The sequence below is a fragment of the Streptomyces fulvorobeus genome (genome assembly GCF_013167895.1).
Lineage (GTDB): Bacteria > Actinomycetota > Actinomycetes > Streptomycetales > Streptomycetaceae > Streptomyces > Streptomyces fulvorobeus.
The window spans coordinates 686179-742679 of sequence record NZ_BLWC01000001.1 but is presented as its reverse complement, the minus strand read 5'-3'; the positions used below and the strand labels follow the sequence as shown (position 1 = coordinate 742679).

Genomic DNA, 56501 nt, shown 5'->3' with positions numbered 1-56501 from the left:
GTCGACCGGGTGGCGGGGCGGCAGCGGCTCGGACCGGGCTGGGTCAGCAGACTGCTGCAACAGGCCGTGGTGCACCTGTGGGCCTCGGAGGCCGTCGACTCGGCGGCTGTCGCCCGGGCGTACGCGGAACGGCGGGACGCACTCGTCGGGGCGCTGGCGGAGCGCGGCGTCCGGGCGCACGGCCGGAGCGGGATGAACGTCTGGGTGCCCGTCAGTGACGAGACCGGGGCCGTGACCCGCCTGCTGCGCGCGGGCTGGGCGGTTGCCCCGGGCGCGCGCTTCCGGATGTCCGCGCCCCAGGGGGTGCGGATCACCGTGTCACAGCTGACCGCCGCCGACATCGCACCGCTGGCGGACGCGGTCGCCGCGGCGGCGGGCCCGGCCCGCCCGATCAGCTTCGGCTGAGCCGCCGTACGCGGGTGGTGCGCTGCGTGAGGGCGGCGCCCGCGAGGATGACCAGGGCGAGGGGGCAGCGGGGCGGGTGGGGCGGTGCCGACGAGAAGGTGGCTGCCGTCAGCGCCCGTGCGGATGAGTCGCTGCCGGTCAGAGTCCGGCGTACGTGTATCCAGCCGGTGTGTGGCTGGTGCCGTCAGGGCGGTGGTCGAGGGCCGGGCCTGCCGGCATCCCCTGGGGATGCCGGCAGGCCCGGATGTCCGGCCGGGGTCACACCAGGCTGATCGACCCCGCCTCCACCTTGATGGCCTTGGCGGGCAGCGGCTGGGTCGCGGGTCCACCGGTCACCGCGCCGGTCGCGGCGTCGAACGTGCTCCCGTGGCAGGGGCAGTTGATGACTCCCTCGGAGATCCCCTTCACCGAGCAGCCCTGGTGCGTGCACTTGGACGAGAACGCCTTGAACTCACCGGCCTTCGGCTGGGTCACCACCACGCCCTGGTCGGCGAAGACCACTCCGCCGCCCTCGGGGATGTCGGCTGTCTTCGCGAGGGCTTCGCCGCTCGTGTCCGCCGCGCCGCCCTTCCCGGTCTCACCGGTCTTCCCGGTCTGTTCGCTTCCGCACGCCGCGAGTACGGCGACCACTCCCGCCGCACCGACCGCGTTCACCACGGTGCGGCGCCCGAGGCGGCCCTGACACTCCTGCCCTGCGCTCATGCCGGCTTTCCCTTCATCGGATACATGACCTCGGCCATGCATACGTGAGCGGACGCCGGTGTGTTCAGGGAACGGGAGGATTTCGGCCGGGCGGCCGGTCAGGGTGTTCCGGTGGAAGCCGCCGGAACACCCGGGTCGAGGCGGGCGCGGAGCGTGGCCGCGAAGTCCTCGGCCCGGGCCAGCTGGACGCGGAGTCTGTCGACCTGCTCGGTGGCGGCCTGCTCGTAGGCGCGGAGACGGCCCATCAGCGCCCCGCGTTCGTCCGCCGGGAGATCCCTCCCCGAATCGAGCCGGTCGGTGGCGTCCAGCAGCTCGCGCATCTGGTCGAGGGTGAAGCCGAGCGGTTTCATGCGCCGGATGACCATCAGCCGGGCGACGTCCGTCTCCGTGTAGAGGCGGAAACCTCCCTGGGAGCGGGCGGAGGGGGCGACGAGCCCTGACTCCTCGTAATGCCGGATGGTGCGCAGGGACAGCTCCGTCCGCGCGGCGACCTCGCCGATCTGCATGTGCTTGCCGTCCACGCGTGTGGTCCTGGCCCTTCTCGTCCTGGCGGGCCGGGCCCGTGCGACCCCGCCGGTCTCTACTCTAACGTTAGGGTAGGGTTGCTCGCGGTGAGGGCGCCTGTGGGCTGCCCCGCCCCGTAGCCCGCCCGGGCCGATGGAGCCCCCGGCGACCACCGCTTCCCGCACCGGTCACCGCTCCGTCCGCCCTGACGCCCGGGCCGCCCCGAGGGGCTCCGGCCCGGTACTCACGCCTCTTCCACACGTACGCCCTGCGGGGTGCGCCCGAGCACGACAGGCCACTGTTCCCTTGTCTTCTTCCGCTGTGTCTCCCGCCGCGCGACTGCGCGGTCTGCGTCCGGACTGGCTCGCCGACCCCAGGGTGTGGCGTACCGAGGTGCTGGCCGGCCTGGTGGTCGCGCTCGCGCTGATCCCGGAGGCGATCTCGTTCTCGATCATCGCCGGGGTCGACCCGGCGATCGGTCTCTTCGCCTCGTTCACGATGGCCGTGGTCATCTCGGTCGTCGGCGGACGGCGGGCGATGATCTCGGCCGCGACCGGTGCGGTCGCGCTGGTCATCGCACCGCTGAACCGGGAGCACGGGCTGGGCTACCTGATCGCCGCCGTCATCCTGGCCGGTATCTTCCAGGTCGTGCTGGGCGCGCTCGGAGTGGCGAAGCTGATGCGGTTCATCCCGCGTTCCGTCATGGTCGGCTTCGTCAACTCCCTCGCCATTCTCATCTTCGTCGCCCAGGTCCCCGAGATGCACGACGTGCCGTGGCCGGTGTACCCGCTGCTGGCGGCTGGTCTGGCGCTGATGGTGTTCTTCCCGAGGATCACCACCATGATCCCGGCCCCGCTCGTCTCCATCGTCATCCTCACCGCCATCACCGTGGCGGCCGGGATCGCCGTGCCGACCGTGGGCGACAAGGGCGAACTGCCCTCCTCGCTGCCGGTACCGGGCCTCCCGGACGTGCCGTTCACCATGGACACGCTGACGACGATCGCGCCGTACGCCTTCGCGATGGCGCTGGTGGGTCTGATGGAGTCGCTGATGACGGCCAAGCTCGTCGACGAGATCACCGACACCCACTCCGACAAGACCCGCGAGTCGATCGGGCAGGGCGTCGCCAACATCGTCACCGGCTTCTTCGGCGGAATGGGCGGCTGCGCGATGATCGGCCAGACGATGATCAACGTGAAGGTCTCCGGGGCCCGGACCCGGCTCTCCACCTTCCTGGCCGGCGTGTTCCTCATGGTGCTCTGCATCGTGTTCGGCCCGATCGTCTCCGACATCCCGATGGCCGCTCTCGTCGCCGTGATGGTCATGGTCTCGTTCGCGACGTTCGACTGGCACTCCATCGCGCCCAGGACGCTCCGCCGCATGCCGGCCGGGGAGATCACGGTCATGGTCGTCACCGTCGGCTGCGTGGTGGCCACCCACAACCTGGCGATCGGTGTCGTCGTCGGCTCGGTGACCGCCATGGTGGTGTTCGCCAAGCGCGTCGCCCGCCTCGCCGACGTCATCCCGGTGCGGGACCCCGAGGGCGGCGTCGTGGTCTACACCGTGACTGGTGAACTGTTCTTCGCCTCGTCCAACGACCTCGTCGGCCGGTTCGACTACGCCGCCGATCCGGACCGCGTCGTCATCGACCTGAGCGCCGCCCACGTCTGGGACGCCTCGTCCGTCGCCGCCCTGGACGCGATCCAGGCCAAGTACGCCCAGCGCGGCAAGACAGTCGAGATCACCGGCCTGAACGACGTCAGCGCCGACCTCCACGCCAGGCTCAGCGGGGAACTGACGAGCCACTGAGCCGGCCACCCGCGGCGTTCACGGGCCGCATCACTTCTGGCGTGTCGTGGTGCTCAGGCCGTTCGGACGACCGTCCGGTGGACGGCGGCCAGGGTGCCGGGTGTGATGCGCAGGGTGAGTGCGGAGCCTGTGGCCATGACCTGGACAGCCGGGTCCTTGGAGACGATGCCGGAGACGGGACGGTTCCAGGTGACGTCGATCGTGGCGCCGTCGCGCAGAGGTCCGGAGACGCAGAGCGTGGCGGTCGTGCCCGTCTCGTGGATCATCACGGAGGCGGGGGCGCCGGCGGTGACGTCGCCGGCTGTGCCGGCGAGCCAGAAGTTGACGCCCGTGAAGCCGAGCGAGGGTACGCGGACACCCTGCTGGTCGTTGGAGTTGGCGAGGACGGTGAGCCAGCCGGTGTCGGCGGCGCGGGCGGCCGTCTGCGCCGCGCTCGCGCCCGGCATCAGGACGTAGGAGTACGCGGCCCAGGTCGGGTCCGTGCCGTGGTCGAACCAGAGCGTGAGATAGCGGCGGGTGACCGGGTCGGTCACGGCGCCCTTGTTGATGTCCGACCACGCGCCCGTACGCGCCTGACGCAGTGCCTTCAGCGACGTGGCGCCGCCCGGGAAGACGTATCCGGCGTGTCCGGCGAGGTGCGCCCACCGCGCGCCGGTGAGCGTGGCGGCCCAGCCAGGTGCGGTGGACTGGGCGGAGCCGTCGACGGTGAGGCTGTGGACGCCGTTGGCACCCAGGTTGCGGTTCTCGACGACCGACTCGACGCCCGTGCCGTCCCTGCCGTGGATTCCGGCACCGAGGCAGACGATCGCGTCGTCGAGGAAGAACCACGACTTCTTCGCGAGGAGTGTGGAGGACAGCCCCTTCAGATACTGGCCGACCGCCGCGTATGTGCCGTCACTCGCCCCGCCGACCCACCGCACATCGGGCCGGGCCACGCCCCACACTCCGCCCTCGCCGTCGGCGAGCGGCTTGCGGGAGGCGGTGGTGCCTGGCAGCCGGTAGGGGTCCACGGTCGGCCAGAAGTCGTCACTGTACTGCCCGTTGGCGAAGTCGCCGCCCCACCAGTAGAGCATTCCGGAGCCGCTGTGCCAGGCGCGCAGGTTCTCGCCGTTGCCGTTCTCGTAGTAGGTGATCCGGTTCGACGCCATGGACAGGCCGGCCGCCCAGCCGGTGCGACGGTGCACGGCCCGGTCCATGCCGGGGAAGAGACGGTGACCGGTCGGCTCGGGGCTCGCCTGGGCCGTGCCGTCGTTGACGGCCTTGAGGCGGGAGAGCGCGGCGACTCCGAGCGTGGGACTGGCGAGGACCGGGCTGTAGTAGTCGCGGGCGATCCACCCCTTGACCATGCCGTCCCAGCGGGTCTTCTCCGCGGCGGACGCGCTCTGGGCGAGCAGCGCGACACACGCGATGACCGAGTGGCCGCGCAGATGGTCGTCCTGACGGACGCCGCGGGTGTCCGCCTTCTGTACGCCACGGCTGATCGCCCGCCCGGAGACGGCGTCCATCGCGAGGCCGTTGAAGAGGAAGGGCGCGTACGCCTTCTCGACCGAGTCGAACACGACCTGGCGGCCGCTGTCCGTGACCTCCCACGCCGACCCCTTGAGCAGGGTGAACAGCATCGAGAGTCCGCCGAGCATCACGGCGCCGTACGAACCGGCGTACGGGACGGAGGTGTGCTGGATGAAGCTGCCGTCGGCGTAGAGCCCGTCGCCGCTCGTGACGAACGGGAAGACCGGGGAGAGCGCGTCCCGTGCGAGGGAGAGCTTGGCGGACGACCTGCCGACGACGCCGCGCAGGGCGAGGACGCGGCACAGGTCGACGCGGTTGGCGCCTGTGGAGGTGCCGGTGTAGTTCGCGACCGCGCTGTCGGGGACGAAGTGGTCGACGGCGGCGCAGTGTTCGGCGATACGGGCGGTGCCGAGGTGGTCGTGGAGCAGGACGTCGATGTCGAGCAGCGCCTGTGGGATGCCGATCTGCCAGTTGTACCAGTTCCCGTAGCGCGCCTGGCCGGCGTGGTACGCCTGGTCGTGGAGGTGGTCGAGACCGGCGAGGATGTCGGCGCGCAGGGCGGTGTCGCCCGTGAGACCGGTGCCGGGCTGGGCGTACGACTCGGCGAGGGTGCGCAGGCGGTTGTAGCTGGTGTTGAGGTTGCCGGAGTACGTGTACGACTCGGCGTCCGTGTCCGGCTCGGGGTCGGCGTAGGGCAGGTCCGGCCAGAGCGAGCCGTTCACGCGGACCATGGCGGAGCGCAGTTCACGGGCGGTGGCCCCGAGTGCGGCCAGCTTGGAGGCGAAGGGCTCGGCGGTCGGAGCGAAGCCCGAGCCGAGGACCAGGTCCCGCCACTTCAGGCGGAGCGCGTCGAAGGCGTCGGCCTCGGCGGCGTAGGCGCGGGCCCCGGCGGCCGGCAGCGCGAGCGGAGCGAAGGCGGCGGCGGCCAGCGCTGCGCGCAGCACGCCGCGGCGGGAGAGCAGGTAGGCGGGAATGGCAGGGTGCATGGCGGGGGCACCTCCGGGGAAAGGGGCGTGTCGTTGAAGCTGGAACCACGCTTGGTTGAGCGGTTTCTCTCACGAAGCCGGTCAACACGTCAATGCGCAGTTCGATCCACGGTCAAAATGATTGTTCGAGCAGAAACGTTCATAATCAATCGCCAGAGGGCTAAGCTGCAGCTCAGTCCGGCGACGAAGGGGGAACCGAGGCATGCATGCCGAGGAAAGGCATCAGGCGATACTCCGCAGGCTGCGTGAGCAGGGCTCACTTCGCGTCACCGAGTTCGCCGAGGAGTTGCGGGTCTCACCGGTCACCGTCCGCCGGGACATCGAGGCGCTCGCTGAGCGGGGCCTGATCGCCCGCGTGCACGGCGGCGCCGTGCTGCAGGAGAGCCATGCCCAGAGCACCGGCCCCGCGCAGCCGGCGCGGAAGCGGCCCGAGGGCGGGGCCATGACCTTCGGTCTCATCGTGCCGGCCGCGGACTACTACTACCCGGAAGTGATCAAGGGCGCGCAGGAGGCGGCAGGCGACCGCGGAATCCGTCTGGTCCTGGGCATCTCCCAGTACAGCCCGGAGCAGGAGCGGGCGCATGCCGCGCAGATGCTCGCCGACGGCGTGGACGGGCTCCTGATCACCCCGTGCGGCTCGGCGGCGGCCGCGTCCTGGCTCGCTGAGCTGGCTGTGCCGCACGTCCTGGTCGAGCGCCGGCCGGGGGACGACATCTCGGGCGCCGAGCGGGTGGTCACCGACCACGTGTACGGCGCCAGGCTCGCGGTGCGGCACCTGGCGGACGCGGGCTACCGGCGGATCGGACTGATGCTCCGCGAGGACAGCCCGCACGGCGCACTCCTCCTGGAGGGCTACCGCGGCGGTCTGGTGTCGGCCGGGCTCGAACCGCCCGGTGGCGATGAGAGCGCGCTCTTCCGGCTGCCTCCGCCGGCCGGTGACGCGGCCGAGCGCGAGCGGCTGCTCGACGCGCTCGCCGACGCGGCGGGCGAAGGGCTGCTGGACGCCACCCTGATCCACAACGACCATGACGCGATCGTGCTGCTCCAACGGTTGCGCTCCCGCGGCCTGGACGTGCCCGGTGATATCGCGGTCGTCGCCTATGACGACGAGGTCGCCTCACTCGCCGACATCCCGCTCACCGCGATCGCCCCGCCCAAGCACGCCGTCGGCGCGGCCGCGGTGGACCTGCTCGCGCAGCGCGTCGCCGATCCGGGACGTGCTCGCCACCTGCTGGCCATCCTGCCCGAACTGCGCGTACGTGCCTCCAGCGCGCCGACCAGCCCCTGACTGTCGCAGAGCACGGGAGAAACCTCCATGTTCCACATACCGGCCGGGGGTTCCTCCCCGACGACCGCCCGGCGCGCCTGCTGTCCGGCGCCCTGCACTACTTCCGCGTCCTGCCGGAGCAGTGGCCGCACCGCCTTCACATGCTGCGGGCACTGGGCCTCGACACCGTCGAGACCTACGTCCCGTGGAACTTCCACGAGCCCCGCCCGGGTGCGTACGACTTCACGGGTCCTGCGGACCTCGACCGCTTCCTGCACGCCACCCGCGAGGCCGGCCTGCGCGCGATCGTGCGGCCCTCGCCGTACATCTGCGCGGAGTGGGAGAACGGCGGCCTGCCCTGGTGGCTGCTCGCCGACCGCGAGGTGCGGTCGCTGCGCTGCCAGGACCCCGCGTACCTGGCCCATGTGGATCGCTGGTTCGACCGGCTCATCCCGATCGTCGCCGCCCACCAGGTCACCCGCGGCGGCAACGTGCTGATGGTGCAGGTGGAGAACGAGTACGGGTCCTACGGATCGGACACGGGGTATCTGGAGTACCTGGCCGCCGGGCTGCGGGCGCGTGGCATCGACGTTCCCCTGTTCACCTCGGACGGCCCCGACGACTTCTTCCTGACCGGCGGGACGGTCCCGGGGCTGCAGGCCACCGTCAACTTCGGCAGCCGCGCCACCGAGGCGTTCGCGAGCCTGAGGAAGCTGCGGCCCAAGGACCCGGCGATGTGCATGGAGTTCTGGTGCGGCTGGTTCGACCACTGGGGCACGGAGCACGTCGTACGAGATCCGGCGGAAGCCGCGGCCGCGCTGGAGGAGATCCTCGCGGCCGGCGCGTCGGTCAACCTCTACATGGCGCACGGCGGGACGAACTTCTCCACCTGGGCGGGGGCCAACACCAAGGATCCGGCGACCGGTGAGCGCTATCTGCCGACGGTGACCTCGTACGACTACGACGCGCCGATCGACGAGCGCGGCGGCGTCACGGAGAAGTTCTCCGCGTTCCGGGACGTGCTCAGGGCCTACGCCGTCGAGCCGCTGCCCGAGCCGGAGCCGCCCGCCCCGCTGCTGCTCCCGGCGTCCGTCGAACTCACCGAATCGGTCCGGCTCTTCGACGTGCTGGACGCACTCGCGGGTCCGGGGGTAAGCGCCCCGGAGCCGCCGTCCTTCGAGGAACTGGGCACGGGCCACGGCCTGGTCCTCTACGAGTCGTGGATTCCCGGCCCCCGCGGCCCCTACCCGCTCTCCGTCCAAGGGCTGGCCGACCGGGCGCACGTCTTCGTGGACGGCAGGGCGGTCGGCGTACTGGAACGCGACCGGGTCGAGTCGATCGAAGACGTCGCGGTGCCCGGCGCCCAGGCGCGTGTGGAGCTGCTGGTGGAGTCGATGGGGCGGATCAACTACGGGGCGGGGCTCGGCGACCGCAAGGGTGTGCGGCGGGTGCTGCACACCCAGCAGATGCTGCACGGCTGGACCGCGCGCGCGGTGGAGCTGGGGCACGGGACGCCGGACGCGCTGCCGTGGGGCGCGACGGGGGCGGACCGGGGCCCGGTGTTCCACCGGGGTTCTCTGGAGGTGGCCGAGCCGGCCGACACGTACCTGGCACTGCCCGGCTGGGGCAAGGGCTATGTGTGGGTCAACGGTTTCTGCCTGGGCCGCTACTGGGAGGAACGGGGGCCGCAGCGCACGCTGTACGTCCCCTGGCCGCTGCTCGAGGCGGGGCGCAACGAGATCGTCGTACTGGAGCTCGACGGCTGTGACCGGCCCGTGGTCGAGCTGCGCCGCGACGCGGATCTCGGCTGACCCGCACGGGGCCCGGCGGTCACGGTGTCTGTTCGAGTGTTCATATGGACAGATTGTTCGATCGATATCTTTTCTTGATGGTCGTTTGTTCACTTGCTATTGACTCTGATCGGTTCTGGCCGAAAGATGTGCGTCAACTCGCCGCTTTCACACGCCTCCCGTAGGAGTAGCGCCATGCAGTCCACCTCCCGCACGTCCGCTCCGGCCCTCGCCGCCGCGGTCGCCGCCCTCGCCCTGCTCGCGACCGCCTGCGGTGGAGCGGACTCCGGCTCGGCGGACGCCGCGACCGGCTCCGCCGGCAAGCCCGTCGACATCACGTACTGGTCATGGATGCCGGGGACCAAGGACATGGCCGCCGCGTTCAACAAGACCCACCCGGACATCAAGGTCACCTTCGCCGAGATACCCGCCGGCCTGAACGGCGGCTACGACAAGATCTCCAAGGCCGTGAAGGCGGGCAACGCGCCGGACGTCGTCAACCTCGAGTACCAGGCCGTCCCCGACCTCGTCACCCAGGGACTGCTGCGCGACTCGAGCGGCGAACTGGCCGAGTCCGTCAAGGGGTACGCCCCCGCCTCCGTCCAGGCGTTGGTCACCCTAGGCGGCAAGACGTGGGCCGCGCCGTACGACGTGGGCCCGCAGACGCTCTACTACCGCACCGACCTGTTCAAGCGGTACGGCATCGAGGTCCCCACGACGTGGACCGAGTTCCGGACGGCGGCCGAGAAGGTCAGGACCGCTTCCAGGGGGCAGGCGCGGCTGCTCGACTTCTGGGGCGACGACACGGCTACCTGGGCCGGGCTCTCCCAGCAGGCCGGGGCACAGTGGTACGGCTCGACCGGCGACGCCTGGAAGGTGAGCATCACCGACCCGGCCACGAAGAAGGTCGCCGACTACTGGAAGGACCTGGTCAGGAACGACCTCGTCCTCAACCACAAGGCGTGGAGCCCCGAGGCCACCAAGACCGTGACCGACTCCAGGGCGATCGCGCTGATCGGCGCCTCCTGGAGCGCCGGTTCCATCAAGACCACGTACCCCGCTCAGGCCGGGAAGTGGGCCGAGGCTCCGCTCCCGCACTGGGGTACGCCGGCCACCGGCGCGGTCGGCGGCTCGGCCTTCGCCATCACCAAGGACAGCAAGAAGGCGAAGGCGGCGGCCGAGTTCATCCGGTGGGCGACCACCGACGAGGCGGCCGTCAAGGCCCGGCTCGCGGCAGGCACCTCCAGCGGCCTGCCCGCGGCCGAGAAGCTCCGCGCCGCCGCCAAGTCGACGTTCGACGCCTCCTACTTCGGCGGGCAGGACATCTACGCCGTCGCCGGTGCCCAGGTGCCGAACATCGCCGAAGGCTGGAGCTGGAGCCCGGTGCACAACTCCACGACGATGACCCTGCAGGCGGAGTTCGGCAAGGCGCAGAAAACCGGCGAGTTCTGGGCAGCCTTCCAGGCCGGCCAGGCCGCAGCCGAGAAGGCGATCACCGACCGGGGTCTCAAGCTCGCCAAGTAACGCCCGCTACGAGGTTTCCCCCGGGGCGGGCGGACGCGGGCGGACACGTCAGCCCGGGTCCGCCCGCCCCGGGCGCCCGATCATCCAAGGAGCTACCGCCGATGACTTCCCGGCTCGGCCGCGGGCAGCGCAGCACACCGGCCCTCTTCATCGCCCCCTTCTTCGTCCTCTTCCTCGCCACCCTCGTCGCCCCCGTCTGCTACGCGCTGTGGATGAGTCTGTTCCGCGAACAAGCCACCTCGGGCCTCGGATTCGAGGCTCCGGAGACCCTGTTCGTCGGCGTCGACAACTACCTGCGGGCGCTGGAGGACACCGCGTTCCGCGACGGCTTCCTCCACGTCGCCCTGTACTGCCTGATCTACATCCCGGTGATGGTGGGCGGGGCCCTCGCCCTGGCCCTGCTGGTGGACTCCACGATGGCGAGCGCGAAGAGACTCTTCCAGCTGGCCTACTTCCTGCCGCACGCCGTGCCCGGCCTCATCGCCGCGATCATCTGGGGCTTCCTGTACACGCCCGGTCTGAGCCCGGTGGTGGACTTCCTTAACACCTTCGGCGTCGAATGGGACTTCCTCGGCGCCGACACGGTGATCTTCTCCATGGCCAACGCCGCCGCATGGCAGTGGATGGGCTACAACACGGTGATCTTCTATGCCGCCCTCCAGGCCGTGCCCAGGGAGACCCTGGAGGCGGCCACGGTCGACGGCGCCGGACAGCTGCGCACCGCCCTGGCCGTCAAGCTGCCGATGATCCGTTCGTCGGTCGTTCTCACCATGCTCTTCACCGCGGTCGGCGCGATCCAGCTCTTCAACGAGCCGGAGGTGCTGCGCGCCCAGTCGTCCGCCATCTCGCAGAACTGGAGCCCGGTGATGTACATCTACCAGGCCGCCTTCACCAAGCACGACTACGGCCTGGCGGCAGCGGCCTCCCTGATGCTGGCGCTGCTCGGTGCCGCGCTGTCGTTCGTCATCACCAAGCTCGGCAACCGCTGGAAGGAGGCGTGACCATGGCGCTCACCGCCGAGGCACCCGCGACCGGGGCGCCGGCCGCCTCACCCGTACGGACGGCCACCCCCCGCCGACGCCCCACCGGCACCTCGTGGTCGTCCAAGGCCGCGGTCAACACGATCCTCGCCATCGTCGCCGTGTACACGCTGATGCCGCTGAGCTGGCTGCTGCTCAACGCCACCAAGAGCAACGGAGATCTGTTCGGCCGTCCCGGCTTCCAGCTCGCCGACTTCAACCTCTTCGCCAACCTCTCCGCCCTCTTCGCCCACCAGGACGGGATCTTCGGCCGCTGGATGGCGAACAGCATGCTGTACTCGGTCGTCGGCGCCCTCGCCTCCACCCTCGTCTCGCTGCTGGCCGGGTACGCCTTCGACAAGTACCACTTCCCCGGCAAGGAGAAGCTGTACGGCCTCGTGCTGCTGGGCATCCTCGTCCCGCACACCGTCCTCTCCCTGCCGATGTACCTGATGGCCTCGGAGACAGGGCTGGTCAACTCCTACTGGGCCGTGCTGATCCCCGGCCTGGTCAACCCCTTCGGCGTCTATCTGGCCCGCGTCTTCGCCGAGAGCTACGTCGCGGGCGAGACCCTGGAGGCGGCCCGGCTCGACGGCGCGAGCGAACTGAGGACCTTCCGGTCCGTCGCGCTGCCGATGCTCTCACCCGCCTTCGTGACGATCTTCCTCTTCTCGTTCACCGCGAGCTGGAACAACTTCTTCCTCCCGCTGGTGATGCTCAACGACTCCGCGCTCTACCCCGTGGGGCTGGGCCTGTTCAACTGGAACGCCACCCTCGCGCAGGAGCCGCAGTTCTACTCGTTCGTCATCACGGGCTCACTGCTGTCCATCGTCCCCCTCGCCGTCGCCTTCATCGCGCTCCAGCGTTACTGGCGTTCCGGCCTCACCGCAGGAGCCGTCAAGTGACGCCGCCTCTCCCGTCCCGCCGTCCGCGTACCGTCCTCGCGATGGACCCTTCGGTCAGCAAGGCGCTGTTCGACCGCATGGCGCTCGACCGGCTCACTGCCCTCGCCGACACCGACCCCTCCCTCGTGGTCGAGGACTTCGCCGACCCCGCTCTGGCGCAGGTGCTCGCGAGGGCCGAGGCGCTGCTGACGGGCTGGGGCTGCCCACCGCTCACCGCCGGGGTGCTGGACCGGATGCCCAGGCTGCGCACGGTCGTGCACGCCGCCGGCTCGGTGAAGCACCACATCACCGACGCCTGCTGGGAGCGGGGGCTGACGGTCGCCTCCGCGGCGGCGGCGAACGCGCTGCCCGTCGCCGAATACACCCTGGCCGCCATCCTCTTCTCCGGCAAGGGTGTGCTGGCGGCGGAGCGGGCGTACCGGGACACGCGAGCCCGGATCAGCTCGATCGACCTGATCGGGGCGGGCGGGAACTACCGCCGCACGGTCGGCGTCGTCGGCGCGTCCCGGATCGGGCGCCGGGTGATCGAGCTGCTGCGCCCGCACGACCTGCGCGTGCTGCTGTACGACCCGTACGTGGACGAGGAGGAGGCGGCACGGCTCGGTGTCCGGCCGGTGCCGCTCGACACCCTGGCGGTGACGAGCGACGTGGTGACGATTCACGCGCCGGAACTCCCGCGGACTCGGCATCTCTTCGACCGGGAGCGCCTGAGCCTGCTGCCGGACGGTGCGACGCTCATCAACACGGCACGCGGCTCCCTGGTCGACACCGCCGCTCTGACGGACGAACTGGTCTCGGGACGGCTGAACGCGGTGCTGGACGTGACCGAGCCGGAGGTGCTGCCCGCCTCCTCGCCCCTGTACGACCTTCCCAACGTGCTGCTGACACCCCACGTGGCCGGCTCGCTCGGCAACGAACTGCTCCGGGTGGCGCACGCCGCGCTCGATGAACTGGAAAGGTATGGACAAGGACTGCCCTACGCCGATCCGGTGTGGTCCGAAGCGCTGACCCGCTCGGCCTGAGCATCCCCGAACATCTAGGAGCCGGCACGGCCGGCCCCCGTGCCGGCCCGGGCGCTGCGTGCCTACCGAGATCTGGTGCTTCATCGCGGGTCCGCTGGACATCCGCCGGGGAGTGGTGCTTTACGGGCGCCCGTACACCTTGCACAGGTAGTACGTGGGGGGGTAGACACCAGCGTCATCGAGGCAGACGCGTACAAAAGACGCACCACCAGGGACATCCGCCGTGGCAGGGGCGGTGAAGGCCGCGCTCGTGCCGCACACCCCGCCGCTGTAGTTGAAGTCCAGCTGATGCCTGGCGCTGTCCAGGGTGAATACTGTGGTGCCCCGGCAGTTGGACACATCCACCGACTTCTCCGTGCCCGTCACACCGACCGAACGGTCGTACCAGGTGATGGTGCCCCTCGTGTAGGTATTTCCGACCGTGACGTCGAACGGGGTGGTCGGATAGGCAGTTGCCTGGGCGCTGGCCGTGGGCGCACTCAGCAGCGTCCCAGCGGTGAGAACGGTGCCGCAGAGGGCGGCGGCAAGACGAGTACGCATGACTCTCCCCGAGTTGACGGCTGGTTGTTCGAGCACCCTCAACTCTCCAGGCCGCCTGTCGACGGTGTCCAGAGGGCAGTACCGTTTCCAGACACCCTCACTCCAGAGGAATCCGCACGCAGGAACGCCCGTACGAACGTTGCCTTCTGCTCGTCCGTCCACCCGGGCGAGGGCGGTCGGCCGCCGGTGACCTCACCGGTGCGCGAGTGCTCCTTGCCTGGCCACCCCTCATGCGGCTCCACCGGCCACGGCAGGCTGCGCCCGAATCCCAGGAGCTCCGCAGTGGCCCGGTGAAGCCGGACCTGGGCGGCGTGGAGGGCGTGGGGGAACCTCGGTGCAGTCATGTCATACGCTAATAGTAAGTGTGTTCGATGCATCTGCATGGAGTGCACCGGTTCCGTCATACACGCGAGCCGACGTCACGCAGACCCGGCCCCGGGCACTGTCGGTCGCTTTTCCGCCACGGGTGGCTGATTGCCGTGGTTTCCCCCCTGAGCGGCACGGCGTCTGGATCGGTCACAAGGGCTGCGGGTTACCGGGCTCCGGGCCAAAGGGCGGTGGGGTCCGCGGCCGCAGGCGTTCGCCTGCGGTCCGAACAGGATCAGGTACTCGACCGGCCCGCCGAGGCCGGTGTTCGCCATCCCGTGCGGGGTGCGGGTGTCGAACTCGGCGACGTCCCCGGCGGTCAGGACGAGATCCTGGCTGCCGAGCGCGAGCCACAGTCGCCCGTACAGGACGCACAGCCACTCATAGCCCTCGTGGGAGACCTGCCGGGGCCTGGCGGGCAGATCCTCGACGACGGGCAGTACGTGCTTGTGGGCGTGCAAGCCGCCGACGTACCGGGTGAGCGGCAGCACCGCCTTGTCGTCGCCGAAGCTCAGCGGCGCCGAGGTGCGCGGCGCAGCCGCCGGGACGGGTGCGGTGCCGGCCAGCACGTCCAGGGAGACGCCGTACTCCTTCGCCAGCTTCAGCACCACCTCCAGGGTGGGCTTGCGCCGGCCGGTCTCGATCCGCGACAGCGTGCTCGGCGAGATGCCGGTCGCGCGGCTGATACCGGCGAGCGTGGCGCCATGATGCTCGCGCGCGGCCCGCAGCCTGGGCCCCATGGCCGCCGACGTGTCGCCCAGCTCCTCGCCAGCCACCGTCCCCGCTCCTTCCAGCCGCACCGCTCAACCGCCCCGTCCTGCGATCTTGCCAGGATGGCAACGCTGATGGCGGCGGGCAGCCGCCGCGCCGCATGATCGACGAGTAGCCGCCTCCGCCCGCGAAACCAGGAGAAGCCCATGCAGCCCGAGCCGACCGCCGAGCTCCGCCACCGCATCATCGAAACCCCGGCCGGGCGCCTGCATCTGGTCGAGCAGGGCACGGGCCCGCTGGTCCTACTCGTGCACGGCTTTCCCGAGTCCTGGTACTCCTGGCGCCTCCAGCTCCCGGCCCTCGCCGCCGCCGGCTACCGGGCGGCGGCGATCGACGTGCGCGGCTACGGCCGCTCCTCCAGACCCGCCGCCACCGACGCCTACCGGATGCTCGACCTGGTGCAGGACAACGTCGCCGCGGTGCGCGCCCTCGGCGAGGAGAGCGCGGTGGTCGTCGGCCACGACTGGGGCTCCAACATCGCCGCCTCCTCCGCACTGCTCCACCCCGAGGTCTTCCACGCCGTCGGCCTGCTGAGCGTCCCCTACGCACCGCCGGGCGGCCCCCGCCCCACCGACGTCTTCGGCCGGATCGGCGGCCCCGAGCAGGAGTTCTACGTCTCCTACTTCCAGGAGCCCGGCCGCGCCGAGGCGGAGATCGAGCCCGACGTCCGGGGCTGGCTCGCCGGCTTCTACGCGGCGCTGTCCGCCGACACCATGCCCGCCCGGGGTGAGCCCGACCCGCACTTCGTCACCCACGGCGGCCGGCTGCGCGACCGCTTCCCCACCGGCCCGCTCCCGGCCTGGCTGAGCGAGGACGACCTCGACGTCTACGCCGCGGAGTTCGAGCACACCGGCCTGACCGGCGCCCTCAACCGCTACCGCAACATGGACCGCGACTGGGAGGACCTCGCCCCCCACCGCGGCGCCCCGGTCACACAGCCGTCCCTGTTCATCGGCGGCACCCTGGACGCCTCCACCACCTGGATGGCCGACGCCATCAACGCCTACCCCACCACTCTCCCCGCCCTGTCCGCATCCCACCTGCTGGAAGGCTGCGGCCACTGGATCCAGCAGGAACGCCCCGCCGAGGTCAACCGCCTGCTGACCGACTGGCTCACCACCCTCCAGAGCTGAACCGGACACACCGGGCACCCGCCCCCGGGCACCCCCCACATAGGCGATACGGCGTTCTCACACGTCCGCCACCCTGCCTGTGACCGAGCACTTCCAACTGTCGACGCAACCCGCTCACGTCCCCAGCCCATGCGTCCGGGACTGTAAATCGGGTGGGGGTGGGCGGCGTCGGGCGCTCGGCGCTCTGGTCCGCCCGTGCCCGCCCGTTCCCCCCTCTGGGCGGGCCAGTCGCCCACGGGTGATGCGAGTGGGGTTACCGGGGCGGTGCGGGGGTCGGCTGCCCGGCTCGTACAGGGCCGGCGCAGGGGTCGGGCCGGGCAGCCGGAGGGGGCGTGCGTCAGCTCGTCGAGGGGTTGACGGTGAGAGTGGCCGTGTTGTTCGTCAGGTCGGGGTCGAAGGTGCGGACGGCGGGTTCGTAGGCGTCGTTGTAGAGGGCGGCGCGGGCGGTGGCGTTCGGGATGACCTCGTCGATGTGGAGGGTGAAGGGGAAGGTGTGGGTGGCGGGCTTGCCGGATTCGGTGAGGTAGATGGGGGTGTTGCAGCGGTAGCGGGTCCCGGACTCGGACCAGCAGGCGTCGGGGGCGGAGGCGACCGAGGTGCCGGCGGGTATGTCGATGTCGACGGTCGCGGCGGGTTCGCCCGCGCCGAGGGAGGCGACCCAGGCGGGGCCCGCGTTGTGGACGGTGACGGTGGCGGGGACGGTGTCGCCGGCCGCGCCGGAGACGGTGGAGGCGGTCAGCCGGTAGTCGGCCTGGTTGACGGTCTTCACCGTGAAGCTGCGGTACGGCTGGAGCTCGTCGGAGGGGGCGGCGGCCGGGGTGAGGTTCAGCTCCGGGCCGGCGCCCGGGGTGAAGGCGCGGCCGGCGCGGGCCTCGGCGAGCGCCTGCTCGGAGTAGGGCTGCGCCGAATAGTCGACGCGGTCGAAGAGGGCCATGTCCTTGGTGCGGAACTTCAGCGGGAGGGAGTGGTACGCGCCCGGGGTCGTCCGCTCGTCCAGGACGCAGAGGAACGTACGGCCGGTGACGGCGTTCGTGGACTCGCAGTTGGAGGGGACGGACATGCCGAGGCGGATGCCGCGGGAGGTGAAGACGGTGAGCAGGGTGCGGTCGGCGGTGCGGTTGCCCTGGTTGCCGAGGACGACGGAGGAGTCGAAGGGCTGGTCGGGTGCCATGCCGGTGCGGTACTCGGCCTGGGTGAGGCCGAGCGCGGGGCCGTCGTTGACGGCGACGTAGGTCTCGCCCGGGTAGGCGTTCATGCCGCCGGCCTGGGCGGTGTAGCGGACGTAGCCGTCGTTGCCGTCGGTGGCGCCCGGCTTTGTGGTCAGGCCGATCCGCGCGGCGGGGGCGTTGGCGCCGCCGGGGAGTTCGGGGGTGGTGCAGACGGCGGTGGTCTCGTTCTCCGGGCGGCAGTTCGCGGGCCAGGTGACCTCGGCGAACGAGGCGACTCCGGAGGCGTCGACGGTGAGCGTGCCGGCCGCGACGGTGGTCGCCGTGTTGTCGTGGCTGATCTGCACGGTCAGCGACTGCGACGGTGCGGGGGAGCCGTCCTCGGACGGGCCCGCGAGGGTGATCTCGTACGGGTCGGACCAGAGCCACAGGGCGTCGGAGGCGGCCGCGGCGGGGGCCGCGGCCGGGCCGGTGACGGCGGCGAGCGCGCCGAGTGCGGCGGCGGAGGCGATGAGCGTCTTCTTCACGGGGATCAAGACAGCGGAGATCGGCGGATGGTTGTACGAGGGGAGAAGGGCCGGTTTCAGTCCGCCGGGTCGGCCGTGCGGTCGTCGAGGATGCCCGAGCGGGCGATGAAATAGCCGAGTTGGGCGCGACTGCCGCCGCCGAGGGCGGCGGAGAGTTGGCGATGTGGCCGCGGCAGGTGCGGATCTTCATGCCGAGGCGGCGGGCGATCGCTTCGTCGACGTGGCCCTCGACGAGGAGGTGGGCGATGGCCAGCTGGGTGCCGGTGATCCCGTCGGGGCGGGCCCGTGGGGGGATTCCTCGGACCATGGGGGTGGCCTGGCGCGAGCGTCTGCATCATCGCCTATCGCCACCCCGCTGGGGCAACTGGCCTCGATAGCCGCCCCGGCACCGCTCCTTGATGCCGTTGACCTGCGTACGTTCCTGACCGGGATGCCCGATCCCAGGGGCCGTAAAGGCCGGATCTACCCCTTCAGCGCACTGGTCTGCGCGGTGGCCGCCGCCGTCCTGCCCGGTGCGAAGTCGCTGGCCGCGATCGGGGAATGGATCACCGACGCGCCGCCCTGGGCCCTGCGGACACTCGGCTTCACCCCCGACCCGTTCACCGGGCAGACCTCCGCCCCGCACCCCGCGACCATCCGCCGCCTGCTGGAACGCCTCGACGGCGACGCCCTCGACCGAGCCGTCGGCGCGTTCCTCGACACCCGCTCGGCCACAAGCGCCACGGTGGACGGGCCGGTCGCGCGGGCAATCCGCCGGGCCGTCGGCGGCCACCGCCAGAACGCCGCGGCGGTGGCCGCCGCCGTCGACACCCTCGCCCGCGATCACTCTCGGTTACTATGCTCACTTCATGCCGGAGGCCGGCAGCAAAGGGCGCGGCACCATCGACGGTCTGCTTGGGGAGCGCGGGGGATCAGCTAGCTGGCCGGAACTCCCCAGATTTCCCCCAGCGCCGTCGACTGGCGATTCCCGCCTCTACGCCCCGAAGGAGCCCTCCGTTGAATGCAAGGCTAAGAGATGGGTGGCCTGGGAAAGTGCTAAAAGAGGTTGTCGCGACCCGCTACGTCACGCCCCTGCGGGAGGGTGGATCGCTCCCCGGGATCGTCGAGGCCGACGATCTGGGCACGTACGTCATGAAGTTCACCGGCGCGGGCCAGGGCCGCAAGACCCTCGTGGCGGAGGTCGTCTGCGGAGAGCTCGGCCGGCGGCTGGGGCTGCGCGTGCCGGAGCTCGTCACCATCCAGCTCGACCCCGTCATCGGGCTGGCCGAGCCCGACCAGGAGGTGCAGGAACTGCTCAAGGCGAGCGGCGGCCTCAACCTCGGGATGGACTACCTTCCCGGCTCGCTGGGCTTCGATCCGCTCGCCTACCAGGTCGGGCCCGCGGAAGCCGGGAAGGTCATCTGGTTCGACGCGCTGATCAACAACGTCGACCGGTCGTGGCGCAACCCCAACATGCTGGTCTGGCACGGCGACCCCTGGCTGATCGACCACGGGGCCACGATGATCTGGCACCACAACTGGCCCGGGGCGCAGACCTCGGCGGCCAAGCCCTACAACGCCTCCGACCACGTGCTCGCACCCTTCGGCCCGGACATCGCGGCCGCGGCCGCCGAGCTGGGCCCGCTCGTCACCGAGGAGCTGCTCACCGAGGTCGTCGCCGACGTACCCGACGAGTGGCTCGTCGACGAGCCCGGCTTCGAGTCGACGGACGCGCTGCGCCGCGCCTACGTGGCACCGCTGCTGGCCCGCGCGCGCAGCGTCCACGAGCGGATCTCGCTGGACGCGCCGACCAGGACCAGGCCCTCGCAGGCGCCCGGCTGGCTCGTCGGGCGCCTGGCCCCCCAGCCGGCCGGTGACGAGCAGAGCGGCAAGGGCGGCCGACGATGACCAGGCGCGATGTCTTCGAGTACGCCGTGCTGCGGGTCGTCCCCAGGGTGGAGCGTGGTGAGTGCTTCAACGCGGGCGTGCTGGTGTACTGCCGGGCGAGATCCTTCGTCGCCGCCCGCACGCATCTGGACGAGCGCAAGCTCGCGGCGCTGGACCCGAGGGCCGACGTGGTCGGCGTGCGGGCCGCTCTGCGGGCCGTGGAAGGGGTCTGTCACGGCGGTGACGCGGCGGGCCAGGCGGCGGGCGACGACCTCGGACGGCGTTTTCGCTGGCTGATCGCGCCGCGTTCCACGGTCGTCCAGCCGGGGCCCGTGCACAGCGGCCTCACGACGGACCCGGCGGCTGAGATCGAACGGCTGCTCGACCTGCTCGTGCGCTGATCGCGGGCCCGGCGGCGCCGCGCGGGAGGCGCCGGCGGGTGTGACATACGCCGCTGCGCCCTCGGGCCGTTGACACCGGGTGCCGGGCCTTCTAGCGTCTCGTCTGCTGAAGGTACTAAGCGGTTGCTCAGTCATGGGGAACTTTTCCGTCAGGGATCGTCCCCACGTCCGCTGAGCCCCGATCCAAGGGCGAGGAGATCCAAGCATGTCCACCACCGAGCAGCGCGTCGCCATCGTGACGGGAGCGGCGCGGGGCATTGGCGCCGCCACCGCAGTGCGTCTGGCGGCCGAGGGCCGCGCCGTCGCCGTACTCGACCTCGACGAGGCGGCCTGCAAGGGCACGGTCGAGAAGATCACCGCCGCCGGGGGCACCGCCCTCGCGGTCGGCTGCGACGTGTCGGACAGCGCGCAGGTGGAGGCGGCTGTCGCGCGGGTCGCCACCGAGCTCGGCGCCCCGACGATCCTCGTCAACAACGCGGGTGTCCTCCGTGACAACCTGCTCTTCAAGATGAGCGAGTCCGACTGGGACCTCGTGATGAACGTGCACCTCAAGGGCGCGTTCCTGATGGCCAAGGCCGTCCAGAAGCACATGGTGGACGCCAAGTTCGGCCGTATCGTCTCGCTCTCCTCCTCCTCCGCGCTGGGCAACCGCGGCCAGGCCAACTACTCCGCCGTGAAGGCCGGCCTCCAGGGCTTCACCAAGACCCTCGCCAAGGAGCTCGGCAAGTTCGGCATCACCGCCAACGCCGTCGCGCCCGGATTCGTCGTGACCGAGATGACGGCTCAGACGGCGGCCCGGGTCGGTATGGGCTTCGAGGAGTTCCAGGCCGCTGCGGCGAGCCAGATCCCCGTACAGCGCGTCGGCCACCCCGAGGACATCGCCAACGCCATCGCCTTCTTCACGGGCGACGACGCGGGCTTCGTCTCCGGCCAGGTCATGTACGTCGCCGGCGGACCGCTCAACTAACTCGAAGGGCAGGACATGACTGTGCGGGACAGCGGCAGGGTCGCCCTCATCACGGGGGCGAGCCGCGGTATCGGTTACGGGATCGCCGAGGCGCTCGTCGCCCGCGGCGACCGGGTCTGCATCACGGGCCGCGGGGAGGAAGCGCTCAAGGAGGCCGTCGAGAGGCTCGGCGCGGACCGGGCGACCGGCATCCCGGGCAAGGCGCACGACGAGGCCCACCAGGCCGCGGCGGTCGCCCACACCATGGAGGTCTTCGGCCGGATCGACTTCCTCGTCAACAACGCGGGCACCAATCCGGTGTTCGGACCGATGGCCGAGCTGGACCTCGCCGTCGCCCGCAAGGTCTACGAGACCAACGTGATCTCCGCGCTCGGCTTCGCCCAGCAGACCTGGAAGGCGTGGCAGAAGGACAACGGCGGGGCGATCGTCAACATCGCCTCGGTCGCCGGTGTCTCCGCCTCGCCCTTCATCGGCGCGTACGGCATGAGCAAGGCGGCCATGGTCAACCTGACCCTCCAGCTGGCGCACGAGTTCGCCCCGGGCGTCCGGGTCAACGCGATCGCTCCGGCCGTGGTGAAGACCAAGTTCGCCGAGGCGCTGTACGAGGGCCGGGAGGCGGAGGCGGCCGCCGCCTACCCGCTCGGCCGGCTGGGCGTCCCGCAGGACATCGGCGGGGCGGCGGCGTTCCTCACCTCCGAGCAGTCCGGCTGGATCACGGGACAGACGCTCGTCGTGGACGGCGGGATCTTCCTGAATGCGGGCGTGGCCTGAGACGGCCTGAGTGGATTTGACCCTGATTGACTCAAGTGCCCCGTCAGGCCCGTGGATTGGCCCGGCGGGGCGCTGCGGTATGGTCTGCCGACCCATGGCTGATCGAGGAGCGTGCGCGTGTTCTACCGGGCCAGTCTGCAGGCTGCTGCAGCCCTTGCTTCCCTGTCGTTGCTGGCCGGCTGCGGTCTGCTGTCCGACAGCAGTTCCGAGACGGACCAGCAGATAACCATCGGTACGACGAGCGCGCCCTCGACGCTCGACCCCGCCGCGGCCTGGGACGGCTCCTGGGAGCTGATGCGCAACGTCTTCCAGACCCTCGTGAGCTTCCCCACGGGCAGTACGAGTCCCGAGCCCGACGCCGCCGACTCCTGCACGTTCACCGACGAGACGAGCATGGCCTACCGGTGCGAGCTCCGTGAGAACCTGAAATTCTCCAACGGCGAGAAGATCGACGCGGAAGCCGTGAAGCACTCCATCGACCGCATCAGGACGATCAAGGTCAAGGGCGGCCCCCTCGGCATGCTCGGCTCCCTGGACCGGGTGGAGACGAAGGGCGAGGACGAGGTGATCTTCCACCTCAACAAGTCGGACGCCACGTTCCCGTTCATCCTCGCCACCCCGGCGATGTCGCTCGTCGCGCCGGGCGAGTACCCCAAGGACAAGCTCCGCAGTGACGGGAAGGTCACCGGCTCGGGCCCGTACCTCCTGGAGTCGTACGAGGCCAAGGAGGTCTCCGAGCTGACGAGGAACCCGGACTACAAGGGCTTCGCCGACCGCAGGAACACCGCCGTCACCATCCGGTACTTCGACGACTCCGCCTCCATGGTGAACGCGCTGAAGAAGAAGGAGATCGACGCCACCTACCGCGGTCTGACCGCCCAGGAAGTGGTCAGCCTGGAGGACGACAAGTCCGACAACGACGGTCTCCAGATCATCGAGACGGTCGGCGCGGACATCCGGTTCCTCGTCTTCAACCCCCGGGACCCCGCCGCGGGCAAGCCGGCGGTACGCCGGGCCATCGCGCAGCTCGTGAACCGTGACGCGCTGGTCGCCAAGGTGTACCAGGGCACGGCGGAGCCCCTGTACTCGATGGTGCCCAAGGGCATCGCCGGCCACACCACCAGTTTCTTCGACACCTTCGGCGACCCCGACGAGGCCAAGGCCAGGTCCATCCTCAGCAAGGCCGGCATCACCGAGCCCGTCAAGATGACCTTCTGGTTCACGACCGACCGGTACGGCTCCTCGACCGCTCCCGAGTTCGCGGAGCTGAAGCGCCAGCTGGAGGAGTCCGGGCTGTTCAGGATCACCCTGAAGAGCGCGCCCTGGACCGCTTTCCAGGAGGGTTTCACCAAGGGCGAGTACCCCGTATTCGGCCGTGGCTGGTTCCCGGACTTCCCGGACCCGGACAACTTCATCGCCCCCTTCGTGGGCAAGGAGAGCGTCACCGGCACCCCGTACCTGAACGCCGAGATCACCGACGAGCTGCTGCCGTCCTCCCGCCAGGAGAGCGACCGGGGCGCGGTCAGCAAGCAGTTCGAGCAGGCACAGCAGATCCTCGTCGACGACGTCCGGCTGCTGCCGCTGTGGCAGGGCAAGCTGTACGTCGCGGCGGGCGAGGACATCGGTGGCGCCGAGCGCGCCCTGGACCCGCAGACCGTCATGCAGCTGTGGGAGCTGTACCGCAAGACCAGCTGGTAGGGCGTGCGGGCCCGCTGTCAGTGGCCCCCGGTAGGTTCTGTGATCAAGAACTGACTGCCTACCGGAGGTTGTGGAAGTGACCTACACCGACCTGCTGCCCGAGTCCTGGCGCGGCGTCCTCGGCGAGGAGCTGCGGAAGCCGTACTTCAAGGAGCTCGCGGACTTCGTCGAGGAGGAGCGGGCCAAGGGGCCGGTGTATCCCCCGCGCGAGGAGGTGTTCGCCGCCCTCGACGCCACTCCGTACGAGCGGGTGAAGGTCCTGGTCCTCGGCCAGGACCCCTACCACGGCGAGGGCCAGGGGCACGGGCTGTGCTTCTCCGTGCGGCCGGGCGTCAGGACGCCCCCCTCGCTGCGCAACATCTACAAGGAGATGCAGGCGGAGCTCGGCCTGCCCATACCGGACAACGGCTATCTGATGCCGTGGGCCGAGCAGGGCGTCCTCCTGCTCAACGCAGTGCTGACGGTCCGGGGTGGGGAGGCCAACTCCCACAAGGGCAAGGGCTGGGAGAAGGTCACCGACGCGGTGATCAGGGCCGTGGCCGCGCGCCCGGACCCCGCCGTCTTCGTGCTCTGGGGCAACTACGCGCAGAAGAAGCTGCCGCTGATCGACGAGGAGCGGCACATCGTGGTGAAGGGGGCGCACCCCTCCCCGCTCTCCGCGAAGCGGTGGTTCGGCTCCCGCCCGTTCACCCAGATCAACGAGGCGGTCGCCGCCCAGGGCCACGAGCCGATCGACTGGCGCATCCCCGACCTCGGCTGAGCACCCTGCCCCGCCCGTGGGTGCGGGGGAGCCGGCAGACGGGGCCGGGCCCGTGCCTCAGCGGGTTTCCCCGCCGCGGAGGCTAGCGTCAGGACCACCGGAACGGGCCGGGACGGGCGCGAAGGAGACCGCAGTGACGGAGCGGCAGGAGGCGGCACGGGACGCCGTCATGACGAGGATCGGCCAGGCGATCATGCTGCTGCACGGCGGGGACCGGGAAGAGGCCCGGAATCGCTTCGGGGTCCTCTGGGCGGAGCTCGGCGAGGACGGTGACGCCCTGCACCGCTGCACCCTCGCGCACTACATGGCCGACACCCAGGACGATCCGGGAGATGAGCTGGCCTGGGACCTGCGGGCGCTCACCGCGGCGGACGGCCTGGCCGGGGAGCGCGCGGCCGAGGACCAGGACGCGTCCGCCGTGCGGGCCTTCTACCCCTCACTGCACCTCAGTCTGGCGGCGGACTATCTGAAGCTGCACCGCCCCGACGCGGCCCGCCTCCATCTCGACCAGGCGCGGGACACCGCCGGAGGGCTCGGACACGACGGGTACGGGGGAGGGGTGCGGGCCGCCATCGGCCGGCTGGAGCAGCGGATGCGCGAGCGGTGAGGGCCCGGCCCGCCGCACGCGGCGCGGGCTCCCGCCAGGTGCCCGGACCGGCGACCGCCGCCGGCGTGGTCAGCGGCCGTACACCTCCTCGCAGGTCCGCGCCTCGGTGCTCCCCGGCCGCCAGCTCCCGTACCCCCGTCCGATGGCGCAGACGTCCCTCCCGGCGAGTAGAGGGCCGGGTACCTTCGGCAGGACAGCGGGCGGCACCGGGGGCGCCGGTGCGGCGCCCGCCGGGGAGGTGGCTGGGCGGGCGCACGCTGCTGAGGTGCGCGTGCTTCGGCGCCACGCGGCCGGGGCGGGGCTGCGGCCGGGGTGCCGGCAGGGGCCGGGGCCGGGGAGACGGAAGGCGCGGGGTCCGGCAGTGCTTCGAGCGACTCCCGGACGGGTGGCTGCACGATCTGCGGGGCTGGGTCCTGGACGGCCCGGACGGGCCGGGCGGCCTCGGGCCAGGCCGGGAGGGCTGCCCGCGGCTCCACCGACACGCAGCCGGAGACAGCGGTGACGGCCACTCCCACCAGGAGCTTCGCTGTGATGCTGGTTCGACGCACCCGCCAACTGTGCGGGTGCGCGGGGCCGATGGGCAGCCCGCGGGCCGTGATTGGCCCGCACGGGTGACCCGGTCAGCCGGGCGACGCGGGCACACCCCCACCCGGACGGGTGGGGGTCAGACGCCGGTCGCGCCGTCGATCCGCTCCCGGACGAGGTCCGCGTGGCCGTTGTGCCGCGCGTACTCCTCGATCATGTGCGTGTAGATCCAGCGGAGGTTGAACTGCTTTCCGCTGCGGCTCAGGCCGACCGACAGGTCGTCGAGCCCGTACTTCGCCGCGTTCGTCCTGGCCTGTGCGATCTCGGCGAGCCAGGTCGCGCGCGCCTCCTCCCAGGTGTCGGACTCACCGGGGTGGAAATCGGCGTCGGGGTCCTCGTCCGTCCCGTAGATCGGCGGAGCGTCCTCACCGGTCAGGACCGCGCGGAACCAGCCGCGTTCCACTTCCGCCATGTGCCGCACCAGTCCGAGGAGCGTGAACTCCGCCGGGGGGACAGACGCCTTCCGCAACTGGGCGTCGTCCAGGCCCTCGCACTTGATGGCGAGCGTGGCGCGGTGGTACTCCAGCCAGCCTTCGAGCATCGGGCGCTCGGCGGCGTCGATGGCGGGTTCTGTTCGCTCGGGTGTCGTCATGCCGGTCATACTGGCCGATTGATCATGGTCGTGGCCAGGCGTTTACCGCTTCCGTGGAGCGAGCATCCCGTGCAGGAGCTCGGCGAGTCCCGTCCGCAGTTCTCCCTCGGTGGGTACCGAGCCGCTGTGCGAACCCGCGGCGCACGAGAAGATCATTCCCTCGCACCAGGCCACGAGGGACAGCGCGTGGCGTTCCGGCTCGGCCGATCCCGCCGCGGCCATCAGCGCCACCAGTGGCTCGCGGAACCGCCGGCCCGCCGCGTCGTAGTACGTCCGCAGCTCCGGGCGCCGGGTGGCCTCCAGGGCAAGTTCGTAGCGGCAGAGCGGATATTCGGGGTGGTGTGTCAGATAGCGGTGCAGTGCGAGCGCCAGACGGCCGGCCGTCCGGTCCGGATCGCCGGGGGCCGGAGGCCCGGACTCCGCCACGGGGCCCAGCACCTCCGCCTCGCGCTCGGCGAGCCGGCGCACGGCCGCCTCCAGCAGTGCCTGGCGGGTGCGGGCGTGGTTCGACGTCGAGCCCTGCGGCAGTCCGGCGTACTCGTCCACGGCGCGATGGGTGAGGCCCCGCATCCCCCGCTCGGCGAGAAGGGTGAGCGCGGTGTCGGCGATCAGGTCGGCGCGGGACCTGCCCGGGGTCCCCTCGGTACGTGTGGCCATGGAGCCAGCCTACCTGCGCAACTACATCTGTAGTACGGTGAACCCGTCACTACAGGTGTAGTTACGAGAGGGCGTCATGGTCAGGAACCACGCGGTGGTCATCGGCGGCGGCGTAGGCGGTCTCACCGCCGCCGCGGCCCTGCACCGGAGCGGCTGGCAGGTGACCGTGCTGGAGCGCGCTCGGTCACTCGAACCCGTCGGTTCGGCGATCAGCCTCGCGCCCAACTCCCAGCGCGCGCTGGACGTCATCGGGCTGGGAGACACGATCAGGTCCCTGGCCGCCTGGCAGGGCGAGGGCGGGCTGCGCTCCTCCGGTGGGCGCTGGCTCTCCCGTACGGACAGCGCGGCCGCCGCCGAGCGCTTCGGCGGCGAGCTGGTCCTGCTCCACCGCGCCACCCTGATCGGCATCCTCGCGGCGGAACTGCCCCCGTCCGCGCTCCGGACCGGGTGCCCGGCGGAGCTCGTCAGCCCGGGGAGCCCCGGCGGCCGCCGGGCGGTCGTCCGGACTCCCTCCGGCGACATCGAGGCCGACCTCGTGGTCGGTGCGGACGGCATCCGCTCGGCGGTACGCGGCACTCTCTTCCCCCGCCACCCCGGGCCCTCGTACGCGGGCTTCACGACCTGGCGGGCCGTGGTCCCCGGACTCGGGCGCCCCTTCGCCCCGCACGAGAGCTGGGGCAGAGGAGCCCTCTGGGGCACCCAGCCGCTCAAGGACGGCCGGGTCTACGCCTACGCGGGCGCCGTCACACCCGCCGGAGGCAGGGCCGCCGACGACGAGAAGGCCGAACTCCTGCGCAGGTTCGGTGACTGGCACGACCCGGTCCCCGCGGTCCTCGCGGCCACCGAACCCGGCCGAATCCTGCGCCACGACGTGCACCACATGGCCGAGCCCCTGCCGTCCTTCCACCGGGGCCGCGCCGTGCTGGTCGGCGACGCCGCGCACGCCATGGCGCCCATGCTGGGCCAGGGCGGCAACCAGGCCATCGAGGACGCCGTGGTCCTCGCCCACCACGTGGCGCCCGGCCCCGGCCTGGGGGAGGGCCTGGCCGCGTACAGCGCGGTCCGGCTGCCCCGTACGACTGCCGTGGTGCGCAAGTCGGCGCGGGTCGCCCGGGTGGTGGCGTGGTCCGGTGCCCCGGCCGTCGCGCTCCGGGACGCCCTCCTGGCCACCGTGACCCGCCTGGGCCCCGGGCTCGCCCTGCGCGCCCTCGACGGGATCGCCGACTGGCAGCCTCCGCAGCGCACGTATGCTGCGGAACCGAAGACGCGCACATGACAGTCGCGCGCGTACGACAGTGACGAGGGAGACCCCAGTGAAGGTCGGCTGTATCGGGCTCGGCGACATCGCGCGGAAGGCGTACCTGCCGGTGCTGAGCACCCTGCCCGGGGTCGAACTGCATCTGCAGACCCGCACCCCGGCGACCCTGGCCGCGGTCGCCGGGACCCACCGCATCCCGGCGCCGCAGTGCCACGCGGACCTGGATTCACTGCTCGCCCAGGGGCTCGACGCGGCCTTCGTGCACGCGCCCACAGCCGTACACCCCGAGATCACCGCCCGGCTCATCGCGGCGGGCGTCCCCACCTACGTCGACAAGCCGCTCGCCTACGACTACGCCGACTCCGCACGGCTGGTGGCGCTCGCCGAGGAACGCGCCGTCGGCCTGGCCGTGGGCTTCAACCGCCGGCTCGCCCCCGCGTACGCGCAGTGCGCCGAGCACCCGCGCGAGCTGATCCTCATGCAGAAGAACAGGGTGGGACTGCCCGAGGACCCCCGCACCATGGTGCTCGACGACTTCATCCACGTCGTCGACACCCTGCGCTTCCTGGTGCCGGGGCCGGTCGTCGGCACCGTCGTGCGGGCGAGGATCGTCGACGGGCTCATGCACCACGTCGTACTCCAGCTGTCCGGCGAGGGCTTCACCGCCATCGGCATGATGAACCGCCTCAACGGATCGACCGAGGAGATCCTGGAGGTGTCGGGCCAGGATTCCAAGCGGCAGGTTCTCAACCTCGCCGACATCGTCGACCACAAGGGCCAGCCCAGCGTGCGGCGGCGCGGTGACTGGGTGCCGGTGGCCCGGCAGCGGGGCATCGAGCAGAGCGTGACGTCGTTCCTGGACGCGGTGCGCGCCGGGCAGGTGCTCAGCGCCCGGGACGCGCTGGCCACCCACGAGCTGTGCGAGCGAGTGCTGCGGGACTCCCTGGAGCAGGCCGTCTGAGAAGCCGCAGCCCTTCGGCCGCCCCCAGCCCGGCCGGCAGGGCCAGGGCCGCGTACACCGCCCAGTCACCCACGCGCACATGGAGCGTGGTGCCCGTCGTGAGGGGTACGTCGAAGACGGCGGCGGCGCTCACGTCCGTGCCGAGGGGCGCACCCACCTTCTCGCCCCCCCCGGTCCGTACACCGCGCTCGTGCCGGTGAGCGTGGCGTGCACCATCGGCCGGCCGCTCTCGGCCGCGCGCAGCGCCCTCCGGTGGCCAGGCCGCTCGTCCGGACCAGGCCGGGCTTGGGACGAGCGACGCTAGTCGTGGTTGTGGGTGGAGGAGGTGTCGGCCGGGGGGACGGTCCGGCCGCCGTCGTGTCCGCTGAGTACGACCGCGAGCACCGCCACGACGACTACGGCGACCGCGAGCCGGCCGGTCAGGCGCAGGGTCCAGCCCGCGGGTGACCCGGTGCCCGGCCGGGGCAGGCGCTCCGAGCGGCGTGCGGGCCGCAGCAGCCGCAGCAGCAGGAGGGCCGCGATCGGGATCTGGAGGAGCCAGACGCTCGTCCGGAACCACCCGTCGTACCAGACGTTGGTGCCGTAGAGGAGGGTGTGCCAGACGCTCAGGACGTACACGACGATCACGAAGCGGTGCAGCACCCGCCAGGTCCTGGGGCCTATGCGGTGCCGGACGTAGAAGAGCAGGCCGAGCGGGATCGCCAGGTAGAGCGCGGCCTGGCCCACGGGCATGGCGATCCGGCCGGTGCCGGAGTCGTACCCGCCCGGCACGAACGCCTCCACGAACGCGGTGGCGAGCGCCGAGTGCCATCGCGCGGTGTCGTGTCTCACCAGCTCGGCGGCGAAGAGCAGGGCGTGAGCCGCTATCAGCGCCATCGTGTTGAGGCTGGTGGTGCGGTGGAGGCGTTCGAGACGGGGGCCGGAGAGGGGCAGCCCGCGCGGGCGGGGGCCGGAGAGCAGCAGGCCGAGGACGACGGTGCCCCAGGCCCACAGCAGCGCGGACCAGCCGAACGCCTGGCTCAGGAAGTACATCCAGAAGCCGCCCGCGTCGGCCATGAAGGGCATGACGGAGACCGTCGAGGAGGTCTTGGCCCTGATCCGGACGTAGAGCAGTGCGAAGACCGCTCCGGTCACTGCGAGCGCCACGAGCCCGTCGGGCAGCGAGGCGCGCAGGTCGGAGCGCAGGGTGGGGCGCACGGGCCGGTCAACGGCGCCTGCGGCGGGGGCGTCGGGCTCGGCGGGTTCGGGGGCGGGTGGCGCTGGGGACGGCTTCATCGTGCTGCCTCTTCGGTCGCGTCGGCGGTGCGGCGGGTGCGGTCCCGGGCCACCAGGCGTGCGGGGGAGCGTCGTTGGAGCAGTCGGGCAGGGGGTGCGGAAAGTTCCCCCGGGTTTGATGTGATGTGGATCACAGGAGGAGCGTGTCCGCTCATAGTGGGTCAACCAGCCCGGTGTCAGGACTTGATGGTCTTCTCGTGACGGCGGGTGGCGCTGGCACGATGGCGGTCATGGGGGCCGGACCCGCACTCCGCTTCGTACGCGCCGTGTTGTTCGCGGTGGTGTGCGTCGCCGTGTCCGGACTCGGGCACGCGCACATGTCCGGCGGGTCCCTTCCGCTCCCCGCTCTCGCGTCGGCCCTGCTGCTGGTGACGTGTGCCGGTTGGTGGCTGGCGGGAAGGGAACGGACCGCCTGCGCCGCCGTCGCCGCGAGCGCCGTCGGGCAGGTGTTCCTGCACGCCTTCTTCAGCTCGCTCCCGTCCGCCGCGCGGGAACGGCCGTACACGGCCGGTGAGCCGCCCGTGTCCGCCGTTCACGCGTACGCCGTGCACCACTCCGGCGCGGTCGACCACGTGGCGCACGAGGCGACGGCCGGCGCCGTGCCGGGCCCGGGCCTCCTGGAGGCGTTCGACGGTTCCACGCTGAGCGCGGGCATGGCGGCGGCCCACCTGATCGCCGGTCTGCTCTGCGGCTGGTGGCTGTGGCGCGGTGAGGCCGCGGTCGTCCAGCTCGCCCGCTCCCTCGCCCTGTTCGTCCGCGCACCCCTGGCGACGGCCTGGCGGCTCTGGGACGCCGGCCCGCCCCAGGCACCACTCACGCGGTGGCGCCCGCGGCGCAGGCCGGGGCGCCGTCTCCAGGAACTCCTGCTGCTGCACGGCCTGTCTCTGCGCGGCCCGCCCCCGCACGTCCTTCCCGTCCGGCCCTCGTTCGCCCACTGACCCGCCGGGCGGCTTACGGGACGTGTGCGCCGCTCGTGCGCACGCGCCCGTGTCAGGCATGCCGGCTCCACCCCCTGACGTACGCCGGCAGGGGGTGGAGCCGGTCCGAGGAGCCCGTGTGAAGACGCCGCGGCTCCGCGAACAGACACGAAGGACGTGCTGTGATGAGCCCTGCCCCGACACTAACCCCCGCCCCGGAGCCCTCCGCCGCCCGGAGGGTCCCCGCCCAACAGCGTGATCTGCAGATCACCGGCTGGGCACTGGCCGCCGGCTGCGGCGACCGTGAGGCGGCCGAGCGCTTCGTCCGGGCGACGTACGAGGACGTACGCCGCTTCGTCACCTACCTCGGCGCCGACGGCCCCGCCGCCGAGGACATGGCCCAGGAGACCTATCTGCGGGCCATGACCGGCCTGGCCGGCTTCGCGGGACGTTCCTGCGCGCGCACCTGGCTGCTCGCCATCGCCCGACGCGTCGTCATCGACGGGTACCGCACCGCTTCCGTGCGGCCCCGGATCGCCGACACCGCCGACTGGCAGGCCGCGGCGGAACGCGCCCAGCCGCGGCACACCCCGGGATTCGACGAGACCGTGGCGCTGTTCGACGCGCTGCGGACCATGGACGCGGCGCGGAGCCAGGCATTCGTCCTCACCCAGCTGATGGGCATGTCGTACGAGGAGACGGCCGACACCGCGGGCTGCCCGATCGGCACGGTGCGCTCCCGGGTGGCGCGCGCCAGACGGGATCTCGCGGCGGTGTGGAGCACGGAACCGTCGATACCGGCCGCCTGATCCCTACTGCCCTGACCGGACAGGCTCGCCGGGCTTCTCCGGCGGCCTCCGGCTCCCGCGTCGCCGGACGCTCCCCCTGAGCGGCCCCGTCCGGCGACGCAGGAAGCACACCGGAAGGATCACCGCCTGGAGGCACACGGCCACCCAGAACCCCCCGGCCGAGCCTGCCGCGTCCGCCGCCGCGTACACCTGACCGCCGACGACGCCGCTCGCGAAGGCGCCGATCCCCGCCGCCAGCCGTTGTCCGCCGAAGACCGCGGCGGGCGGCGCGGACGAACGGGCCAGCGCCTCCAGGTCGTTCTTCAGGAAGAGGACGACCTCCCCCAAACACATCAGCACGGCGCCCGCGCCGATCCCCGCGTACCCGCCGAAGCCGATGGCGGCCGTCCCGGCGGCCATCGCTCCGAAGCCCACCCGCATCGCGCTCGGGTAGGTGAGCGCGGCGATCCAGCCGGACAGCAAGGGCTGGGCGACCACCAGGAGAGCGGCGTACCCCATCAGGACGGCCCCGTAGAAGGCCGCCGAGGTGCGCGGCACCGCGTACAGGGCCAGGTAGTGCTGGAAGAACATGAAGACGTACACGGCGAGAACGGTCACGGCGAAGGGGGACGGCCCGGGACCCCCGCCGCGTGAGCCGCCGCTCGCGCCGCTCACCGGGGCCGCCGTTCCAGGGCCGGCCGGCGGCAGCAGCGCGTGCCCCGCACCGACGAGCGCGAACAGCAGCGTGACGCAGGAGAACAGTACGAGCGGCGACCCCAGGACGAACGGCGCGGCGGCGGGCGGCCCGAGGGCCATGCCCGCGTTGAACGCCGAACTGCCGGCCGACAGCACCCGCGGACGCTCCGCCTCGGTGGCGCCCTCCACCAGGTACGCCTTGTTGGCCGGCAGATAGAGGGCGGCCCCGCAGGACACCAGCAGCAGCGCCCCGATCGAGACCACCGCGCTGTGCATCCCCGGCAGGAACGCCGCGAATCCCGCCGTACGCAGCCCGAGCGCCACCAGCATCGTCGCCCGCAGACCGATCCGGCCGGTCACCGCCCCGGCCGCCGCGCTCCCGGAGAACTGCACCAGCGAGGCGACGGCCAGGACGACGCCGACCGTGCCGAGGCCAAGCCCGAGCCGCTGGTGCAGCAGCACCGACATGTACGGCAGGACCGCGAAGCTGCCGAGCGTGATCAGGAACGAACCGGCCAGCAGGAACACCTGCGGGCCGCTGAACCGCCCGCCGGCCCCCGCCTCACGGCCCACCGGTGACCACGGGCCGCACCCGGGTGGCCGCGCTCCACGCCCGGTGCTGCGCCAGCTCGGCCGTCGACGCCTCCGCGAGCACGATGCCCGTGCACCCCCGCTGGTCCCCTACGTGGGCCAGGGCGTCGCCCGGTTCCCTCGTGGGGTACCAGCGCACCGAGCCGGGGAAGGAGGCCAGTTCGTCCAGTCCGAGCCAGCCCTTCAGCACACCCGGGTGGTCGGCGTGCACGAGGACGAAGCCGAACGCCGGTCCCGCCCCGTCGATATGGGCGTCCATCAGGCCGGGCCGCCGGCCGAGCGCCTCCTCCATCATGGCCGTGTACACGTTGGTCCCCAGGGAGCGGCACAGCACCTCGCCCACCAGCGCACCGCCGATCCGCCGGTTGATCTCGACCAGCTCAGGACCCCGGGCCGTGAGGATGAACTCCACGTGGGCGAAGCCGCTCCGGTGCCCCGCCGCCGACAGGACCCGCCCGGCCCACTCCTCGATCCCCCGCCGTTCGGTGTCCGGCAGGGCGACGGGAAAGGCCGCGGCTTCCTCCCGTACCGCCGGCTGCCGGGAGGTCTGGCGGCTCAGGACACCGAGCAGCCGGATGGCGCCGTCCCAGCTGAGCGTCTCCGCGCTGTACAGCGGCCCCGACAGGAAGCCCTCCGCGAACAGCGAGCCCATGAGCGTCTGCCGGCCCGCTTCCGCCAGCGCGTCGCGCAGCGCCTCCTCGTCATGGACGATCCAGACGTTGCGCGAGGAGGTGCCGGCCGAGTCCTTGAGCACCGCCGGCAGACCCACCTCACGCAGGATGTCCCCGGCCGCTCCCACGCCCGCCCCCACGCGCACGGCGCCGCTGCGGCTCAGCCCCCGGCGGTGCAGCAGGGCACGCACCCGGTGCTTGTCGCGCAGCAGCCGCACCGCTGCCGGGTCCGGCCCCGGCAGCCCGAACTCCGCCGCGAGATCGGCGGCCGGCACGCTCCAGGTGTCGGTCGTGTTGATCAGACCGGCCAGCGCGGGGACGGTGGCCAGCGCCCGGCGGACCGCGGCCGGATCGTGGGTGTCGACGTCGACGACGGTCAGCGCGTCGTCGGGGAGGCCGGCCAGTTCGTGCCCGTACACCGACCGGTCCCCGGTGAGCAGGCACAGCCGGTGCCCGGTCTCCTCGGCCGCCGAGACCATGCGGCCCAGGCCGAACGAGAGCGCTTCGAGTGCGGCGAGCGTCATGACGTCAGCTCCACGGTGGATACGGACACGGCGGCGCCCTCGTCGGCACAGCGGGCGCCCGGCGGCGCGGCCCGTCCCGCCCACTCCATGACCGACCAGGGAGGGCGCAGTTCAGCGAGCGACGCGATGGGCAGCGGCCGGAGCCCCGCCATGTCCCGTGCCTCGGCGTGCCGGGAGAAGACCCGCTCCGCGTAACGGTGGCCGGTGTCCGCGCCGAGCACCAGGTGGAGGCGTTCGGGATGCCTGGCCGCCTCCCACGACGCGACCAGATGAGCCGCTCCCGTGGACAGCCCGGCGAACACCGCGTGCTGCCGCAGCAGGCCGACGGCCCCCGCCATCGCGTGCCGGAAGTCCAGCCAGTGCACGGTGTCGTACAGCTCGTGGCGGACGTTGCGGAACGGGATGGAGCTTCCGATACCGGCGATGATCGCGTCCGGGTCGTTGAACTGCTCGCTGCCGAACGTGACGCTGCCGAACGGCTGGACGCCGACCAGGCGCACCGCGCGCCCGGACGCCCGCAGGGCCTGGGCGAGTCCGCCGGTGGACGCTCCCGTGCCCACGGCGCCCACGACGGTGACCGGTCCCTCGGGCAGAGCCCCGGATACGAGCTCCGCGCACTCCTGGTACCCCTCGTAGTGGACGGCGTCGTGGTACTGCCGCATCCAGTGGAAGTCCGGCCGGTCGGCGAGGAGCGCGCGCACATGGCGCACCCGGCGTTCCTGGTCGAGCCGGAGGCTCTGCGAGGGGGCATCTGATCGACGGTGGCACCGAGGATCTCCAGCTGGGCGCGCATCACCGAGTCGACCGTCGTGGACGCCACGATGTGGCACCGCAGGCCGTAGCGGTGGCAGGCCATGGCGAGGGCGAGCGCGTAGATGCCGCTCGAACTGTCGATCAGCGTCTGCCCCGGCACGATCCGGCCCCGCCGCAGCAGCGAGCGGACGGCGCCGAGCGCCGCGTACACCTTCATCGTCTCGAACCGGGCGAGCACGGTGTTGCCGTCGAGCCGGATCAGGTCGGGCGCCTTGACGGCGTCGGTGATGTGCTCATGGACGGACCGGCCGCCGACGGAACCGGCGTGGGCGGCGGGAGGGCTCACCTCCGGCCGGGGGCTCACGGCCGCCGCCCGCGGACGATCAGGCGCTGCGAGCGGTGGTCGTACCCCGCTCCGTCGAAGCCGCCGAAGCAGTCGACGCCGGTGAACCCGGCCTTCTCGAACAGCGTCTGCAGTTCGTCGGCGCTGTAGAGCCACGAGGTCAGCGACGCCGTACGGGCGGAGTCGCCGTGCACCAGCGTCCAGTCGGTCCGCAGCCGCCGCCAGCTGTCGAGGACGGTGTCCCGCTGCACGACGTACGAACCGTCCGGCAGGTCCACGGCCTGCGGGCGCCCGATCCAGCCGGCCAGCACCTCCTTGCCCATGACGTCCACCAGGAGCTGCCCGCCGGGAGCGAGGCTCTCCCAGGCGTTGCGCAGCACCCGGAGGTTGTCCTCGGGGTCGTCGAAGTACCCGAAGGACGTGTACAGGTTGAGTACGACGTCGAAGGCGCCCGGAGCCGTGTACGTCAGCATGTCGGCCTGGGCCAGGCGGACTTCGGCCCCCGCCCGCGCGCAGGCGCTCCGCGCGCGGTCCAGCATCGAGGGGAGAGGTCGACGCCCGTGACGGCGTACTCGCGGCGGGCCAGCGGCACCAGGAAGAGCCCCGGCCCGCAGCAGAGATCGAGTACCCGGCAGCCCGGCGGGAAGTCCAGCAGAGGTGAGGACTCCACCAGGGCCGCCGCGGTCGCGGTGCGGTCGGCGGAGAACATCGTGGGTGCGAAGTCGGACCACAGGGAGTCGTCCTCGTACCAGTGCATGCCTGTCGGCCTCCTCCTGGGCCACGCGGGCCCCTGATACCGCTCGTGTCACTGTGCTTCGTCCCAGTAGTCGGTGGATTCCGGCACCTGGTTCCCGGAGAACGCGACCGGGGACGAACATGTGGACGGGCGGGATCAGAGGCCGACCAGCCGCACCTCGGTGGCCTTGATACCGGCGAACACCTCACTGCCCTCACGCAGGCCCAGCTCCGCGGCGGCCGCCGGGGTGATCTCCGCGACGAGTCCGGCCACCCCCTCGCAGTCGACGAGGATGCGCAGACGGCTGCCGAGCGCGGTGATCTCGCGGACGGTGCCGGGATAGACGTTGCGCGGGCTGCCCCGCGGACGCTCGCGGTGCAGCGCCACCGCTTCCGGGGCGATGACGGCCAGCGCGTCGGTGCCGGCCGCCAGGGGATCGGCGGCGACGAGGTGCGCGCCGCCGCTCAGCGTGAGGCCGCCGGACGTCGCGGTCCCGGCCCACGCGTTGCTGCCGAGCATGCGGGCGACCCACGGCGAGCGCGGATGACGGGTGACCTCGGCCGGAGGGGCGTCCTGGACCACGCGGCCGTCCTCCAGCACCAGGACCCGGTCGGCCAGTGCGACCGCTTCGACCGGATCGTGGGTGACGATCAGGCAGACCCCGTCGAAGTCGTCGAGGTGGGCGCGCAGGGTGTGGCGGACCTGGGCACGCGTGGTCTGGTCCAGGGCGGCCAGCGGTTCGTCGAGGAGCAGCAGGCGGGGGCGGGCGGCGAGGGCGCGGGCCAGGGCGACCCGGCCGGCCTGACCGCCGGAGAGCTGGGCGGGGCGGCGGTGGGCGAGATGGCCCACCCCGAGCCGGTCCAGCCACCGCTGCGCCTCACGTCGCGCCCGCGCCCGGGGTACGCCACGGGCGCGCAGCCCGTACGCCGTGTTGGTCACCGCGCTGAGGTGCGGGAACAGCGCCCCGTCCTGCGGGACCCAGGCGACACCCCTGCGGTGCGGTGGCAGGGCGGTGACCTCGGTGGCGCCGAGGCGGAGTTCCGCGTGCGCCCTCGGGGTGAGCCCCAGCAGGGCGCGCAGGAGCGTCGTCTTGCCCGCGCCGTTCGGGCCGACGACGGCGATGGTGGTGCCGGGTGCGGCGTCCAGGGTGAGCTGGGTGAAGCCGGAGACCACCGCATGGAGCGGCCAGCGCTGTGCGGGGTCCGCCTTCTGGGACGGCACGGGGACCGGTGGCGGGTCCAGGGGCCGGGTGCTGTCGTCGGCCGCGTTCCGCGCCTCCGGGACCCGGCCTCCCGCCCCGCCCGTCCAGCGGCCCCGCAGGGCGACCAGCACGGCCATGGCGATGGCCAGCAGGAGCAGGGAAACGGAGGTCGCGGCCTCCGGCGATTCCTGGAGCAGCAGATAGACCTGAAGGGGGAGGGTCTGGGTGGTGCCGGGCAGGTTTCCCGCGAAGGTGATGGTGGCGCCGAACTCGCCCAGTGCCCGCGCCCAGGTCAGCGCCGCGCCCGCGGCGAGCCCGGGGGCGACCATGGGCAGGGTGACCGTCCAGAAGACCCGCAGGGGGGAGGCCCCAGGGAGCCCGCGGTCTCCTCGTAGCGGGGGCGCAGCCCGGCGAGCGCGCCTTCGAGGCTGATGACGAGGAAGGGCATCGCCACGAACGTGGCGGCGAGCACCGCCCCCGAGGTGTGGAACGGCAGCGTGATGCCGAAGGTCTCGTCGAGCCACGGCCCCAGCAGGCCCCGCCGCCCGAAGGCCAGCAGCAGGGCCACGCCCCGACGGTGGGCGGCAGCACCATCGGCAGCAGCACGAGCGAGCGGACCAGCGCCTTGCCGGGGAACTCCACCCGCGCCAGCAGCCAGGCCAGCGGCACGCCGAGGACCAGGGAGAGGCCCAGTGCCCAGAACGAGACCACCAGCGACAGCCGAAGGGCCTCGGTGACGCCGGGGTTCGTCAGATGGCTGCCGAGGTCTCGCCAGGACGTACGGGCCAGGATGCCGGCCAGGGGCATCAGCAGGAACGCGATCGCGAGCAGCGCGGGCACGGTCAGGGCCAGCGGAGCACGGGCACCTGTGGCGGGGCGGCGGAGGCGTCTCATCGGCGGTTCCTGCTCGGGTTCGGGGGCCGGGATGGGCTGGGGGCGGGCGGTTACGGCTGCTGGAACCCCTCCTCCCGGAGGATCTTCTGCGCCTGGGGCCCGGCGAGCCACTGCACGAACGCCGTCGCGGCCTCCGCGTTCTCCGACTGGCGCAGGGTGGCGGCCGGGTAGGAGGCGACGGCGTTCTGCGCGTCCGGGATGTCGACGGCGTCGACGCGGCCGGCGTCCGATGCGGCGTCGGTGCGGTAGACGAGCCCCGCGTCCGCCTCGCCGAGCGCGACCTTGCTCAGGACGGCGCGGACGTCCGTCTCCTGCGAAACCGGCTTCACGGTGAGCTTCCGGGCGTCCAGGATCTGCTTGCTGTAGCGGCCCACGGGTACCTCCGGGGCGGCGAGGACGACCTTCAGCCCGCTGCGGGTCAGGTCCTCCAGCCCTCTGATCCCCTCCGGGTTGCCCTCGCCGGTGGCGATGACGAGCCGGTTCTTCGCGATCACGGTGGACGGGCCCGTCTCGGACGCCAGCCCGTCCATGGTCCGCACGTCGGCGGTGACCAGGGCGTCCGCCGGGGCACCCTGCTCCACCTGGGCGGCGAGCTCCTGCGATCCGGCGAAGGAGAACGTCACCTCCGTGCCGGGGTGCGCCTTCTCGTACGCCGTGCCCGCCGTCCTGAACGCGTCGGTGAGGGAGGCAGCGGCGAGGATGGTGAGTCTCGTCCCCGGCGCTGCCGAGGCGTCGTCCCGGTCCCCGCCGTCGCTGCCGCACGCGGCGAGCGGCACGAGCAGGGCGACGGACAGCACGGTCGTGGCGAGACGCCGTCCGGCGAGAGCGGGATGCATGGGCAGGGACTCCTCTGGAACGGGCCGTACGGCCGGTGGCCGGACGGCTCAGCTGCGGTCGATGTGCACGCTGGTCGACTTCACACGGGCGGTGGCCCGCATCCCGACGGCCAGCCCGAGCTCCTCGACGGCCTCGCGGGTCAGCAGTGAGACGACCCGGTGCGGTCCGGCCTGGATCTCGACCTGGGCCGCGACGTCGCCGAGCTTGATGGCGGTGACGATGCCGGGGAAGGCGTTGCGCGCCGAGGTGAAGGAGGGGTCGTCCTCCTCGTTCCCGGGGCGCCCTACCTCGACGGCGAGGCCCGCGAGGTCGCGCCCCTCGATGAGACGGCGCCCGGCCTCGTCCCGGTGGGTGGCGACCCGTCCGGCATCGGCCCAGCGTCGGGCGGTGTCGGGGCTGACGCCCAGCAGACGGGCGGCCTGGCCGATTGTGTAGGACTGCATGTGCGGCAAAGTACCCGCCATATCCTGGCACCTGCAAGAACGATCCGGGGATTTCGGCGGTAAGTGCGAAGGTGCTCGGAGCATGCCCCAAAGGGCCGGAGGTCCGTCCGGGGCATTGACGCGGATGATGTTCGATTCTACGGTCCCGTTCGAGTCAACGACCAGTATTCGATATATCGAACATACCGACCGATCGAGGACCCATGCCCCGTTCCGCCCGCTTCACCCTCCACCCGGATTTCACCGTCGCCGACGTCGACCCCCGCCTCTTCGGCTCCTTCGTCGAGCACCTGGGCCGCTGTGTGTACACCGGCGTACACGAACCCGGCCACCCCTCGGCCGACGAGGCGGGACTGCGTACGGACGTCCTGGCCCTGATCCGCGAACTCGGCGTGACCGCCGTGCGCTACCCCGGCGGCAACTTCGTCTCCGGTCACAAATGGGAGGACTCCGTCGGACCCGTGGAGCAGCGCCCGCGCCGGCTCGACCTCGCGTGGCGCTCCACCGAGAGCAACCGCTTCGGGCTCAGCGAGTACATCGGCTTCCTCAGGAAGATCGGCCCGCAGGCCGAACCGATGATGGCCGTCAACCTCGGCACGCGAGGAGTCGCCGAGGCCCTGGAGCTCCAGGAGTACGCCAACCACCCCGCCGGAACGGCACTCGCCGCACTGCGCGCCGCCCACGGCGACAGGGACCCGTTCGGAATCCGGCTGTGGTGCCTGGGCAACGAGGTGGACGGCACCTGGCAGACCGGCCACAAGACGGCCGAGGAGTACGGCAGGCTGGCGGCCGAGGCCGCCCGGGCGATGCGGCAGATGGACCCGTCCGTCGAACTCGTCGCCTGCGGCTCGTCCCACCAGGGCATGGACACCTTCGCGGCATGGGAGGCCACGGTCCTCACCGAGACGTACGACCTCGTCGACTACGTGTCGCTGCACGCCTACTACGAGGAGACCGACGGCGACCGCGACTCCTTCCTCGCCTCCGCCGTCGACATGGAGTCGTTCATCGAGAACGTCGTCGCCACCTGCGACCACATCGGCGCGCGCCTGAAGTCCACGAAGAAGATCAACCTGTCCTTCGACGAGTGGAACGTCTGGTACATGTCCAGGCCCCGGCCGGAGGCCGAGGAGGGCGCCGCCGACTGGCCCGAGGCACCGCGCCTCCTGGAGGACAGCTACTCGGTCACGGACGCCGTCGTCGTCGGTTCCCTGCTGATCGCCCTGCTCCGCCACGCGGACCGGGTGGGCGTCGCCTGCCTCGCCCAGCTCGTCAACGTCATCGCCCCGATCCTCACGGAGCCGGGCGGGCCCGCGTGGCGGCAGACCACGTTCTTCCCCTTCGCCCTGACCTCCCGGTACGGGCGCGGGCGCGTCCTGGAGGTGCGTGCGGACTCACCGACGTACCGGACGGCGAAATACGGCGAGGTGGATCTCCTGCACGCCACGGCCGTGCTCGGCGAGGACGGCACCGTCACCGTCTTCGCCGTCAACCGGAGCCGGAGCGAGCCGCTGCCCCTCGACATCGCGCTCCACGGTCTCGGCCGGACCGTGGTCATCGAACACCTCGCGCTCAGCGACGCGGACCCGGAGGCCCGCAACACCCTCGACGACCCGGAGCGCGTCGCGCCGCACACCGTCGAGGGGACCACGCTCTCGGACGGCCGGCTGCGAACGGTCCTGGAACCGCTCTCCTGGAACGTCATCCGCCTGGGAGGCTGAGCCGGCCACCGGGCGGCCCCGGCCACCCCGGGGCCGTCAGGCGCCGTACAGCACGTCCCGCAGGAAGGAGTTGGTGAACCTGGCCGACGGGTCCAGCTCACGCGCCAGCGCCTCGAAGTCCGCCAGTCGCGGATACCGCTCCCGTAGCAGGCCCGGGCGGACGGTGAACACCTTCCCCCAGTGCGGACGCGGGGCGAACGGGGCGAGGCGCTCCTCCAGGAGGGCGAGCACCGGCAGCACGGCCGCCGTCTCCGGCACCCAGGTGAAGTGCAGGCCGACCGTGTCCCGGCCGTGGGCGGGGCTGAGCCACTGCTCGTCCCCGGCCATCGTGCGTACCTCGCAGACCTGGAGGACGGGCGCGATGACCTCCCGCATCCCGTCCAGCACGGTCAGCGCCGCCACCGCGTCGGTACGCGCTACCAGGTACTCGGACTGGAGTTCGGCGCCGCTGCTCGGGGTGAACTCCGCGCGGAAGTGCGGCAGCCGCTCGTGCGCGGGGCCGGGCACGCCCAGCTGCGGGGTGCAGTTGACTGCGGGCATCCCCGGTACGGGGTGGAGCTGCTCCACCGCGGGCGGCGCCCAGGGGAAGGCGGGCCGCGGTTCGTCCGCGCGGCACTTGACCCACACCTGCCCGAAGGACCGGTCCCGCCAGCGGGTGAACAGGCTCACGCTGTAGCCCGCGGAGGTGATCGCGTCGAAGTGCGCCAACGCGTCCGAGAGCCCGAGCTCCGTGTGGACGTACTGGCACACGTCGAAGCCGGAGACAAGGTCAAGGGTGAGCGAGGTCACCGCGCCCAGCGCGCCCAGCGCGACGACTGAGCCGGCGAAGCGCTCACCGTCCCCGTCGCGGCGCAGGGTCACCAGCTCACCTGCGGCGGTGAGCAGTTCCACCTCCCGGACCGCGCTGGCCAGCGGCCCGTTCGCATCACCCGAACCATGCGTACCGGTGGCGACGGAGCCGGCCACCGAGATGTGCGGCAGCGAGGCCATGTTGTGCAGGGCGAGACCCCGCTCGTGCACCTGCCGGGCCAGCTCGGCGTAACGCACTCCGCCCGCCACCCGCACCGTGCGCGCCGCGGTGTCCACGTCGACGGCGGGCGGCAGCCCGGCCAGCGACACGAGCACGTCGTCGCTGTCGGCGACGGTGTTGAACGAGTGCCCACTGCCCAGCACCCGTATCTGCCGCCCGCCCGCCACGACCTGCCGCAACTCGTCGAGCGAGGCGGGGCGCACCAGCTCACGGGCCGAGAAACGGACGTTCCCCGCCCAGTTCGTCACGGCCGTCCGCCGGTCGTCCGTCGTCATCGTGCGCCTCTCCCAGCTCTGGTTCACAACGGTTGATTGAATCGGCTGGTGCCGTGGAGCGGCCACCGGATACCCGGTGGCGGTCAGGGCACGAGGCTGTCGAGGTCGATGTCGAGGGGGATGGGGACGGAGACCTTCAACCGGTTGCGGTGGATGCCGGTGGCCACGTAGGTGCTGGTCATGGTGTCGAGTTCGTAGGTGTGGACGGTGGGGGCGCCGGTCTCGTCCTCGACGCGCCAGAAGTGGGGGATCCTGGCTTGTGCGTACTTGAAGGGCTTCAGCGAACGGTCGCGGTCCGCCGACTCCTCCGAGACGACCTCGATGACCAGGGCGACGTCCTCAGGCGCGTACCACGTCCGGTCGGGGTCGTACGGGGCGGTCGTGACCAGGATGTCCGGCTCGGGGCGGCTCTTCTTGTCGAGCCTGACGGTCATCTCACGCTCGGCGTCGAACCCGACGGGGGCGGCCTGGCGCAGGGCGAAGGTCAGGTTCTCCACCAGCCGGGCGTGCCAAGACCGCTGCGGCGACATCATGAAGATGAGGGCTCCGTCGATGAGTTCGGTGTGCCGCGGTGCCTGGGCGAGGAGGTCGAGGTCATCGGCTTCCCAGCCGCTGATCCTAGGCGGGATCATCCAGTCGGGGAGTTCGGCGGTCACGGCTTCCTCCAGGCGCCTCGAAGAGTTCAGGGGCCCTCATCCCGGATCGCGGACACGGGCGCAACGCTGGCGTCAGCATAGTCGAGCGACCGGATCTCTCACTCGGCCCGTGTGGGTCAGAGGAGCCGGAGGCCGGTGATCATCTCGGTGTGGATCTGGACGACGTGGTCCATGGACGAGCTGCTTCGCAGGAGTGGTGCACGTCAGCTTGAGCGCCGGGTCGAGGTCGGCCGACACCAGGCTTGCGATGTCGTCGAGGTCGCAGTGGAAGCCCCCCCGTCCTCGTGTTTTCGACGGCTCGCCAGGGACCTGGTCGGCAGCTCGGAGTTCACCCGGATCGCCCTGGACCCGGACGCCTGGCCCTACAGCCGGCCGACCTCACCGGCGATGCCTGGGACACGGGGGATGAGCGGCTGCGTTTCCTCGTGGCGAGGGTCGCGGCCTAGGCGGGACATGAACCTCAGCTGACCCGCTCCACCCTCTGTACGGAAGGTCCCGCACTGCCGTGCGGGACCTTCCGCGTCATCCCCTACTTTGCGGACGCGCACGTCCTAGTGGGGCGTATCCCGCCTCCCCGGGGGGAGATGAGTGGGAGATGATCATGGCGTGGTGCTGCAATCAGGCGCTAGGAAACGCTCGATAGCGCTACCTGTACGGCCCTGTTTCAGCCGCCGGATTCGCCCGCGTGCGGGCTCAGTACGCCGGCGCCGATCAGCACGAACAGCAGGATGCCCAGCAGCACGCGGTAGATGACGAACGGCATGAAGCTCTTGGTGGAGATGAATTTCATGAACCACGAGATGACCGCGTAACCCACGCCGAAGGCGATGAACGTCGCGAAGATCGTCGGCCCCCAGGACACATGGCCGCCCTCGCCCGCGTCCTTCAGTTCGAAGAGGCCCGAGGCGAGCACGGCGGGGATCGCGAGGAGGAACGAGTACCGGGCCGCCGCCTCGCGGGTGTAGCCCATCAGCAGACCACCGCTGATCGTCGCGCCGGAGCGCGAGACGCCCGGAACCAGCGCCATCGCCTGGCAGAAGCCGAAGATCAGGCCGTCCCTGATGCCCAGTTCCTTGAGGGACTTGCGCTCCCTGACCGCGCGGTGCTTACCGCCGGCCTCGTCGCGGGCGGCGAGGCGGTCGGCGATCCCGAGGACGATGCCCATCCCGATCAGAGTGGTCGCGATCAGACGGAGGTCGCGGAACGGCCCCTCGATCTGGTCCTTGAACGTCACTCCCAGCACGCCGATGGGGATCGAGCCGACGATGACCAGCCAGCCCATCTGGGCGTCGTGGTCGCTGCGCAGGGAGGCGTTCGTCAGCGAACGGAACCAGGCGGAGACGATCCGCGCGATGTCCTTGCGGAAGTAGATGAGGACCGCCGTCTCCGTGCCGATCTGGGTGATGGCGGTGAACGCCGCACCCGGGTCGTGCCAGCCCGCGAAAGCCGCGGTGAGCCGCAGGTGGGCGCTGGAGGAGATCGGCAGGAACTCGGTCAGTCCCTGAACGAGGCCCAGGACGAATGATTCGAACCAGCTCATGGGGCTAAGGCCATCCCGGAGGTGATCATGCATCGGCCGACGGACGTGAAAAGTCCGTCGGCACCGTGCGGAGTGCGGTCATCGAGGGACGGGACGGCTGCGCCCCGGAGATCCTTCGTCGGTCGCGGGCAGCGTATCGCCTGTCGGTGAACACGCTTCCTCCTGCCCCCCGCCGCCCGCCACGACCGCCGGGAACGAGCGGATCAGCCGCCGCCCAGCCGGTGGCGCCTGCGCCAGGCGACCAGGGCCGCGCCCGCGCCCGACAGCACGATGAAGCCCATCGCCGCCAGGAACGCGGGAGAGGTGGGGGAGGACGCCTCACTGCCCGCGATGACGTACGCGGCGGTGTTCGGGATCGAGCCCAGTCCGGTGGCCAGCAGGAACGGCGGATAGCCCATGCGCGAGGTCGCCGCACAGTAGTTGGCCGCGGCGAACGGGACACCCGGGAAGAGCCGCAGCGCGAGCATCGACCGGAAACCGTGCCGGCTGAGCAGTCCGTCCGCGGCCTTCATCCACCGGCCGCGCAACAGCGTACGGAGCGCGTCCTGCCCCAATACACGGCCCAGCGTGAAGGAGACGCCCGCCCCGAGCACCGTGCCCGCGAGCGCGGCGCCCAGCCCGGCCTGGGCGCCGAACAGGGCGCCCGCCGCGAGATTCAGCAGCGGACGGGGTACGAACGCCACGGTGCACGCGCCGTACGCGAGGGCGAACACCATCGCCGCCGTACCGCCCGTCAGTTCGGGCGGCCAGCCGGAGGCGAGGAGCCGCTGCGGTTCGAACAGCAGCATCGTGGACGCGGCGGCCAGCAGCACCGCCGCGAGCAGCGACAACCGGGACCACGGCGAGAGCAGCGCCCTCGTACAGCGCACTGCGAGACCGCCGGCGGGCCGGGCGGCGGGGACGGGGTCGAACATCTGGGGAGAGTAACCGAAAGCCCTGTGTGATCGTCGTCAAGGCCGTGCGGCAGAGGCGCGGCCTCCGCCGCCTTGTCATCCGCACCGCCGCAGGGGAGCGCGTCCGTGGCGGGCGAAAACCGTTCGACGCGGACCGCGCCGCCCCGCCATGATCGGGGCATGTTCCGGTACGCCTTCCCCGCAGCGCCGTCCGCAGTCGCGGACGCGCCGAAGGCTGCCGTACCCACCGCGACGGCCGTGGCAGCGCCCATCGGCGGCGCCCGAAGCTGACCCTCCCCCGACAGTCCGGCGGACCCCGTAAGGGGAGGGTCGGCCGGGCCCTGGGGTCTCCCACTCAGCTTCGAACCGCGAACCGCGAGGAATCAGCCATGCCCAAGACGGCATACGTGCGCACCAAGCCGCACCTCAACATCGGCACCATGGGCCACGTCGACCACGGCAAGACCACCCTGACCGCCGCCATCACCAAGGTCCTCAGCGACCGGGGGACCGGCACGTTCGTACCGTTCGACCGGATCGACCGGGCACCCGAGGAGGCGCGGCGGGGCATCACCATCGACCTCGCGCACGTCGAGTACGAGACCGACACCCGGCACTACGCGCATGTCGACATGCCGGGCCACGCCGACTACATCAAGAACATGGTCACAGGGGCGGCGCAGCTCGACGGGGCGATCCTCGTCGTCTCGGCCCTGGACGGGGTCATGCCGCAGACCGCCGAGCACGTCCTGCTCGCCCGTCAGGTGGGCGTCGACCACATCGTCGTCGCCCTCAACAAGGCCGAGGCGGGTGACCCCGAGCTGACCGACCTGGTCGAGCTGGAGGTCCGTGACCTGCTGTCCGCGCACGGGTACGGCGGCGACACCGTCCCCGTCGTGCGGGTGTCGGGGCTGGGCGCGCTGGAGGGCGACCCGCGCTGGACAGCGTCGATCGAGGGACTGCTCGACGCCGTCGACACGTACGTACCGATGCCGGTCCGCTACACCGACGCGCCGTTCCTGCTGCCCGTCGAGAACGTGCTGACCATCACCGGCCGAGGCACGGTCGTCACGGGAGCCGTCGAGCGCGGCACGGTCCGCGTCGGTGACCGGGTCGCGGTGCTGGGCGCGGACACCGAGACGGTCGTCACCGGTCTGGAGACCTTCGGCAGGCCGATGGAGTCGGCCGAGGCCGGCGACAACGTCGCGCTGCTGCTGCGCGGGGTGGAGCGCGACCGGGTCCGGCGCGGCCACGTCGTGGCGGCGCCGGGGAGTACCAGTCCCAGCCGCCGCTTCACCGCCCAGGTGTACGTCCTGTCGGGGCGGGAAGGGGGCCGCACCACCCCGGTCACCACCGGGTACCGGCCGCAGTTCTACATCCGTACCGCCGATGTCGTCGGAGACGTCGACCTCGGGGACGCGGCGGTGGCGCGCCCTGGGGAGACGGTCACCATGACCGTCGAGCTCGGCCGTGACCTCCCGCTGGAGCCCGGCCTCGGCTTCGCGATCCGTGAGGGCGGCCGGACGGTCGGCGCCGGAACGGTCACCGCACTGCTCTGACCGTGCGTACCCGCCTCCCGGCCCTCTCAAGGGCCGGGAGGCGGGTACGGCACCTCACGTCCGCACCCGCACAATGGCGGAGTGAACGAGCCGATACCCGTCATCCGCCAGGTCGACCACGGCACCGCGCGGCTCCTGCCCGACGTGGACCGCGACCGGGCCTGGCTGCTCACGGTCGACGGCGCCCCGCAGTCCTACGTGGACCTGGACGACCCGGCGTACCTGGAGTTCGAGTACGTACGGCGCCTCGCCCACGTCCTGGACTGCGCGGCCGCTCCCCGCACCGCCCTGGACGTGCTCCACCTCGGAGGCGGCGCCCTCACCCTGCCGCGTTACGCCGCCGCCACCCGGCCCGGTTCGCGCCAGGAGGTGGTGGAGGCCGACCGAGGGCTGCTGGCGCTGGTCGCCGAACACCTGCCGCTGCCCGCGGGGGCCGGGATCGCCGTGCACGGCACGGACGCCCGCGCCTGGCTGGAACAGGCGCCGCCGGCTTCGGCGGACGTCCTGATCGCCGACGTCTTCGGCGGCTCCCGGGTGCCGGCCCACCTCACGTCCGTCGAGTACGCGCGAGCCGCGGGACGGGTCCTGCGCCAGGACGGGATCTACGCGGCGAACCTGGCGGACGGCACGCCGTTCGGCTTCCTCCGCTCGCAACTGGCCACCTTCGCGGCCGTCTTCGATGAACTCCTCCTCATCGCCGAACCCGCCGTGCTGCGCGGCCGGCGGTTCGGCAACGTCGTGCTGGCCGCCTCGCACAGGGCCCTGGACACCGGACCGCTGACCCGCCTCTGCGCGGGCGACGCGTTCCCGGCCCGGGTGGAGTACGGGGCCGGGCTGGCCCGGCTCATCGGCGACGCGCGGCCGGTACGGGACAGCGAGGCGGTCGCCTCACCCGAGCCCCCTGCCGGTGCCTTCGGCATCGGCTGAGGCCACCGCGGGCAGCCTCGCGGACGGCAGCTCCGCGGCGTCCTGCACGAGTTCCTTGCCCGTGCCGCCGCCCGTACGGCGCGTCAGATTGCGCACGTCGGGTACGAACAGCACGAGCGCCGTCACCAGCACGACCAGCGCCGCGCACCCCCACAGCGCCTGGCTGCGGCCGACGAGTCCCTCGACCGGGCCGGCCAGCGCGGTGGAGAGCGGAACCATGGCGACGGAGCCGAACCAGTCGTAGGCCGACACCCGCGACAGCTTCTCCTCCGGGATCTCCTGGTGCATCGCCGTCATCCAGGAGACACCGAACACCTCGATCGCGACGCCGCTCACGAACATCACCGCGGCCAGGCCGGACACCGGGAGCGGCACCGCCAGCGCCGCCGAGGGCAGGGCGAGCGGGAACACGCACAGGGTCCCGGCCAGCAGCAGCCTCCGGGGCTTCCAGCGCATCATCAGCACCGCCCCGGCCAGGGTGCCGACGCCGAACGCGGCCAGCGCGAGTCCCCAGGGCGCGGCGCCGCCGAGCTCGTCGCGGGCGACCAGGGGTCCGTAGACCGACTCGGCGGCGGCGACGACCGCCACGACCACGGAGAACTGCGCCACGATCGCCCACAGCCAGGGGCGGCCGATGAACTCGTCCCAGCCCTCGCGCAGATCGGAGAGCAGTCCGCCGCCCGCCGCGCGCACGGGGATGTGGCTCACGTCGAGGAACGCCCGGAGCGCTCCCGCGACGGCGAAGGCGGCGGCGTCGACGGCGAGGACCCACCCCGGGTCCATGGCCGCGATCATCGCCCCGCCCAGCGCCGCGCCACCGATGGCCGCGCCGTGCATCGACATCCGGAAGAGCGCGAAGGCGCGACTGGCGTGCTCGGCGTCGACGCTGGACATCAGCATGCCCTCGGCCGCGGGGTTGAAGAACGCCTGCCCCGTGCCGCAGAGGGCGGTCAGCAGCATCATCTGCCACAGCTGCGGGTCGCCGGTCAGGACCAGCCAGGCGAAGACGGCCTGCGACACGCAGTTCAGGGCGTTCGCGGCCACCATGACCCGGTGGCGGGGCAGCCGGTCGGCTATCGCGCCGCCGATGAGCAGGAAGAGCACCAGCGGCGCGGTGCGGGCAGCGGCGACCAGTCCGACGTCGCCACCGTCACCTCCCGACTCCAGGACCGCGAACGCCGCCGCGATCAGCGCGCCGTGGGTACCCAGGCTCGTGATGATCGCGGCGGCGGTGAGCAGACCGTAGTTTCGGCCGGCACCGGCAGGGCGGGCGGCGGGGGCGGGAGGCAGGGAGGCGGAGGTCACCAGGGGACTATCGCCACCGGAACCCCTCCCCGACAAATCGAGGAGGGGCCAGGGGTCAGGAAGTGGACTTCGCCAGCCGTACCGTGCTGAGGATCTGCTGGATGGTGGTGTCCGGGAGCTCGTCGTCGACGCCCGCGTTGGCGTACAGGACCCAGGTCGAGTACTCCTTCTTGGCGTTCGTGAAGGTGAAGGCGATCGACTTCCCGTCGGTGTCGCACTTCTCCTTCTTGGCCACGCCCGCCGCGGTGGCGGTCACCACACTGCCGGAGAGGCCCGACTTGGTGGTGTACGGCTTGGGCTCGCCGACCTTCACGGTGCCCTTGGGCTCCTCCTGGGCGTAGGCGGCCCACACCCAGTTGCCCGCCTCGTTCTTGGCGGCCTCGTCGGTGCTCTTCGCGCCCTGGGCGCCCTTGGTGCCGGTACCGGCGAGGCCGGTGTCCTCCTTGCTGCCGTCCTTGTCCGCGTCGTCGACGCACCACTTGCTCTTGTAGAAGGCCGGGGCGGAGAAGCCGACGGCGGGCGGTCCCTCGGGGTTCTTGACGTCCTCGAAACCGGAGATCATGCCCGTACCGGCGACCTCCCAGTCACCGGGTACGTCGAACTGCGTGCCCCACTTCGGGTTGGTGACGACCTTCCATCCCGGGATCAGCGGTTCGGCGTCCGCGCCGCCCCGCGGATTTCCGGCGGGAGCGGACGTGGTGGTCGACGGCTTCGCCGACGCGGACGACTTCTTGTCGTCGGCGACGGTCGTGCCGCCCTTCTCGTCGTCCTCGCCAAGGACGATCACACCGGTGACGACCGCCGTCGCGACGACCGCGGCCGCGGCGACGATCGCGGTGATCACCGTCTTCTTCCGGTCACCGCCGCCCTTCGGGCCGCCGGGCTGCCCCGGAACGGCGTACTGCGGCGCGGTCGGCTGCTGGTAGGGATTGGGCTGCGGGTACCCCGGCTGACCGGGTTGCTGGTACCCGGGCTGCTGGTATCCCGGCTGCTGATACGGATTCGGCTGCTGGTAACCCGGCTGCTGGTACGGGTTCGGGTCCTGCGGGTTCTGCTCGCCCCGGGCGGTTGCTGTCCTGGCCACATGGCCAGTAACCATAGAGGGGCCGTGCCGCCGCTGCTACGCCCGGCCCCCGCGAGGGGATGGCCAAAGGAAGCTACTCATGAGTAGCCTTCGGGTATGAGTGCTGAACAGATGACAGTCGGCGAGATGCTCGTCGCGACGGTTCCGATGGCCAGGACCCTCAACCTGGAGTTCCTGGAGGCGACCCCGGACCGGGCGGTCGTCCGCCTGCCCGACCAGGCCGATTACCACAACCACGTAGGCGGACCGCACGCCGGAGCGATGTTCACGCTCGCCGAGTCCGCGAGCGGCGCCATCGTCATCGCGGCCTTCGGCGACCAGCTCTCGCGTGCGGTGCCGCTCGCCGTGTCGGCGGAGATCGGTTACCGGAAGCTGGCCATGGGCGAGGTCACCGCGACCGCCACCCTCGGCAGGCCCGCCACCGACGTCGTCGCCGAGCTCGACGCGGGCAGCCGGCCCGAATTCCCCGTCACCGTCGAGATCCGGCGGGCGGACGGCGCTGTGACCGGCGAGATGACCGTCGTCTGGACCCTGCGCCCGAAGAGCTGACCTGCGCTCATGGCGGCCCCGCGGGCTGCCGGGCGCGGGTAGGCTGCCCGCCGTTCGCCGACGGGCGCGCGGTGGGTGACGGAGCCGCCGCGCGGGCCGGGCCCGGTGGCCGTGCCGGCTACCGACTGAACCGGGCCCGCGCACCGGCGGCCAGGTCCCGCTCACTCAGCCCGCGTGCTCCTGGCGGTGGGCCTTCGCCAGTTCCACGTAACCGGCCGCGTTGAACCTGACGCCCTCGCGCTCCTCCTCGGTCAGCTCCCGCTTCACCCTGGCGGGCACCCCGGCGACGAGGGAGTTCGGCGGGACCCGCATCCCCTGCGGTACGAGGGCCTGCGCCGCGACCAGCGACCCCGTACCGATGTGCGCGCCGTTGAGCACCGTGGCGCCCATGCCGATCAGGACGTCGTCCTCGATCGTGCAGCCGTGCAGGACCGCGTTGTGGCCGACCGACACCCGGGCGCCGACACTGAGCGGGAAACCGGGATCGGTGTGCACGCTGCAGTTGTCCTGGATGTTGCTGTCGGGACCCAGGCTGATGGGGCCGCAGTCGGCACGGAGCACCGCGTGGTACCAGACGCTGGAGCCCGGGGCCATCGTGACCTCACCGATCACCACGGCGGTCGGCGCCACGAAGGCGTCCGCGTCGATGTCCGGCTCCGTGCCGCCCATACCCATGATCAACGCCTGCTCGGCCATGGCCTGCTCCTCCGTGTCCCGGTGTGGTGCGCTCGCTCCGGAGGAACGGTAGGCGACGCCCGTCCGGGTGCGGGTGGTGGGGTGAACATCACAGGCCGGGGCGCCGACCGGCCCCGTCCCCGGCGCTTACGGTGTGTCGGTGCCGACGAACAGAAACACGTTCTCCTCGCTCGCCGCCCGGCGGCGCGGCGTCCTGTCCCTGGCCGTCCACCGCGTCTGGGCCTGGGTGCGCGAGACGGGCGCGGTGACCGCGCAGCACCCCGGCAGGCTGAGGTTTCGCCGGATCGGCCCCGGGACCCGGCTGGCCTTCCCGCAGGGCACGGTGTTCGGGGAGCCGTGGATCGAGCTCGGGAACCACTGCGTCATCGGTGAACAGGTCACGCTGACGGCGGGTCTGATGCCGGACCTCGACCTGGGCCGGGAGACGGTGCTCACGCTGGGCGACGGCGTGGTGCTGGGCCGGGGCAGCCATGTCATCGCGGACACCACGGTGACGATCGGCTCGGACACGTACTGCGGTCCCTACGTCTACATCACCTCGACCAACCACAGTTACGACGACCCGCACCAGCCGGTCGGCCGGCAGTGGCCGCGCATGGAGCCGGTGGTGATCGGGCCCGGCTGCTGGATCGGCACGGGCGCGGTGATCCTCCCCGGCGCCAGGCTCGGCCGCAACGTGGTGGTCGCGGCGGGAGCGGTGGTACGGGGAGAGGTCCCCGACCACGCGGTGGTGGCCGGGGCTCCGGCCCGGGTCGTACGGAGCTGGACCTCCGACAGGGGCTGGCAGCCGCCGCTCCGTACCCCGGCGCCGGTCCCGATCCCGGAGGGCGTCACCCCCGAACAGCTCCTGCTCCTGGCGGAACTGGAACCGGACGCCCCCGAGGCCGGCCGTTCCGAGCGCTAGTCCGGCGCCGGCCGGACCGTGCTCGCGGGAGGCCGGCGGCCGGGGCGGGTGAGCGGTGTCGCCGCCTGCCTCGCAGTACAGTGCGGTGAACGGCTGGGTGCAGAACGCCGTAGTGCAGTGCTTCGAACTCCCACCCGGAACATCGCTCATCCAGCACATTGCTCATCCAGCACATCGCTCATCCTGAACATGGGACGGAACGTGTCCGACCTCGATCAGCTCACCCAGTCGCTGGCCCGCAACCTCAAGCGGTGGCGGGGTGAGCGCGGCTTCACCCTGGACGCCCTGGCCGCCCGCGCCGGGGTCAGCCGCGGCATGATCATCCAGATCGAGCAGGCGCGGACCAACCCCAGCCTCGGCACCACCGTCAAGCTCGCCGACGCGCTCGGCGTCAGCATCACCACGCTGCTCGACCACGAGCAGGGGCCACAGGTCCGGATCGTCCCCGCCGACCAGGCCGTACGCATGTGGTCGACGGAGGCGGGCAGTTCGACGACGCTGCTGGTCGGTGCGGAGGCCGCAGGCCCGCTGGAGCTCTGGTCCTGGCGGCTGATGCCCGGCGACGGCAGTACCTCCGATCCGCACCCCGAGGGGACCGTCGAGCTCCTCCACGTCACCGCGGGCGAGCTCACCCTGATCGTCGACGGCGAGCGGCACGCGGTGCCCGCCGGCACCTCCGCCACCTTCGAGCCGCGTCTGTCGCACGGTTACCGCAACGACGGTCCGGAGCCGGCCGAGTTCACCATGGCGGTCTCGGTCCCTCCCGCACGCTGAGACGGGCGGCACAGGAAGCTGTGCGTCAGGGCCCCAGGGCCGGTCGCAGGGCGCCCACCCGGGTGCGCACGCCCCCTTCGACCGCCCTCACGGACCGCTTCGAGGCGTGCGCGAGCGGCACCCCGCCCGGCCGCACGCCGAGGTCCGGCAACCGCGCCGCTGCCCGCTCACCGCCCAGAGCCCCGCTCACAGGTCAGCCGAGGCGCGGGATCTCGATGGCGGGGCAGCGGTCCATGACCATGTCGAGCCCGGCCGCGCGGGTCCGCGCGCAGGCGGCCTCGTCGATGACACCGAGCTGGAACCAGACGGCCTTGGCGCCGATCCCCACGGCCTCGTCGGCTACCGCGCCCGCGAGCTCGCTGTTGACGAAGACGTCGACCACGTCCACGTCGAAGGGGACGGCCTCCAGGGAGGCGTACCCGTGCTCCCCGTGCACGGTCTCGGCCTTCGGGTGCACCGGCACGATCTTCTTGCCGTAGCGCTGGAGGACCGCGGCGACCCCGTAGGCCGCCCGGCTCTGGTTCGACGAAAGGCCCACGACGGCCCAGACGTCGCCGGACTCGGTGAGGATCTTGCGGATGGTGTCCTGGTCGCCGTACATGTCCTGCCCTCCCGCTGACGCGAATACTGACTGCCTGCGCAACCTACGGCAGGCGCCCGGGATTCCCCCATCGGCCGGCGCATAGGCTGGCCGGATGCAGGAGCAGTACCGGACAGTCGCCCGCGCGGGCGTGCACGAGACCGAGATCAACCGCTCGCGCTTCATCTGCGCGCTCGCTCCCGCCGCCACCGAGCAGGAGGCGCAGGACTTCGTCGCTCGCGTACGCAAGGAGCACCCCACCGCGGGTCACCACTGCTTCGCGTACGTGATCGGCGCCGACGCCTCCGTGCAGAAGGCGTCCGACGACGGGGAGCCCGGAGGCACCGCCGGCGTACCCATGCTGCACATGCTCATGCGCCGTGAGATGCGTTACGTGGTCGCGGTCGTCACCCGCTACTACGGCGGTGTGAAGCTCGGCGCCGGCGGCCTGATCCGGGCCTACGGCGGATCGGTGGGCGAGGCTCTCGACGCGCTCGGCACGCTTACCCGTCAGCGTTTCCGGCTGGCCACCATCACGGTCGACCACCAGCGCGCGGGCAAGCTGGAGAACGATCTGCGGGCCACCGGGCGCACCGTGCGCGAGGTCTCGTACACGGAGGCGGTGACCATCGCGATCGGACTGCCGGACGCCGACGTCGCGGAGTTCACGGCCTGGCTGGCCGATGCGACGGCGGGTTCGGCCACCCTCGAACTGGGCGGGGAGGCGTACGGGGACGCCCGGATCCACGATTGATGCGGGCTGCGGGCGCGACCGGCGTTAGCGTGGTCGGTGCCGCTCGTGCGACCACGGGCAGGCCCCGGGGTGGAGGAAGAGGAACATGCAGGTCGTAGCCGTCGGAGTGATGTCTTGAGGATTCTGCACACGTCCGACTGGCATCTGGGCCGCTCCCTGCACCGGGTTTCGATGCTCGGTGCCCAGCGGACCTTCGTCGACCACCTGGTGGCCACGGTCGCCGAGCACGAAGTTGACGCCGTGCTGGTGTCCGGAGACGTCTACGACCGGGCCGTACCGCCGCTCTCCGCCGTCGAGCTGTTCGACGACGCCCTGCACCGGCTGGCCGCCGCGGGCGTCCCCACCGTCATGATCTCCGGGAACCACGACTCGGCCCGCAGGCTCGGCGTCGGCGCGGGCCTGATCGGGCGGGCCGGTATCCACCTGCGTACCGGCCCCGAGGGCTGCGGCACCCCCGTCGTCCTGCGTGACGCACACGGTGAGGTGGCGTTCTACGGGCTGCCCTATCTGGAACCCGCCCTGGTCAAGGACGTCCTCGGCGCCTCCAAGGCGGGCCACGAGGCAGTCCTCACGGCCGCCATGGACCGCGTCCGCGCCGACCTCGCGACCCGGCCCGCCGGCACCCGGTCGGTGGTCCTCGCGCATGCCTTCGTCGCGGGCGGCGAGCCCAGCGACAGCGAACGCGACATCACCGTCGGCGGGGTCGCCGCCGTGCCCGCCGGAGTCTTCGACGGCGTCGACTACGTGGCCCTGGGGCATCTGCACGGCAGCCAGCGCGTCACCGAGCGCGTGCGCTACTCCGGCTCCCCGCTCGCGTACTCCTTCTCCGAGGCGGACCACCGCAAGACCATGTGGCTGGTGGACCTCGGCGCCCGGGGCTCCTTCACCGCCGGGCGCGTCGACTGCCCGGTGCCCCGCCGCCTCGCCCGGCTCCGCGGCCCCCTGGACACCCTGCTCGACGACCCCGGGCACGAGCGGCACGAGGACTCCTGGGTCGAGGCCACCCTCACCGACCCGGTGCGCCCCCAGGACCCGATGGCCCGCCTGCTGGAGCGCTTCCCGCACACCCTCAGCCTGGTCTTCGACCCGCAACGGGGTCCCGATGACCCCTCGGCCTCGTACGCCCAGCGCCTCAGGGGACGCGACGACCACCAGATCGCGGAGGACTTCGTGGCCCACGTACGCGGCGGCAGCGGACCTGACGAGCTGGAGCGCACGGTGCTGCGTTCCGCCTTCGAGGACGTACGGGTGGACGACGGCGTGCACGAGGTGTCCCGTTGAGGCTCCACCGGCTCGCCATCACGGCCTTCGGCCCCTTCGGCGCCACGCAGGAGGTCGACTTCGACGCGCTCTCCTCGGCCGGGCTCTTCCTGCTCCACGGCCCGACCGGCGCGGGGAAGACCTCCGTCCTGGACGCCGTCTGCTACGGCCTGTACGGGGCGGTACCCGGTGCCCGGCAGAGCCCCGGGACCTCGCTGCGCAGTGATCACGCTCCCGAAGGACTGACCACCGAGGTA

Annotated in this window: 50 protein-coding genes and 7 pseudogenes (2 of these 57 only partly in view); 30 read left to right on the top strand and 27 right to left on the bottom strand. The window is 71.8% G+C overall.

All coding sequences use genetic code 11. The features are described 5' to 3' along the window. Positions 1-405, top strand: the 3' end of a protein-coding gene (locus Sfulv_RS03200) for an aminotransferase class I/II-fold pyridoxal phosphate-dependent enzyme (RefSeq protein ID WP_173311070.1). The gene continues 927 nt to the left of window position 1, outside the view; 405 of the gene's 1332 nt are visible here — the last part of the coding sequence; its start codon lies off the left edge, out of view; its stop codon occupies positions 403-405. Positions 406-663: 258 nt separating this feature from the next. Here the strand turns inward: Sfulv_RS03200 and Sfulv_RS03195 are convergent, their stop codons facing one another. Together Sfulv_RS03195 and Sfulv_RS03190 are read right to left on the bottom strand one after the other, a co-directional pair. Next, positions 664-1107 (bottom strand): Rieske (2Fe-2S) protein, encoded by a 444-nt coding sequence (locus Sfulv_RS03195; protein ID WP_173311068.1) that lies wholly within the window; start codon positions 1105-1107, stop codon positions 664-666. Positions 1108-1205: 98 nt separating this feature from the next. Beyond that, entirely contained in the window at positions 1206-1628 is a 423-nt protein-coding gene (locus Sfulv_RS03190) for a MerR family transcriptional regulator (protein WP_173311066.1), read from the bottom strand. A 304-nt stretch (positions 1629-1932) separates the two neighbouring features. Here Sfulv_RS03190 and Sfulv_RS03185 point away from each other — a divergent pair, with 304 nt between their 5' ends. Next, positions 1933-3420, top strand: a complete 1488-nt coding sequence (locus Sfulv_RS03185) for a SulP family inorganic anion transporter (protein ID WP_256668802.1) — start codon at positions 1933-1935, stop codon at positions 3418-3420. Positions 3421-3473: 53 nt separating this feature from the next. On the opposite strand, the gene Sfulv_RS03180 is transcribed toward Sfulv_RS03185, so the two are convergent. Further along, positions 3474-5915, bottom strand: coding sequence for a polysaccharide lyase 8 family protein (locus tag Sfulv_RS03180; RefSeq protein WP_173311062.1), 2442 nt, complete (start codon positions 5913-5915; stop codon positions 3474-3476). Between the two features lie 202 nt (positions 5916-6117). On the opposite strand from Sfulv_RS03180, the gene Sfulv_RS03175 reads away from it, so the two are divergent. The 6 genes from Sfulv_RS03175 (at position 6118) to Sfulv_RS03150 (ending at position 13442) form a co-directional block, all read left to right on the top strand. Next, positions 6118-7203, top strand: coding sequence for a LacI family DNA-binding transcriptional regulator (locus Sfulv_RS03175; protein ID WP_173311060.1), 1086 nt, complete (start codon positions 6118-6120; stop codon positions 7201-7203). Further along, positions 7200-8993 (top strand): glycoside hydrolase family 35 protein, encoded by a 1794-nt coding sequence (locus Sfulv_RS03170; RefSeq protein ID WP_173317554.1) that lies wholly within the window; start codon positions 7200-7202, stop codon positions 8991-8993. The genes Sfulv_RS03175 and Sfulv_RS03170 overlap by 4 nt, the downstream gene beginning before the upstream one ends. A 174-nt stretch (positions 8994-9167) precedes the next feature. Then, positions 9168-10496: an ABC transporter substrate-binding protein gene (locus Sfulv_RS03165; protein WP_173311058.1), complete on the top strand. Its 1329-nt coding sequence runs from the start codon at positions 9168-9170 to the stop codon at positions 10494-10496. A 101-nt stretch (positions 10497-10597) separates the two neighbouring features. Continuing rightward, positions 10598-11497: a carbohydrate ABC transporter permease gene (locus tag Sfulv_RS03160; RefSeq protein WP_173311056.1), complete on the top strand. Its 900-nt coding sequence runs from the start codon at positions 10598-10600 to the stop codon at positions 11495-11497. A 2-nt stretch (positions 11498-11499) separates the two neighbouring features. Then, on the top strand, positions 11500-12420 hold the full coding sequence (locus Sfulv_RS03155; RefSeq protein ID WP_173311054.1) for a carbohydrate ABC transporter permease: 921 nt from the start codon (positions 11500-11502) through the stop codon (positions 12418-12420). A gap of 41 nt (positions 12421-12461) precedes the next feature. Further along, positions 12462-13442, top strand: a complete 981-nt coding sequence (locus Sfulv_RS03150) for a hydroxyacid dehydrogenase (protein WP_173311052.1) — start codon at positions 12462-12464, stop codon at positions 13440-13442. 120 nt (positions 13443-13562) lie between these two features. Here the strand turns inward: Sfulv_RS03150 and Sfulv_RS03145 are convergent, their stop codons facing one another. From Sfulv_RS03145 to Sfulv_RS03140, 3 genes and pseudogenes are all read right to left on the bottom strand, one after another. Further along, the gene (locus Sfulv_RS03145; RefSeq protein ID WP_173311050.1) at positions 13563-13982 is read right to left on the bottom strand and encodes a hypothetical protein; all 420 of its coding nucleotides are present in this window, start codon (positions 13980-13982) and stop codon (positions 13563-13565) included. 38 nt (positions 13983-14020) lie between these two features. Continuing rightward, on the bottom strand, positions 14021-14326 hold the full coding sequence (locus Sfulv_RS31785) for a DUF8825 domain-containing protein (RefSeq protein ID WP_503827469.1): 306 nt from the start codon (positions 14324-14326) through the stop codon (positions 14021-14023). Positions 14327-14498: 172 nt separating this feature from the next. Beyond that, a pseudogene (locus Sfulv_RS03140) lies at positions 14499-15088 on the bottom strand (helix-turn-helix domain-containing protein). Positions 15089-15265: 177 nt separating this feature from the next. On the opposite strand from Sfulv_RS03140, the gene Sfulv_RS03135 reads away from it, so the two are divergent. After that, positions 15266-16252 (top strand): alpha/beta fold hydrolase, encoded by a 987-nt coding sequence (locus Sfulv_RS03135; protein ID WP_173311048.1) that lies wholly within the window; start codon positions 15266-15268, stop codon positions 16250-16252. A 337-nt stretch (positions 16253-16589) separates the two neighbouring features. Here the strand turns inward: Sfulv_RS03135 and Sfulv_RS03130 are convergent, their stop codons facing one another. Then, positions 16590-17945, bottom strand: coding sequence for a DUF11 domain-containing protein (locus tag Sfulv_RS03130; protein ID WP_256668801.1), 1356 nt, complete (start codon positions 17943-17945; stop codon positions 16590-16592). Between the two features lie 56 nt (positions 17946-18001). Continuing rightward, a pseudogene (locus Sfulv_RS30090) lies at positions 18002-18228 on the bottom strand (helix-turn-helix transcriptional regulator); the annotation flags it as partial. A 147-nt stretch (positions 18229-18375) separates the two neighbouring features. Between Sfulv_RS30090 and Sfulv_RS03125 the strand changes: the two are divergent. The 8 genes from Sfulv_RS03125 (at position 18376) to Sfulv_RS03090 (ending at position 25015) form a co-directional block, all read left to right on the top strand. Next, positions 18376-18864 (top strand): transposase family protein, encoded by a 489-nt coding sequence (locus Sfulv_RS03125; RefSeq protein ID WP_173311044.1) that lies wholly within the window; start codon positions 18376-18378, stop codon positions 18862-18864. A 113-nt stretch (positions 18865-18977) separates the two neighbouring features. Next, positions 18978-19832: a HipA family kinase gene (locus tag Sfulv_RS03120; protein ID WP_173311042.1), complete on the top strand. Its 855-nt coding sequence runs from the start codon at positions 18978-18980 to the stop codon at positions 19830-19832. Beyond that, entirely contained in the window at positions 19829-20212 is a 384-nt protein-coding gene (locus Sfulv_RS03115) for a DUF3037 domain-containing protein (RefSeq protein WP_173311040.1), read from the top strand. The genes Sfulv_RS03120 and Sfulv_RS03115 overlap by 4 nt, the downstream gene beginning before the upstream one ends. 205 nt (positions 20213-20417) lie before the next feature. Next, on the top strand, positions 20418-21179 hold the full coding sequence (fabG, locus tag Sfulv_RS03110) for a 3-oxoacyl-ACP reductase FabG (protein WP_173311038.1): 762 nt from the start codon (positions 20418-20420) through the stop codon (positions 21177-21179). A 15-nt stretch (positions 21180-21194) separates the two neighbouring features. Beyond that, positions 21195-21950, top strand: coding sequence for an SDR family oxidoreductase (locus Sfulv_RS03105; RefSeq protein ID WP_173311036.1), 756 nt, complete (start codon positions 21195-21197; stop codon positions 21948-21950). 117 nt (positions 21951-22067) lie between these two features. Next, entirely contained in the window at positions 22068-23648 is a 1581-nt protein-coding gene (locus tag Sfulv_RS03100; RefSeq protein ID WP_173311034.1) for an ABC transporter substrate-binding protein, read from the top strand. Between the two features lie 76 nt (positions 23649-23724). After that, on the top strand, positions 23725-24408 hold the full coding sequence (locus tag Sfulv_RS03095) for a uracil-DNA glycosylase (protein WP_173311032.1): 684 nt from the start codon (positions 23725-23727) through the stop codon (positions 24406-24408). Positions 24409-24541: 133 nt separating this feature from the next. Beyond that, complete coding sequence (locus Sfulv_RS03090) at positions 24542-25015, top strand: hypothetical protein (RefSeq protein WP_173311029.1); 474 nt, start codon at positions 24542-24544, stop codon at positions 25013-25015. 664 nt (positions 25016-25679) lie between these two features. Here Sfulv_RS03090 and Sfulv_RS03085 read toward each other — a convergent pair. Beyond that, positions 25680-26192: a DinB family protein gene (locus Sfulv_RS03085; protein WP_173311027.1), complete on the bottom strand. Its 513-nt coding sequence runs from the start codon at positions 26190-26192 to the stop codon at positions 25680-25682. A gap of 42 nt (positions 26193-26234) precedes the next feature. Continuing rightward, positions 26235-26849 (bottom strand): TetR/AcrR family transcriptional regulator, encoded by a 615-nt coding sequence (locus tag Sfulv_RS03080; RefSeq protein WP_173311025.1) that lies wholly within the window; start codon positions 26847-26849, stop codon positions 26235-26237. Positions 26850-26925: 76 nt separating this feature from the next. On the opposite strand from Sfulv_RS03080, the gene Sfulv_RS03075 reads away from it, so the two are divergent. Then, on the top strand, positions 26926-28125 hold the full coding sequence (locus tag Sfulv_RS03075; protein WP_173311023.1) for an FAD-dependent monooxygenase: 1200 nt from the start codon (positions 26926-26928) through the stop codon (positions 28123-28125). A 37-nt stretch (positions 28126-28162) separates the two neighbouring features. Further along, entirely contained in the window at positions 28163-29068 is a 906-nt protein-coding gene (locus tag Sfulv_RS03070; RefSeq protein ID WP_173311021.1) for a Gfo/Idh/MocA family protein, read from the top strand. On the opposite strand, the pseudogene Sfulv_RS30085 reads toward Sfulv_RS03070, so the two are convergent. Further along, a pseudogene (locus Sfulv_RS30085) lies at positions 28992-29314 on the bottom strand (apolipoprotein N-acyltransferase); the annotation flags it as partial. The gene Sfulv_RS03070 and the pseudogene Sfulv_RS30085 sit on opposite strands and share 77 nt — an antisense overlap. A 54-nt stretch (positions 29315-29368) precedes the next feature. Next, positions 29369-30343: a ferric reductase-like transmembrane domain-containing protein gene (locus Sfulv_RS03065; protein WP_173311019.1), complete on the bottom strand. Its 975-nt coding sequence runs from the start codon at positions 30341-30343 to the stop codon at positions 29369-29371. 230 nt (positions 30344-30573) lie between these two features. On the opposite strand from Sfulv_RS03065, the gene Sfulv_RS03060 reads away from it, so the two are divergent. Beyond that, on the top strand, positions 30574-31281 hold the full coding sequence (locus Sfulv_RS03060; RefSeq protein ID WP_173311017.1) for a hypothetical protein: 708 nt from the start codon (positions 30574-30576) through the stop codon (positions 31279-31281). A 164-nt stretch (positions 31282-31445) separates the two neighbouring features. Then, a complete protein-coding gene (locus Sfulv_RS03055; RefSeq protein ID WP_173311015.1) occupies positions 31446-32069 on the top strand; it encodes a sigma-70 family RNA polymerase sigma factor in 624 nt (207 codons plus the stop codon). Between the two features lie 3 nt (positions 32070-32072). Here the strand turns inward: Sfulv_RS03055 and Sfulv_RS03050 are convergent, their stop codons facing one another. The 7 genes and pseudogenes from Sfulv_RS03050 to Sfulv_RS03020 form a co-directional block, all read right to left on the bottom strand. Beyond that, positions 32073-33317: an MFS transporter gene (locus Sfulv_RS03050; RefSeq protein WP_173311013.1), complete on the bottom strand. Its 1245-nt coding sequence runs from the start codon at positions 33315-33317 to the stop codon at positions 32073-32075. Further along, the gene (locus Sfulv_RS03045) at positions 33307-34530 is read right to left on the bottom strand and encodes an ATP-grasp domain-containing protein (protein WP_173311011.1); all 1224 of its coding nucleotides are present in this window, start codon (positions 34528-34530) and stop codon (positions 33307-33309) included. Before Sfulv_RS03045 ends, Sfulv_RS03050 begins: the two co-directional genes overlap by 11 nt. Next, positions 34527-35629 (bottom strand): annotated as a pseudogene (locus Sfulv_RS03040) (pyridoxal-phosphate dependent enzyme). The gene Sfulv_RS03045 and the pseudogene Sfulv_RS03040 overlap by 4 nt, the downstream one beginning before the upstream one ends. A gap of 14 nt (positions 35630-35643) precedes the next feature. Then, positions 35644-36383: pseudogene (locus tag Sfulv_RS03035) on the bottom strand (class I SAM-dependent methyltransferase). 135 nt (positions 36384-36518) lie between these two features. Continuing rightward, positions 36519-38457 (bottom strand): annotated as a pseudogene (locus tag Sfulv_RS03030) (ABC transporter permease). A 50-nt stretch (positions 38458-38507) separates the two neighbouring features. After that, positions 38508-39293: a molybdate ABC transporter substrate-binding protein gene (gene modA, locus Sfulv_RS03025; RefSeq protein ID WP_173311009.1), complete on the bottom strand. Its 786-nt coding sequence runs from the start codon at positions 39291-39293 to the stop codon at positions 38508-38510. Positions 39294-39341: 48 nt separating this feature from the next. Next, positions 39342-39737 carry a TOBE domain-containing protein gene (locus Sfulv_RS03020; RefSeq protein WP_173311007.1) on the bottom strand — a complete coding sequence of 132 codons (396 nt, stop codon included), beginning with the start codon at positions 39735-39737 and terminating at the stop codon, positions 39342-39344. Between the two features lie 203 nt (positions 39738-39940). Between Sfulv_RS03020 and arfA the strand changes: the two genes are divergently transcribed. Further along, positions 39941-41458, top strand: coding sequence for an arabinosylfuranosidase ArfA (arfA, locus tag Sfulv_RS03015; protein ID WP_173311005.1), 1518 nt, complete (start codon positions 39941-39943; stop codon positions 41456-41458). 36 nt (positions 41459-41494) lie between these two features. Here the strand turns inward: arfA and Sfulv_RS03010 are convergent, their stop codons facing one another. The 4 genes from Sfulv_RS03010 to Sfulv_RS02995 form a co-directional block, all read right to left on the bottom strand. Further along, positions 41495-42763 (bottom strand): FAD-binding protein, encoded by a 1269-nt coding sequence (locus Sfulv_RS03010; protein WP_173311003.1) that lies wholly within the window; start codon positions 42761-42763, stop codon positions 41495-41497. Between the two features lie 83 nt (positions 42764-42846). Continuing rightward, positions 42847-43395: a Uma2 family endonuclease gene (locus Sfulv_RS03005; RefSeq protein WP_218900560.1), complete on the bottom strand. Its 549-nt coding sequence runs from the start codon at positions 43393-43395 to the stop codon at positions 42847-42849. 688 nt (positions 43396-44083) lie between these two features. After that, on the bottom strand, positions 44084-44959 hold the full coding sequence (locus tag Sfulv_RS03000) for an undecaprenyl-diphosphate phosphatase (protein ID WP_173310999.1): 876 nt from the start codon (positions 44957-44959) through the stop codon (positions 44084-44086). A gap of 203 nt (positions 44960-45162) precedes the next feature. Then, the gene (locus Sfulv_RS02995) at positions 45163-45873 is read right to left on the bottom strand and encodes a TVP38/TMEM64 family protein (RefSeq protein WP_173310997.1); all 711 of its coding nucleotides are present in this window, start codon (positions 45871-45873) and stop codon (positions 45163-45165) included. A gap of 368 nt (positions 45874-46241) precedes the next feature. Here Sfulv_RS02995 and tuf point away from each other — a divergent pair, with 368 nt between their 5' ends. Together tuf and Sfulv_RS02985 are read left to right on the top strand one after the other, a co-directional pair. Next, positions 46242-47411, top strand: coding sequence for an elongation factor Tu (gene tuf, locus Sfulv_RS02990; protein ID WP_173310995.1), 1170 nt, complete (start codon positions 46242-46244; stop codon positions 47409-47411). Positions 47412-47492: 81 nt separating this feature from the next. Continuing rightward, positions 47493-48338: a spermidine synthase gene (locus Sfulv_RS02985; protein WP_173310993.1), complete on the top strand. Its 846-nt coding sequence runs from the start codon at positions 47493-47495 to the stop codon at positions 48336-48338. Here the strand turns inward: Sfulv_RS02985 and Sfulv_RS02980 are convergent. Both Sfulv_RS02980 and Sfulv_RS02975 read right to left on the bottom strand, forming a co-directional pair. Further along, entirely contained in the window at positions 48300-49643 is a 1344-nt protein-coding gene (locus Sfulv_RS02980; RefSeq protein WP_173310991.1) for an MFS transporter, read from the bottom strand. The genes Sfulv_RS02985 and Sfulv_RS02980 overlap by 39 nt on opposite strands. 55 nt (positions 49644-49698) lie before the next feature. Continuing rightward, positions 49699-50729 (bottom strand): annotated as a pseudogene (locus Sfulv_RS02975) (DUF8017 domain-containing protein). Positions 50730-50838: 109 nt separating this feature from the next. Between Sfulv_RS02975 and Sfulv_RS02970 the strand changes: the two are divergent. After that, a complete protein-coding gene (locus Sfulv_RS02970) occupies positions 50839-51276 on the top strand; it encodes a DUF4442 domain-containing protein (protein WP_173317552.1) in 438 nt (145 codons plus the stop codon). A 165-nt stretch (positions 51277-51441) separates the two neighbouring features. Here the strand turns inward: Sfulv_RS02970 and Sfulv_RS02965 are convergent, their stop codons facing one another. Continuing rightward, the gene (locus Sfulv_RS02965; protein WP_173310989.1) at positions 51442-51972 is read right to left on the bottom strand and encodes a gamma carbonic anhydrase family protein; all 531 of its coding nucleotides are present in this window, start codon (positions 51970-51972) and stop codon (positions 51442-51444) included. A 139-nt stretch (positions 51973-52111) separates the two neighbouring features. On the opposite strand from Sfulv_RS02965, the gene Sfulv_RS02960 reads away from it, so the two are divergent. Then, a complete protein-coding gene (locus Sfulv_RS02960; protein WP_173310987.1) occupies positions 52112-52876 on the top strand; it encodes an acyltransferase in 765 nt (254 codons plus the stop codon). A gap of 201 nt (positions 52877-53077) precedes the next feature. Further along, complete coding sequence (locus Sfulv_RS02955; protein WP_173317550.1) at positions 53078-53650, top strand: helix-turn-helix domain-containing protein; 573 nt, start codon at positions 53078-53080, stop codon at positions 53648-53650. 193 nt (positions 53651-53843) lie between these two features. Here Sfulv_RS02955 and Sfulv_RS02950 read toward each other — a convergent pair whose 3' ends face one another. Further along, positions 53844-54251, bottom strand: a complete 408-nt coding sequence (locus Sfulv_RS02950; protein WP_173310985.1) for a CoA-binding protein — start codon at positions 54249-54251, stop codon at positions 53844-53846. Between the two features lie 94 nt (positions 54252-54345). On the opposite strand from Sfulv_RS02950, the gene Sfulv_RS02945 reads away from it, so the two are divergent. The 3 genes from Sfulv_RS02945 to Sfulv_RS02935 form a co-directional block, all read left to right on the top strand. Beyond that, the gene (locus Sfulv_RS02945; RefSeq protein ID WP_173310983.1) at positions 54346-54984 is read left to right on the top strand and encodes a YigZ family protein; all 639 of its coding nucleotides are present in this window, start codon (positions 54346-54348) and stop codon (positions 54982-54984) included. A 114-nt stretch (positions 54985-55098) separates the two neighbouring features. Further along, positions 55099-56265 (top strand): exonuclease SbcCD subunit D, encoded by a 1167-nt coding sequence (locus Sfulv_RS02940; RefSeq protein WP_173310981.1) that lies wholly within the window; start codon positions 55099-55101, stop codon positions 56263-56265. Further along, positions 56262-56501, top strand: partial view of an AAA family ATPase gene (locus Sfulv_RS02935; protein WP_173310979.1) — the start only. The gene runs 2823 nt beyond the window's last position; 240 of the gene's 3063 nt are visible here — the first part of the coding sequence; the start codon lies at positions 56262-56264; its stop codon lies beyond the right edge, outside the window. The genes Sfulv_RS02940 and Sfulv_RS02935 overlap by 4 nt, the downstream gene beginning before the upstream one ends.

Bases quoted from the DNA above. Each gene is read 5' to 3' on its own strand.
- Sfulv_RS03195 (WP_173311068.1), bottom strand. From the start codon at position 1,107: ATGAGCGCAGGGCAGGAGTGTCAGGGCCGCCTCGGGCGCCGCACCGTG.
- Sfulv_RS03180 (WP_173311062.1), bottom strand. From the start codon at position 5,915: ATGCACCCTGCCATTCCCGCCTACCTGCTCTCCCGCCGCGGCGTGCTG.
- Sfulv_RS03175 (WP_173311060.1), top strand. From the start codon at position 6,118: ATGCATGCCGAGGAAAGGCATCAGGCGATACTCCGCAGGCTGCGTGAG.
- Sfulv_RS03165 (WP_173311058.1), top strand. From the start codon at position 9,168: ATGCAGTCCACCTCCCGCACGTCCGCTCCGGCCCTCGCCGCCGCGGTC.
- Sfulv_RS03160 (WP_173311056.1), top strand. From the start codon at position 10,598: ATGACTTCCCGGCTCGGCCGCGGGCAGCGCAGCACACCGGCCCTCTTC.
- Sfulv_RS03155 (WP_173311054.1), top strand. From the start codon at position 11,500: ATGGCGCTCACCGCCGAGGCACCCGCGACCGGGGCGCCGGCCGCCTCA.
- Sfulv_RS03150 (WP_173311052.1), top strand. From the start codon at position 12,462: ATGGACCCTTCGGTCAGCAAGGCGCTGTTCGACCGCATGGCGCTCGAC.
- Sfulv_RS03145 (WP_173311050.1), bottom strand. From the start codon at position 13,982: ATGCGTACTCGTCTTGCCGCCGCCCTCTGCGGCACCGTTCTCACCGCT.
- Sfulv_RS31785 (WP_503827469.1), bottom strand. From the start codon at position 14,326: ATGACTGCACCGAGGTTCCCCCACGCCCTCCACGCCGCCCAGGTCCGG.
- Sfulv_RS03135 (WP_173311048.1), top strand. From the start codon at position 15,266: ATGCAGCCCGAGCCGACCGCCGAGCTCCGCCACCGCATCATCGAAACC.
- Sfulv_RS03125 (WP_173311044.1), top strand. From the start codon at position 18,376: ATGCCCGATCCCAGGGGCCGTAAAGGCCGGATCTACCCCTTCAGCGCA.
- Sfulv_RS03115 (WP_173311040.1), top strand. From the start codon at position 19,829: ATGACCAGGCGCGATGTCTTCGAGTACGCCGTGCTGCGGGTCGTCCCC.
- fabG (WP_173311038.1), top strand. From the start codon at position 20,418: ATGTCCACCACCGAGCAGCGCGTCGCCATCGTGACGGGAGCGGCGCGG.
- Sfulv_RS03105 (WP_173311036.1), top strand. From the start codon at position 21,195: ATGACTGTGCGGGACAGCGGCAGGGTCGCCCTCATCACGGGGGCGAGC.
- Sfulv_RS03085 (WP_173311027.1), bottom strand. From the start codon at position 26,192: ATGACGACACCCGAGCGAACAGAACCCGCCATCGACGCCGCCGAGCGC.
- Sfulv_RS03080 (WP_173311025.1), bottom strand. From the start codon at position 26,849: ATGGCCACACGTACCGAGGGGACCCCGGGCAGGTCCCGCGCCGACCTG.
- Sfulv_RS03075 (WP_173311023.1), top strand. From the start codon at position 26,926: ATGGTCAGGAACCACGCGGTGGTCATCGGCGGCGGCGTAGGCGGTCTC.
- Sfulv_RS03065 (WP_173311019.1), bottom strand. From the start codon at position 30,343: ATGAAGCCGTCCCCAGCGCCACCCGCCCCCGAACCCGCCGAGCCCGAC.
- Sfulv_RS03060 (WP_173311017.1), top strand. From the start codon at position 30,574: ATGGGGGCCGGACCCGCACTCCGCTTCGTACGCGCCGTGTTGTTCGCG.
- Sfulv_RS03055 (WP_173311015.1), top strand. From the start codon at position 31,446: ATGAGCCCTGCCCCGACACTAACCCCCGCCCCGGAGCCCTCCGCCGCC.
- Sfulv_RS03045 (WP_173311011.1), bottom strand. From the start codon at position 34,530: ATGACGCTCGCCGCACTCGAAGCGCTCTCGTTCGGCCTGGGCCGCATG.
- modA (WP_173311009.1), bottom strand. From the start codon at position 39,293: ATGCATCCCGCTCTCGCCGGACGGCGTCTCGCCACGACCGTGCTGTCC.
- Sfulv_RS03020 (WP_173311007.1), bottom strand. From the start codon at position 39,737: ATGCAGTCCTACACAATCGGCCAGGCCGCCCGTCTGCTGGGCGTCAGC.
- arfA (WP_173311005.1), top strand. From the start codon at position 39,941: ATGCCCCGTTCCGCCCGCTTCACCCTCCACCCGGATTTCACCGTCGCC.
- Sfulv_RS03010 (WP_173311003.1), bottom strand. From the start codon at position 42,763: ATGACGACGGACGACCGGCGGACGGCCGTGACGAACTGGGCGGGGAAC.
- Sfulv_RS03005 (WP_218900560.1), bottom strand. From the start codon at position 43,395: ATGATCCCGCCTAGGATCAGCGGCTGGGAAGCCGATGACCTCGACCTC.
- Sfulv_RS03000 (WP_173310999.1), bottom strand. From the start codon at position 44,959: ATGAGCTGGTTCGAATCATTCGTCCTGGGCCTCGTTCAGGGACTGACC.
- Sfulv_RS02995 (WP_173310997.1), bottom strand. From the start codon at position 45,873: ATGTTCGACCCCGTCCCCGCCGCCCGGCCCGCCGGCGGTCTCGCAGTG.
- tuf (WP_173310995.1), top strand. From the start codon at position 46,242: ATGCCCAAGACGGCATACGTGCGCACCAAGCCGCACCTCAACATCGGC.
- Sfulv_RS02970 (WP_173317552.1), top strand. From the start codon at position 50,839: ATGACAGTCGGCGAGATGCTCGTCGCGACGGTTCCGATGGCCAGGACC.
- Sfulv_RS02965 (WP_173310989.1), bottom strand. From the start codon at position 51,972: ATGGCCGAGCAGGCGTTGATCATGGGTATGGGCGGCACGGAGCCGGAC.
- Sfulv_RS02950 (WP_173310985.1), bottom strand. From the start codon at position 54,251: ATGTACGGCGACCAGGACACCATCCGCAAGATCCTCACCGAGTCCGGC.
- Sfulv_RS02945 (WP_173310983.1), top strand. From the start codon at position 54,346: ATGCAGGAGCAGTACCGGACAGTCGCCCGCGCGGGCGTGCACGAGACC.